The sequence below is a fragment of the Pandoraea sp. E26 genome (assembly GCF_000681415.1).
Lineage (GTDB): Bacteria > Pseudomonadota > Gammaproteobacteria > Burkholderiales > Burkholderiaceae > Pandoraea > Pandoraea pnomenusa.
Window position 1 is genome coordinate 1 of sequence record NZ_AYXJ01000032.1, and the last position, 57,671, is coordinate 57,671.

Sequence of the window (57,671 nt, forward strand, 5' to 3'; positions counted from 1 at the left end):
CCTCCCCCATTGCCGCCACAACTTCCGCTATCGCCGAATGCCGACGGCTCGCCGGTCGGCACGGTCGATACCCCCGCCGAGCGCCGCGCGCCACCCGCGGGCTCACTGATCGTGAAGGCGTATCCGGCGGGCAACAGCCTGCTCGTGCGCGGCACTGCGGAGCAGGTCGAGCGTGTCGAGCGATTGGTCTCGCGGCTCGACCGGCCGCGCCGGCATATCGAACTCTCGCTCTGGATCATCGACGTGCGCAAGGAGGCGCTCGATTCGCTGGGTGTCGACTGGTCCGGTGGCGTGAACATCGGCTCGCGCCTGGGGCTCGTGCTCAATGCCACGACGCCGCTCAGTACGCTCGACGGCATGCGTTTTCTCGCCAGAATCCAGGCGATGGCGTCGAACGGGCAGGCGACGGTCGTGTCGCGTCCGGTAATCCTCACGCAGGAGAACATTCCGGCCGTGTTCGATGGCAGCCAGACCTTTTACGTGCCACTCGAAGGTGAGCGCACCACGGACCTGCGCAGCGTGACGTACGGCACCATGATCAGCGTGTGGCCGCGTTTTGCCGGTCAGGGCGAGATCGAGATGACGCTCAATATCGAAGACGGCACCAGCACCCCGAAGCGCGAGGGCGACGGCGAGAGCAAGTACACCGTGCTACCGACCGTGTCGCGCACGCGCATCAGCACCATCGCACGCGTGCCGCAGGGCAAGAGTCTGCTTATCGGCGGGTACACGCGCGACAGCGGCGACACGGTCGAGAAGAAGGTGCCGCTGCTCGGCGACATTCCGTTGCTCGGGCGCGCGTTTCGCTACACGAGCCAGGCGCGGAACAACGATGTGCGCGTGTTCCTGATCCAGCCGCGCGAGATTGCCGGCCCCATGGAGCGCGACGCGAGCGACATTGTGGCCGACACCATGACGGCGTTGCCCGGTGCCTTGAGCGGCGTTGGACGGGACGTGCGCGAGGCGACCGGACTCCTGCCGCCGCAGCCGCCGTCGAACGCCGTGCCGGCTTCCCCCGTCGTGCCGCCCGTGGCGCGCGACGAACCCTCCACTCACGACACGGGAGTCGACCGTGACAAGTCTTGATGCCATTCGGCACTCGCCATCGTTTTCCGAAGCGCCGGCCAAACCGCAGGGCGGCAGGTTCTCTGCGGCCAAAGCGGTCGAAGATGACGACGGGCCTTTGCGCCTGCTCACGGGCGGGCCTGTTTCGGACATCGTTCGCGCGGCCTGCTCGGCGGATGAGGGCACTGCTGCCGGGGCGCAGTTCGGAGTGCGTTCCTCGCTGCGGCGCCGCGAGGGTCAGTCGGTCGACGACAGCTATGCGTACCTGCTCGACGAGGACGCCCCGCAGAAGATTCGCGCGATTCTCGCGACGACGTGGGTGTCGCCCGAGGCATTGACCCGTCTGCTGTACGACGCGTTTGCCGACATCAGCGACCGCTGGCTCGCGCTTCAGGTGCTTGTGACCGAACGCGACACGCTCGATGCGCATCGGCAGGCGGCGCTCGACACGGTGCTCGCTCAGGCGCAGGATGTTCCGGCCGATGCCGTTCGCGAGCGCAAAGCGGGGATTCACTGCGCCATCAAGGCGCGGTTGACGAGCGTTGAGATGCGCCTCGAATACACCCCGGCCATGTTGCGCGCGACCTATCGCAGCTTTCTGAGCAGCGACGCGCCCGATATCGAGGTCTACCAAAGCTGGATCGCAGGTTTCGGCTACGAGCGTCGGGCGCTGGTTCTCCAGTTCGTGGAGGGTGCGCTTGTCGACGACATGCAGTCGGCCGACCCGAGCTGCACGCCGACCGGGTTTCTGACGCCGCTCGCGCGTCTGGGTATCCTGCGGCGTCTGCGTTCCTGCGAGCGCACGTTCGTCGCGCAGGTCAGCCAGAGTCCCCATGCCGCACCGTTCAACTCACGCGAGGAAGACTGGCTGCATTTCGTGCTCGCGGTGCTGACCGACCCGGCGACGCTCGACGAATCCATGCGGGAAGTGACCGGCAGTGCTGCGCTGTTGCACGACAACGGCGCGCATGGCCGCCTGATCGGCCTGCTCCACCGCGCGTGCAGCGCGTTGCCGGGCGAGCCGTTGCAAACGCAGCAGGCGCGCGAAGCGCTGCTCGACGGCCTGCGCCTGCTGGCGGGATCCGCCTACCGTGGCGAGCGCAGCGACGGTGCGCTCGATCCGGTATCGCGTCATCGCCGGAGCGTATGAGATGCCGGCGGCATTGCTCAATGACCTTCGCGGGCGTCCCGAGATTGTCATCCTGATTCTGATGTCATGTGTGATCGCGATGCTCGTGATTCCGCTGCCGACCTATCTGGTCGACTTTCTCATCGGGATTAACATCGCACTTTCGGTCCTGCTGTTCCTCGGCGCGTTTCACATCGAGAAGATACTCAACTTCTCGTCTTTTCCGTCGATGCTGCTCATCACCACGCTGTTTCGTCTGGCGCTGTCGATCAGCACCACGCGGCTGATCCTCATCGACGCCGATGCAGGCAAGATCATCGACTCGTTCGGCCAGTTCGTGATTGGCGACAGCCTGGCCGTGGGGTTCGTTGTGTTCGCGATCGTCACGATCGTGCAATTCATCGTGATCGCGAAGGGCTCGGAGCGCGTGGCCGAAGTGGCGGCTCGCTTTTCGCTCGACGGCATGCCGGGAAAGCAGATGAGCATCGACGCCGACGTGAAGGCCGGCACGCTCGACAACGATGGCGCGCGCGAGCGCCGCAGCGTGCTCGAGCGAGAGAGTCAGCTTTACGGTTCGTTCGATGGTGCGATGAAGTTCGTCAAGGGCGACGCGATCGCGGGCATCGTCATCATCTTCGTCAACCTGGTCGGCGGCATCATCGTTGGCATGACGCAACGCGGCATGGAACTGAGCGGTGCGCTGGCCACCTACACGTCGCTGACCATCGGCGACGGACTGGTGGCGCAAATCCCCGCGCTGCTGATCTCGGTGGCGGCGGGCTTCGTCGTCACGCGCGTGAACGGCGAGGCCAACAACATGGGCCGCACCATCATCAGTCAGCTGATGGGCAACCGCTTCGTGCTCGGTGCGACCGCGCTTCTGACGCTGGTCATCGGCACCCTGCCGGGGTTTCCTCTGACGACGTTCGCGCTGCTCGCCGGCCTGCTCGCGCTGGCGTGCTATTTCGCGAAGCCGGAGGCGCTCGCCAGGGGCAAGCGCGCCAGGGCGGCCGACACGTCCGGAGCGACCGGGGGACGAGCGGAACCGGGCCGGGGCGCGGTGCCGGGGACCAAAGCGCATAGTGCGCTCATGTCCATCGACGATCTAGACAGTCTGGCGCCCTCGACGGCGCCGCTGGCGGTGGTGCTGCCCGAGGCGCAACTGAGCGCCTTCGAAAGCGCGGCGTTCCCGCAGCGTGTTCGCAGTCAGTTCTTCAACGACTTCGGCGTGCACCTGCCCGAGATTCTGTTGCAGGGATCGACCGCACTCGATGCCACACGCGCGTCGGTCTACATCAACGAGGTGCGCGCCGACGAGTTCGTCGTGTTCTACGATCGGGTGCGCGTCGATGCCTTCACCGGCGAAATCGCCGCCCTGGATCTCGACCCGCTTTTCTCCGGCGCGGAGCGCGGACGCTGCGCCTGGGTGACCCCCGAACAGGGAGAGATGCTGCGGGCCATGCACCACGTCGTGCATACGCCGGCCGACGAACTCTACCAATGCCTGGCTGTGCTGTTCACGCGCCACGTCAACGAGTTCTTCGGCATTCAGGAAACGAAGAAACTGCTCGATCTGGTCGAGGGCCACTACCCCGATCTGGTCAAGGAAGTACTGCGCCACGTGGCATTGCAACGGGTGTCGGAAATTCTGCAGCGCCTGGTGATGGAGCGTATCTCGGTGCGCAACATGAAGCTCGTGATGGAGGTGCTTGCGATGTGGGCGCCACGGGAAAAGGACGTGCTCAATCTCGTCGAGCACGTGCGCGGCGCGCTGGGGCGCTACATCTGCAACAAGTTTCTGCGCAACGGGGAACTGCGCGTGGTGATGCTCTCGGCGGACGTCGAGGAGAGCGTACGCCGTTCGATTCGCCAGACTGCGGGCGGCGCATTCGTCAACATGGATCCGAAGGACGCGGAAGCGCTGCTCGATCGTGTTGCGCTCGCACTCGATGCATCCGGCCGCGCGCACAAGGAGGTTGTGCTGCTCGCCTCCGTTGATGTGCGGCGCTTCGTCAAGAAGCTGGCCGAGACCCGCTTCCGGGATATGGAAGTGCTGTCGTTCGGCGAACTGGTCGACGGTGTTTCGGTGAACGTCATCAGCACGATATGAGCGTACGAACGTGAGATCGAATGCCTCCATGAACGCCCCTGGGAAACGTGCCGCAGCGCTCGTCAAGCGCCTGGCGCTTGTGTCGCGCATCGCCGGGCACACGGCGGAAGCCCGTCTGCCGGGCGTGAGTATCGGTGAGATCTGCGAAATTCGCCGCACGTGGCGCGAGGCGCAGGTAGTCGGGCAGGCGCAGGTCATCGCCGTGCACGACGATCGGGCCATCCTCAGCCTGTTCGCGGCCACGCAGGGGCTGTCGTGCGACTCCGCACTGGTGCCGACCGGACGCCAGGCCACTTGCCGCCCGCATGAGTCCTGGCGTGGCGCCGTGCTCGATGCCGGCGGGCGCATCGTCGACCGGATCGACGGCGCCGACCCTGCTGAACGAAGCAACCGTCGCGGGGGCGAAGCGCCGCGCGGGGGGGGCGTCGAGCGCGCGCTGCTGGCCCCGGCGCTGTCCTACGAAGCGCGGGTGGGGGTGGACGTCGCGCTGCACACGGGCCTGCGCGCCATCGACGCGTTGCTGCCTTGCGGCGTTGGCCAGCGCGTGGGCATCTTCGCGCCGGCGGGCTGCGGCAAGACATCGTTCATGAATGCATTGATGGCGGGGGTGGATGTCGACACGACGGTGGTCGCGCTGATCGGCGAGCGCGGCCGCGAAGTGGTGGAGATCGTTGACGCATTGCGGGCCTCGCCGGGCGCCCGGCGTTGCGTGGTGATTTTCGCCACGTCCGACGCACCGGCGGTCGCGCGTCGAAACGCGGCGCTGCTGGCCACGACAGTGGCCGAATTCTTTCGCGATCAGGGGCACCGTGTTGCCTTGTTCGTCGACTCGCTAACGCGCTACGTGCGCGCCTGTCGCGACCTCGCGCTGGCGACGGGAGAAATGCCCATGCGCGCCGGTGTGCCGGCATCGGTCTATTCGAGTCTGCCGCAGTTGCTGGAGCGTGCGGGCGCCGCGGCGTGCGGCAGTATCACGGCCTTCTATACCGTACTGGTCGAAGACGATGAGACGACCGATCCGATGGCCGAGGAGATTCGCTCGATTCTCGACGGACATATCCATCTGAGCGCGCAACTGGCCAATCGCAACCACTATCCGGCCATCGACGTGCTGCGCAGCGTGAGCCGTGTGGCCACGCGCGTGGCGTCGCCCGAGCATCTGAGGCTCGCGGGGGCAATGCGCACATGCCTGGCCCGTCTTGAATCCCTGCAAACGCTCGTCGACCTGGGCGAATACCGCCCGGGCGCAAACGCGCAGGACGATCGGGCGATGGACGCAAAGCCACAAATCGAAGCCTTTCTTCGGCAGGGCAACGGACAGTGGACACCGATCGACGACACCCTGGAGCGGCTGCATGAAATCGTGGGCTGACGCGCGACGCATGGGGCGCGGCGCTTTGCAGATGAAGCGATTGCAGGAGCGGGAACTGCAGGACATTGCCGCGCGCAGCGCCACGCTGTCTGCCAGGTACGACCAGCTTGCCGCGCAGCGCGACGCCCTGGCGGCGCTGATCGAATCGTCGCGGCTCGCGCATGTCGATGCCGAGCTGGCCGAGCTTCGCGGCGAGATGCGCGCCGTGGCGCTGCTGCGGGCGCAGGTGCGTGAGCTGGAAGTGAGGCTGACCACGCTCGAGGAGTCGCGCGAGCAACTGGCCACGGATCGCGAAATCGCGGAGGTGGAGTGGCGCCGATGGTGGCGCAAGGAAACGAAGTATTCACGCATGGCGGAATCGATGCGTCGAGACGCGCGCAAGCGCGCCGAATGGATCGAAGCCGGAGAACTGGAGGATCGCCAATCATGGAAAGCTCGGGACTGAAGGGCCCTGTCGGGGCAGCGGGAACGGCGTCGGCGGCGGAATCCGTCGAGGGGGCGGAAAGAGACCGCTCCGTGGCCGATCGATTCGAGGACGCGCTGCGCAAACGCGAGGCCGGCAAACGCAAGCCGGACCCGCAGCCGGGGGGTGTTCCGACGTGGCTGCCGTGGCTCGCGACGTACGAGCCGCAGCTGTCGCTCAATGTCGATGCGCGGCGCGCGGCACTCGCTGCCGACGTCGCCGAGCGCGCTCACTTGGCGGGGCAGCGCGACGCCGGGGAGGCAGCGCCGCTCCCCGAGCGCACGCAACGAGCGGAGCGCACCGATGCGCCGGGCGATGCCTCAGACCGCATCCGGGAGAAAACATCGGCGCAGACCTCGCCGGACGCCGCCGCCGCCGTACGGCGCAACGACGGTGGCGCGGATGCACCGGACGCCCGCGAATCGACACGCCTGCAGACGATCGCGATTCGGGACGCGGGAGCGAGCGAACGACATCACGCGACGGTCGGTGGGACAGCGACCACGGCAGCGATCGCAGGCCATGACGGGGCTGCGTCGATGTCCGGCCGTGGCGGGCACGACGTCGGCGAGCGTCGCAAGGGCGAGCCCGGCCCTGCTGGCGTGGCCGCCGTCGGCCCGCTTCCGGCTCCCGGGGTGCCCTGGCAAGGGATGCCGCCGCGTGCCGCGGCCCCGATGCGAAGTCCTTTCATGCGCACGGGATCCAACGTTCGGCACGAGGCATCGTCTCGCACCGGCGCCGTGCCCGCTCCAGGCATGCGCTATGCGTTCCAGCAATGGGGCGACGGACATTTCGTGCAGATCAGGGCCGCCGAGATCGATGGGCAGCCGGGGTTCGTGCTTGGGGCGTCGGACCCCACCGTGCAGCGCCGTTTATCGGCGATGTGGTCGGCGGCGTCGGATGCGGGTGCTTGTGTCGCCGGGAGCGGGGTCGCGGTGCACGCCATCGAACCCGTCGGCGCCGATCCGCAATCGGGGGGCGAGGGCGGTGAAGGGAGTGAAGGTGGTGAAGGTGATGAGGGCGGCCCATGCTGAGGCTGCGCCGTGTCGACGAAGCCGCGGCGCGCCTGACGGCAGCCGCCGATGCCTGGCGCGCGCGGGGGTGGGCGGCCACGCTGGAACATCTGCCCCGCATGGGCACCTGGATTCAGGTGCAGGACACCTCGCATACGTGGCAGGGCTGGGTCGAACCCGGCATGTGGCTCGAAGGTGTGTCGCATGAACTGGCGTCGCTGGCCTGCAGTGCCGACTCGGAGCGACTGGCGGCACGTCTGTTTGCGGTGAGTTCCAGGCCGTTGCATCTGCCGATGCCGGAGCTGCGCTACGACATGCTCGACGTCGCATCGCCGATCGACGGCGTTGCCTTGCCCGAGGGCCGACTGCTCAAGGTACGCGCTGCGGAGTGTCCGGTGTGGCTGGCACGTGTGCCGGCCGTCGAGACGACGCGGCGGTTCGACGCGGGTGAAGCGAGCGTTTTTCTGGACATGGAGATCGGGCGCAGCCGGACTACCGCCGGGATGTTGCGCTCGACCGGACGGGGTGACGTGCTGCTCATCCGCCACACGCGGCGGCGAGTCAGTTGCCGTGGGCTGACCATCGGCAGTTATCTATACGAGGAGGGAAGGGTGATGCTGGAATTCGACGAGCAGGCCGCGCCGGGCGCGGGCGACGACCCGGAGGGCTTCGACGCGCATCTACCGGTGCCGGCACCGACGCTCGAACACTTGCCGGTCGAACTGGTGTTCGTGTTGCAACGCGAGCGCATGACGTTCGCCGAACTGCAACAGGTCGGCCACACGCACATGCTCGCATTGTCCCCCGGGGCGGAGCAGCGCGTGGAGGTGCGCGTGAACGACACGCTGCTGGCCAGGGGCGAGCTCGTGCAGCTCGACGGGCGGCTCGGCGTGGAGATTGATCAATGGTTCGCGGGGAACGCGCATGTGGAGTGATGTGCCGTCCATCGGCATACTGAGCCTGTTCACGCTGCTGCCGTTTCTCGTGGCGTCGGGCACCTGCTTCGTCAAGTTCTCGATCGTCTTCGTGATGGTGCGCAACGCGCTCGGCCTGCAACAGGTGCCGAGCAACATGACGCTCAACGGCGTTGCCCTGCTCATTTCGCTGTTCGTGATGCTGCCGGTGGCCTCCGCCGTGATGGATGCCTATCAGGCCAACCCCGTGAACTTCGGCGACCCGAACTCGGTGCGCCGCTTCCTCGACGATGGGCTGTCCCCATACCGCGACTATCTGGTGAAGTATGCCGACCCGCAACTCACGCAATTCTTCGCGCGCGAGGAGGTGGGGCGAGACGCGGGTGATATCGGCGCCGGTGCTGCGTCGCCGTCGATCTTCGCCCTGCTGCCCGCCTACGCACTCACGGAAATCAAGAACGCGTTCACCATCGGCTTCTATCTCTATTTGCCTTTCGTGGTGGTCGATCTCGTGGTGTCGAGCGTGCTGCTCTCGCTGGGCATGATGATGATGAGCCCGGTCACCATATCGGTTCCCATCAAGCTCATTCTCTTCGTGGCGATGGATGGCTGGTCGCTGCTTTCGCAGGGGCTGGTTCGCCAGTACCTGCCATGAGGAGCGCCGCAGATGGATAACCTAGTGTTCGCTGGCAATCGCGCGCTGTACCTCGTGCTGATCCTCTCGGTGGCACCCGTGGCGGTCGCCACGCTCGTCGGCCTGATCGTCGGTCTGCTGCAAACGGTGACACAGGTGCAGGAGCAGACCTTGCCGTTCGGACTCAAGTTGCTCGCCGTCTCGGTAAGTCTGTTCGTGCTGGCCGACTGGTATGGCGAGACGTTGGTGAACTTCGGCATCACGGTCATGCGACTGGCCGTGGCGGGGAAGTCCTGAGATGGGTGCCAGCCTGGTCCTTGCACACCATGACGGCATACTGGCCGCCGCCATTGCTTACGCGCGCGTGGCGCCCACGATATTCCTGCTGCCGATCCTGAATGCCAACGTACTCTCGGGGGTGGTGCGCATTGCGGTGTCGATGTGGATGGCCGTGGGCGTATGGCCGTATCCCTATGGTGCCCCTCTCGCGTTGAACGGGCCCGTCTGGGCGCTATTGGTTCGCGAGGCGAGTGTCGGCCTGTTGCTCGCGGTGGCGCTCGCGTTTCCCTTCTGGGTGTTTCACGCGCTGGGCGCATACATCGACAATCAGCGCGGGGCCACGCTCAGCAGCGTGATCGATCCGGCCAATGGCGTCGATACGTCGGAATTCGCCGGATTCTGCCAATGGTTCGGTGCGGTGATCTATTTGCACCTGGGCGGGATGTCCTGGCTGCTCGAGGTGCTCGCGCGCAGCTATCGCGTGTGCGAGCCGTTCGGCGGCTGCGTGTTGTCCGCCACTCGCGTGTACGAACTGCTCGACGGACTCGTCGGGCATGCCATCGCGATCTCGGCGCCCGTGGTCGCGGCGCTGTTTCTCTCGGAGATGGTACTCGGACTGCTCTCGCGCTTTGCGCCGCAGGTCAACGCCTTCGCCCTGTCGCTGACGATCAAGAGCGTGATCGCCTTCACCATCCTGCTCATTTACTTCTCGGCAACCCTGCCCGAGGCACTTGTCGCCCGCGTCATGCGCCCCGACGACGTGGTGCGATGGCTGTCGCCGGCTTCGCCGGCGCTGACGACCGGCATGGAGCGCTAGCATGGGCGAAAAAACCGAGAAGCCAACGCCGAAACGTTTGCAGGAAGCCGCGCGCAAAGGGCAGTCGTTCAAGAGCAAGGAACTGACGATGGTGATCCTCGTCTTCGTCGGCCTGCTCTTCACGCTATCGACAGACCCGTTGCTCTGGTTGATGCAGGAGTACCGCCAGGTCCTCGCCGACGGCCGGTTTGCGGACCCTCAGGGCTACGCAGTGGCGTTGTTTCGCCATGGACTCCAGATGATCCTGCCCGTGCTGGTCGTGTGCACCGCCGCCGCCGTGCTCCCCACGCTGCTGCAGACCGGCTTCATTTGGGCGACACAGGCGCTCAAGCTCAATTTCGGAGCCGTCAATCCCATCCAGGGTGCCAGGCGCATCTTCAGCGCGCGAACCCTGAAGGACGCCGTCAAGGCCGTGCTTTACCTCCTGAGCTTCGCCGGCATTGCGACGGCGCTCTGGTGGGACGCCAAGGGTCTGCTGTTCGCGCAGTCGCACATGAGCGTGGCAGGCGTGGGGGCGGCATGGGTCGCGTTGTCCGCGAAGCTTGTCTGGATTTCGCTGATATGCGTGGCTCCGATCGCGGTGCTCGACGCGATGGTCGAGTACTGGCTTTTCATGCGCGATCAACGCATGGAGCTGCATGAGGTCAAGCGCGAGCGCAAGGATTCCGACGGCAATCCCGAGATCAAGCAGCGTCGGCGTGCGCTGCATACCGAAATGCTGTCGGAGGCCGTGCGTTCCGACGTTCGCGACTCGCGTCTCATCGTCGCCAACCCCACGCACATCGCCGTGGGCATCTACTTCCGTCCCGATGTGATTTCGCTGCCGTTCATCTCGGTGATGGAGACGAACCAGCGCGCGCTTGCGGTACGGCGCTACGCCGAGTCGCAGGGTGTTCCCGTGGTGCAGGACGTGGCGCTTGCACGCCGTTTGCACCAGACGCATCGTCGATACACGTTCGTATCGATCGAGGAAGTCGACGCGATCATGCGACTGCTGCTCTGGCTCGAAGACGTGGAGCGGGCCGGCATGCAGGAGGCGTGGGAGAGCGCGGCGCCGACGGAAACCTCGCTTGGAGTGCCGCTGGCGCACGACGTGTGCGTCGACGGACAGCGCGATGTGGACCGCGCCCGTGAAGTCGAGTGGCAGGGTCCGGGCCGCCCCTTGGAATCGCATGACGAAGTCGCAGAACCGAAAGAAATTGACCCGCCGCGATAGAACGCTTTTTGGAAGTCGTGCAGATGGCGGATTGCTTTAATGAAGTCATCGGGATGCCGGCAATTGCGATACGCGGCAAAGCAGTGACCCACTTTTACGTAATCCCGGGAGGACCGATGGTACGGCAGGAAAGGCGTCAATTCATCCGCATGCGTGATACCTGCATGCCTGCGGACACCATTGAGTCAGTCTCGGCGTCAACGCCGTCGGAATGTCTGCGAGCGCTGGCCCGACAGGCCTTTTCCTTGATGGTGCACGCCGCGCGCGATGGGAGCGCCTGCCGCGTGGACCTGCCTTCGGAGCGCGACCTGTTTCCCCGTAGCGTGGCTCGGGCCGATGCGACGACGATCCGGCGCCGGGCCGAACGTGTTGCATTGCGCGACGCCGCCCGCTGTGCGTTGGAGCGATATGCGCAAGCGCGTGAGGCATTCGCACGAAGCCAGTTGCGCGCCATTCAGACCGACACGACGCTGGCCGAGGTGCAAACGGTGCTCGACATTCTGTCGCCAGGCGATCCGCAATATGCCCGAGCCGACCGGCAGCGCTATTCGGCCATCGAGGAGGCGCGCGGTGCGGCGGCGCTGGCCGACGCCCGCTATCGGGCGGTGCGCGACAGCGGCGTCGAGTCGTGGGTGCGTTGTCTGTCGTGCATGCCCGATGCGCCGCCTGCGCACCTGGTCGCGCGCCACGGCGAAAGGGTCTCGCCCACGGGCGGCGGCCGACGTCGCTTCGGCAATTCCCATCGCTCATTGGTGTCTGCCAACAGGCTGGCAGGCCGAAGACTGACCCGAAATCGGGTATCGGAAGGAGGTAGAACGATGACACACGCGGCAACGCAGTTGGAAACGGAAGACAGTCGCATGACGGGCGCGATCTGGGAGGCTGTGTTGGCAGGTGCGAGCCTGAAGGATATTCATGGCATTCCGAACGAAACCATGGATGGCCTGTACGCACACGCCTACGATTTCTACAGCAATGGCCAATTGGCACAGGCGGAAGCGTTCTTCCGCTTCCTTTGCATCTACGATTTCTACAATCCGGAGTACATCGTGGGTCTGGCGGCCGTGTGCCAGCTCAAAGAGGAGTATCAGAAGGCGATCGATCTTTACGCCATGGCATTCGCCGTCGGCAAGAACGATTACCGGCCGGTCTTCTACGCCGGGCAGTGCCAGATGATGATGCGCAACATGACGCTCGCCAGCGACTGTTTCGCGCTCGTGTGCGAGAGCAGCTGTGACGCCGACCTGCGTACGAAGGCGAGGGCGTACCTGAACGCATTGGAGGCGGCGCATGCCGCGCGGCCGGCGACGGAGGATCCAACGATGCGCGAACTTGCGCCGGCGCCAGGCGTGACCAGCGTGTCCAATGACAAGGAGGCGGCGTGACGATCACTCTTGCTCCGGGCCTGCCGCCGATCTTGCCGACGCTTGACAAGGCGCTGGACGAGACCCTCCGGTCCGACAAACCGGACCCCGGCGCATCGGACCGCCCCGCATCCCTGCGCAGACTCGCGTTGGAGGGTATCGCGCGCACGGACGCGAACGACCGGAACCCGTCACTGAACGCCGACACCCCGGAACTTGAGCCACCGCCAAACTCGACGCGCGCCAACCTGACGCTATTGCTCGGTCGAATGCGCGAAATCATGGGGTCGTCGTCGCTGTCCGAGTTGCAGAACCGGCTCGCGCAATGGGAGGCGCAGTCCGCCGCGCAGCAGGCGCTGGCCGATGCGCGCGGCGAAGCCTTCAAGGAAGCCCTGGCCGAAGCCCAGAAGGCGCTGGAAGCGCTCAAGGCGGCCATGGACGCGTTGGCGCAGGCGCAGGATGCGCTCGAGCGTGCCAGGTCGCGTCTGTCGCAGGCCAAGGCGCGGCTCGACGGGCTTACCCCCGGTACGCCCGAACACGATGCGGCGCTTGCGGAGTACGACGCCGCGAAGTCGGAACTGGAGGGGGCCACAAGTCGCTATCAGAGCGCCAGGACGGCCGTCGACGGTGCTTACGACGCGGCGAAGGACGCGATGAAGCGCAGCGACGACGCGTTCGAGACGTTGAGCAACGACGGCGTCCGCCAACCGGGCGACAAGGACAAGCAATATCTCGACGATCTGGACGAGTTGTTCCGCCTCATGGGCCTGTTCGCCAAGCTCCTGGGTGACAGCGCGGTCAAGGGCATCGAGGAGGACATGAAGTTCTTCGACGCACTGCGCAAGACGCGCGAGAACGACATGCAACGTCAGAACGAGGAATACAGGAAGAAGGTCGAGAAAGCCGGCTTTCTCGGCAAGCTGTTCGGCGTGATCGGCAAGGTCGTGGGTGCGGTCCTGGCGGTGGTGGGGGTGCTGGGCGCGGTCTTCACCGGGGGGGCGAGCATGGCCATGACGGTCGTCGGCGTGGCGCTGCTGGCCGATTCCGTGATCGGCGCCGCGACCGGTTTCTCCGTTGTCAGCGAGGCCCTCAAGCCAGTCATGACGCACATCGTGCAGCCGCTGGCGTCGCTTATCGGCGATGGCATTTCGGGACTGCTGGAGAAGGCGGGCGTGCCCAAGGACACCGCCGACATGATCGGCGGTGTCGTGGGGGCAGTCGTCGCGGCGGTCGTGGTCGTGGCGCTGATTGCCGTGGCTGTTGTCGTTGGCGGCGGCACGGCCGCTGCCAGGCTCGGCAGGATGCTGGGCGATCTCGCGGGCGACCTGCTCAAGAAGATCGTGCCGGATCTGGCCCGCGAGGCGCTGAAGTCGGGCGCCTCGATGGTCACGAACCAGTTCGCGGCGCTCGCCACGAAGATCGGGCTGAAGGAAGGCAACGCGAGGGTGTTCGCCAACATGCTGGAGAGCATTCTCAAAGTCGGTGAGCTGGGATTGGGCGCGACACAGACCGGTGGTCAGACCGCGATCGGTATTCTCGACAAGGAAGCTGCCGATATTCGCGCGGACCTTTCGGTGTCTCAGGAGGTGCTGGAGAACGTCAAGGAATCCGTCAAACAGGCGGCCGACCGGTTTGCGGGCACCGAGGGCGTCATCAGCCGCCTGGTCTCCCAGATGTCGGACGCGGCGAAGGCCAAGTACGAAGCGCAGCGCTTCGCACTCAATCACGTGCGTGCATGAATCCGAGGAGGACATCATGAACATTGTGGATACGGGGCGCCCCTACGCGCCAAACTGGGTCGATCCGGTGCTGTCGCCCGGGAACCCTTCGCCCGGACCGCTGAAACTCGACGTATTTCGGCCCGAAGGTCAGACGGACGACCCGCGCCGCCCGTCGTTGAAGCTGCCGCCACCGGACGCGGATCGGGACGGCGCGATCGATCTGCTGAACCAACTCAACGATTCGGACACGGCCGACGCACCGGGCGCCGGCGACGGGCCAACCGGTGACAGCAGTGACAGCGGGGAAGGCGGTGGCTCTGATCACATTGGCGGCATCGTGTCGAACGCGGCCGTCCTGCTGGCGGAAATCTTCGCCTTGTATCAGAAGACGTTCGACAACTCGATCCAGCTGCGCAACACGATGAGCCGGATGAACGCGCAGGCGGTGCTGGCGTCGGCCGAGTCGATCCGGCAGCAGGGCTTGTCCAATATGGTGGGCAACATCACGGGTGCGTCGCTGCAACTGGGCATGGCCGGCGCCGGCGCGTTCAAGAGCATGCAGGGACTGTCGGGGGAGCGCAATGCGATGAAAGCGCGCGCCACGGCACCGGACGGTGCGCCGCCGCAAACGATGCCTCCGGGAACGGCTGGGGTGCAGCCGTCGGTCGATACGCCATCAACGACGCAGCCACCGCCCGGCCGACCCGATGCCCCCGCGCCTGCGCCCGATCTCGCGCCGGCGCCCGATGTCACACCCGCGCCAACGAATTCGCTCGCCGACGAGATGGACAACATCGCGAAAGTCGCGCAGGCCAAGGGCACCGCGCTGACGATGCTTTCCCGGCCGGTGGGCGATATCGCGACAGCCGGCGGCACCTTTGCCGAACGCCTGGCGATGCAGGAGCAGAAGCTCAACGACGGAGCATCGACCGTGAACAAGAATTCCGCCGACAGCATGCAGGACGTGGCGAACCGTGATAACGCGTTGCTTGCCGAGATGCTCAGGGCGATCGACAGTGTCGCGCAGTCGAGGTCCGGGGCCATGTCAAACATTGCCGGCAATATCCGCGCCTGAGGCCTCCAGTGCGCCGGTGACATCGAACGCGTCAGACCACAAGGGAATGCACTATGAACTCAATTTCCGACGGGCGTCTTCCGCCGCTCCCGTTACCCAACGACCTGCGGCTGCAGCCGCTCAATCGACTCCAGGAGGCCGGGGTGGACGGCCCCGGCGAGGACGGTCCTCCGTTTGACGATACGGCGAGGGATACCCCGGACGACGCCAAAGCACTGTCCGAGGGGCTCGCAAGAAGCGCGGCGCGGTTACTCGCGCAACTGGAGGCGATGAACGACGCACTGGGCAAGCGTGACAATCCCGGCGAGCTCGACGATTTGCGCGACGACGTGCGGGTGGCCGCGCTGGATCTTGAAGCACGCCTGCGAGGACTGTCGGCGGTCGACGAGCCCATTGCGCCGGATGTTCGCAACGCCCTTCTGGATGCGCTACCCGGACCTGGCCTTCGCAACCTGCCTCCCGTCACGACGGACAGGCCCCCCGGTGTGACGAATCTGCCGCCGGTGGCGCCGCCCCCGTCCGACAGACCGAAGCCCGATGCCGAGCCGCCGCTGATGCCGAGGGTGAACAACACGCCGCCGGAGGACGAGAAAGACCCCTACAGCGACTCGAAGCTCTGGGAGGATATCGCCGATTTGATCGGCGATATCAAGGACGGCTATCTGGATGTCTATTCCGAAGCCGTCGCCAAGTATCTGGCGTTCAACAAGGCACTCAGCGATCTGATCTCGAAGCTGTCGGGCTGGATCAGCACCAGTTCGGACGGCAAGGAAGTGACGCTCAACATCGGTGAACTGCGAAAGGCGCTCAATGACATCCTGGCCGAATTCAAACCGCCGAACAAGAACTCGGTGTTGTATCCGAAGCAGGACAAGGACAGCAACGACATTGAAGGCGGCACCAAGGAGGATGCCGAGAAGTGGGCGCGCGACTTCGGCTTGCCCGAGTCGAGCGTGCAGGAACAGCCCGAGGGAAGTGGGAAGTGGGTGGTCGTCATCGATACGTCGCCGATCGATCGAATGCTCGACAGCATTCCCAAGGACGGCGACGAGAAGAAGATGAACCCGTTCGAGCTCGATATCTGGCGCTCGGGATTCACGTCGCAGGAGAATCAGGTGAAAACAATGATGCAGCAACTGATGCAGCGCTACACCACTGCGAACTCGACGTACGACAACCTGGTGAAGGTGCTCAGTTCCACCATCGCCTCGACGTTGGAAGTCGCAAAGGGGTTCCTCCGGTAATGCACCAGATAGGTATCCTCAGCCATTCCGTGCGCGGTCGTGGCGCGTTGCATCTGCCGTTGTCCGTGGATCCGGAGGCGGGCTTCCGGGCAGGGCCGCTGCGCAATCTGCCGTCGCAGGCCTACTTCTCGCGGTTGCTTCGCACCGGCGACGCGCAGTCGCTCGGCGTGGCGTTGATGATGGTGGTGCGCGATGCGTTCGATCCGTCGCCGCTTTCGGACATCGCGCTGCGGCGGCAGTGCATCGCCATGCGCGACGCCGTGCTGCCGCGCGACGCGATGCGCCAGCGCGAAATTCTCGACCGGTTCGCGCGCGGCGAAGCGAAGCATCTGGGCGATGCGTTGGGCCACATGATGACGCTGCTCGTCGCCCACCCTCAGCGAGACGCGCTGCGCACCTTCGCGTCGCAGTTGTTTCAGCGCGATTCGCTCGCGGTGGCGCAGATCTGCCGGAATCCGCTCGTCGCCACCATGCTCGCCGGCATCGGGCTCTTTCCAAAACCGAAGCCGCTTTCTGCGCATTCGGCAAATTCGGCGCACACGCTGCAATAACACAGCGTCGACGCCACCGTTGCCAGGCCCTGTCGTCACCGGCAGGGCCTTTTTGCGTTGTCAGATCGAGAACAGTGACTCGAGCCGCGGATCGTGGCGGTAGAGGCGCTGCCACGGATACCAGTCCGAATGCATGCGACGCCACGCCTCGCGGGCAGTGGGCAAACCCTGGGTGCGCAGAATAAGGGGCAACAGTCCGGCGCGCACCTGTCTTGGATCGATTTCCGCGAGCAGTTGCTCGGCGGCGCGTCGGGCGCCGTTGCCGCCGCGCGCCAGTTCAACGTAATGGCGATTGACGCGCAGCAGGCCCGTATCGTCACCGGTTTCGCGAACGGCTTGCACGAGCGACTCGGCCTCGCTGTGACGGCACTGGTGCGACAGCATGGTTGCCATGGCGCTGATCAGCACCGGGTGATGCTGCCCGAGGCGTTGCAGGTGTTCCCTCGCGAACGCGATGGCGTCGTCGGTGCGCCGGTCGAAAAACAGCGCCCACGTTTTCAGGATCGTGGCGGCGATGAGACTGGGGTCGTGTTCGAGCGCGATGTCGAGCGCCATTTCCGCGGCCTTGGCTTCGCCCTTGAGAATGCAGTGCCAGGCGTGGTGATAGCGCACGTAGGGATTGGAGGGCGCCGACCACAGCGCGCGATCGAACAGAATGTTTGCCACGCTCGATTCGAACTTCATGCTGTGCAGAATGGCCAGCAGACTGATCGCATGCGGATCGCGCGGTGCGAGGGCCAGCGCGGCCTCCACTGCCGCACGGGCGCCGTGCAGTGCAGCCTTCTGATCGAACAGACCGAGATGCGCGAGGGCGAGGTAACACTCGGCCTGACCGCAATATGGTGCTGTGCGCGAGGCGCCTTCCCCCACGCATTGGTGAAACAGCTGCAACGACTGGCGCAGGCTCGACGGCGTGTGCTGCTGGAGTTTGAAGCGCGCGTGCAGAAAAGTGGTGGCGCAATCGAAAGTGTCGAACGAGTGCGAGAGATGCACCGACGCGCCCAGACCGGGCAGATGCTTCGTGACAATGTCGGTGATGCGAATCTCGATCGGTAAGGTGGCGCTCGTCCCCGCTGCGTTCTCTGCGCCACGTGCACCGCTTGTACCGTTCGTACCGTTTGCACCGGTCATGGCACCGAAGTCGGTCAGGGCAAAGTCTTCGCTGAACTTCAGCTCATGGCCGTCGGAGCGCACCAGTTCGATGCGCAGCCGATCGCTGCCGATGGCATGCCCTGTCACATAAAAATCCGGTGTGAAGCGCTCGACGAACTCGGCGATGTCGTGACATTCGAGCACGGTGCGGGTGATTGACGCGGGCAGCACGCGCAGCCCATAGGCGGTGTATTCGAACAGGCGCGTCACGAGCCGGTCGTGCAGCATGAGGGTTTGCGCCATGGTCGGCAGGCGAAACGGCATGATGGCCAGGGTGCAAAGCGCGGCCGCGCGGGTCGCGGCAGACACAATGGCCACCGATCGGCGAATCCGGTACCCGGTGCCGTAGACCGTCTCCACGATGCGGTCCGATTTCTTCTCGCGCAGCACGCGCCGGATCGCGTAGATGCAGCGTGTCAGCGACTCCTCGCTGACATCCTGGTGCGGCCACACGAGACTGAGCAGCTTGTCCTTGGTGACGATCTCTCCCGAGGCTTCGAGCAGGGTTCGCAGCACCGCCACTTCCTTCGGTGGCAGGCTGATCTGACGGTCGGCCTGTTTGAGAATGCCGTTGGCGTCTAGCGAGAAATCATCGAACAGGTAGACCTTGCCGATGTGCGGTGAGCTGATCTGATTCACTTGCCGTCTCTCCTGCCGGTCAACCCTTGCCCCGCTCCGCGCGCCTGCGGCGGATCGCGGCATGACCGGTGTCGCGCAAAGGACGAGTGACTTGTGCGAATTCGGGTGCATCGGCGCAGGGGGGGCCAGGGAAATCATGTTCCTCAAAGCGAGGAGACTATGCGACGAACGATCGCTCGCGTGGGTGGACGCCCCGAAAAATAGGCTAAATCCCTGGAAAGGAGGGTAGACGGTACCCATGGAACTGTTCTACATGGGCGAAAGATGAAATGCATTGTCACAACAACACCGGGATGATGCTCGAAAGCAAGTCGCGTTCCCGAATTCCGACTACCTATCAGAAATCATGGATGTCCCCACTGGGTTCGGCAGGTCGATATCGTCGACCGACCTTCGCAGGCATATCGCGGCACACCCGGTGCGTGTGCCGATCGATGCGCCACCGGCCTTGCACGGCCACCTCTCGATGGCCTCCTTGTGCGATGCGATGCGCGAGCGTTGGGAAGTCGACGTGACGCTGCGCCGGGACGCGATTTTTTTCGAAGCGCTTGACCACGATGTCTACGTTATCCGGCACGTCGACGGCACCCACATCGAGCGCCGCATGCCGGATGCCGACGATGACGCCGCCGCGCTGGCGCTCGGCATGAACCCCACGCTGTTTCGTCGGCGGATGGCTTTCGGTGTGAGCGGACCGGCCCTGGTGCTGCATCGCTATGTGACACCATGGGAAAGCCTCGACGGATGTCTATCGGCGGTGCGCGATTTCGTCGTCGTCTCGGATCAGATCAAACGCGAACTGGTGCCGGTATGAGCACCGACATTGTCGCCTTGCTGCTTGCTTCGCTGCCCGACACCGTCGGGGATTTCCTGCAGGCGCGCGCCTCGCACGACGCCGACTCGTTCTGGTTACTCGAATACTCGCGAGGCGATCTCATGCTGCTGGTTGCGCCGTCGAAGGGCGCGCCGTTGCCCGAGGTGCGCTTCGGCGAACGCACACCCGAATGCGATTTCTGGTTGTACGGGCCGACCGTCATGGGCGCGCGCTGCATGCATCTCATTCACGGGAGTGGCGTGGGCGCCACGCGCGCGGCGATCGTCGCCTGCGTGGAAATGTTCCTGCGCAACGTGATTTCACTGTGACGCCCGCATGCGTGCATCGTGCCGATGGCACGCGCAGGCGTCAGAACATTCTGAGGAGAGTTCGTCCCATGACTACTGTACCGATCCCTTCGCGTATCGGCATCCAGACGGCATGCGCGTCTGGCAACGCGTCGCCGGTCGTCATTTCACATAACGAAGGCGATGCGCGGGTCGGGAGTGACCCCCGGTTGCTGCATGCGGCCAACGGCAGCGACGAGATACCCGCCGTTCGCCTGACGCGACCCGCGCCCCCGCCCCCCGTTTCGCGTGCGGAAGCGCGGGCGGCCATGTCCTCGCTCTGGAACGTATACGTGCAATGCCGCAAGACGTTGGGGCTCGACGACAGCGGGAGGAAGCACGACGATCTGAAGTCGCGCGTCGAGGCATTCATGAAGGCATCCGAGCGCGCCGAAATGGACGCGAAGGAGCTCCGGCGCGCCTGCGATCTGTTTGGCACGATGCAGCGGGCGCTGACCCGTCACGCCGACGCCGCCCCGCGGTTTCCCCGCGTCTATGAGAGTGCGATGTACGTGAGCCGTGGATTGAAGTGGCAATTCAGGGCAAGTGCGCACGAATCGATCAAGCGCAAGCTGGATCAGGCGCTTCATGACCGGTTGGCATCAATGAAGCCCGGTTCCTCCGAGTCGATGAGCGCGTCGCTCGCATCGGGGGTGAATGTGATACCCGGCGTGGGCGTCAAGGCAGGCTATGGCTACGACACGGGGCTCTCGTTCACGCCGACCGAATGGCTGGTGGACACGTCGGGCCACAGGATTTCGCTCGCCGGTGACACGCAACTGCTGGGCTTCATGAAGGCGGAGCTCAAGCTCTCGGGTACGGCGTCGCGCTCCGAGACCTACGCGTCACTGTCGGACTATGTGGCAAGCGCGAGCCACAAGACAAAGACATGGCTGCGGCAGGGGCCCCTGACTCTGATCGCCAAGATCCGCGATCTCTTCTCACTCTCGTCAACCTACGAGCGCGACGTGGAACGTGCCGATATCAGTCGTCACTTTCTCGACAAGCACATGCGCAATCTCTGCGGCAAGAGTTTCGACATCGTCGGGCGCGACGTGCAGCGCGGCCCCATCGAGCGACATGACACGCTCATCGGCGAGGTGAGCGGGGGCGCCTCGGCCGAGATCGGCGTGTCGGCCAACGTGAAGGTGGCCGCGCGCAAGTACATCACGCTCAAGCACGCCGAGATGGACATTCTGTCGCTCGCGGAGTCCAAGCCGCACGAGGCGCGTCGGCTGTTGTCGAAGACCCGCCTCGTGCACGACGCGGCGTCGCTGATCCAGGCCGCCCATGCGCACATCGAAACTTCGAGCGAGCGATTCACGCTCGGTGCGATGGCCGGCATCGACGGCGGGGGGCGCAAGGCGATGGAGGCTGGCGCCCAGCACCTGCTCGAGCAGTTCGCGCTGCTCAAGCTCGACGGTGACCTGCCGCCCGACACGGAGTCGCTGTTGATGGACGTCTTCACGGAAAACCAGCGCATTCTCCGGCCGAAGGCACTGGCGGTTCACCAGCTCAGTTGTCGTCAGAACAAGTGGCAGGCCGAGCTCGACGCCGGGGTGCGGATGGGGGTCGGACTTCCCGTCGGTGCCAACGCCACGGTGACGTTCGAGAAGGTCACCGAGGATGAAGACGCCAACTACTGCGGCAACTTTCTCAACGTGACGATATCTGGCGCGGTCAACGCGCTGGGCTCGGTCATGGAGTCGCTCAATGCGGCCGGCGTCAGGGCGGGCGGCACGTGGGGACTGGCCGATATCGAGAACGCCCTGCGGGCGGGGGATGTCTCGTACGAGGCGGGCGTGGTGAGCACGCTGCGCTTCAAGTTGAAGGAAAGCGGCATTGCGCTGATGTACTCGACCCGGGGGGTTCAGACGACGCTCGGTGGCCAGTTGAGCGTGCCGTCGACGCCAATCTCTGGCACGGTCGGTATGACGCAGGTGACCCATTCCGCGGACATGCTCACCATCGGCAGCGGTTGCCTGGATCTGCTCGCGCCGCTGGCGCGCATGCGACTGGCCAAGCCCGATTTCGGCGGTCCGGAATGGTGGAGCGGATTCGCCGAGAACCACAGGAAGGAGTTCGACGACACGTTCGCCAACATCGCCGAGCGTCGTCCGGGCACGCCGCTCGAGGACGATCTGCAGCGCATCGTGCGCGAAGTGCCCGCCACCCGGGCTTTGCTCGATACGCTGACCGAGGCGGCGCGCCGCCACGCCGAAACGCCGACGCCGTCGCATCGCGCCGAGGCCAACCGGGCATTGGCCGACTTCATGCTGGCCTACGTCAAAGGGGGATATGCCGAGAAAACCTCGAGCCACTGGAGTCTGTCGACCGATCGGAAACGCCTGCCCCAACGCGAGTCGAGCCCGCCGCCAGTGCGACCGCAGCGCGCGCCGTTCTCGCAGCAACGCGCCGGCGGCATGGCCTGACAGGCTTCGGGCCATGTGAGCGAGCGCGTGTCGCGTGACTTCCAGCCGGCGTGGTCGGCGCCAAGCCATGCCGGCGTCAAATGGCGCGCTACTTACGTGCCAATGACGCCCCGACGCAGCGTCATTGGCGCATTGATGGGGGGCGCCCGTCCGGCCAGCCCTCGCTCAACGTTTTGGTGGTATCGGTGCCGGTGGCGGTCGCAGGTCGGGTGCCGGGGGAATGCCAAGCGACACCGCCCGCACCGGGGGCACGCCGACGCCTGGCGCGCCACGTCGCATGGAGAGGCTGTCGCCGTTGGCGGCAGTCGCTCGCTGTCCCTGCACGTTCGGCGTCGAACCGCCCGCCGGTCGCCTCGACGGTGCGGTGTTTCGGCTCGGCGAGGCGGTCTCGCCGCGCGCGGGCACGCTCGGACGCACTGCCGCCCGGACCGTCAACGATGGCACGACCCTCATGGGCTCGAAAGGAGGATCTTCACGTGCCGCACCTGGTGCGCCGGGTGCCGACACGCGCGTCGGGCGATGCGGGATGACGACCCATCGCAGGACCGTCAGTCCGGCGAAGATGGCGCGCACCCGGGCGGCGAAGGCACCCCAGCGTCGGTGCTTCGGCCCGCGCTTGTCGCGCGACACGAATTTGTCGGTCCGTGTGTTCTGCTGCGCAGGCAGACGAAAGTCCATGCCGCCGTATGAGACGCACACGCCACGCTTGGCATGTCCGATACGGGTGTGCGGCGGCAGTTTCGCAAGGTCGCGAGGCGGGGTGAGGCGTCCTGAGATGGCGTTGGGCATGGCGGTGGCGCGCGATAGGGGAGCGGGGTCAGGCGGCTTTGGGCATGGCCTGGGCGACGTCGAGCAATTCACCGAACGCGTTGGCCAGGGTCGATCTGTCATGACCGAAGAGCGGCAACTTGACCCAGCAGTTCAGCACGCCGTCGTCATTCAGGGAGAACACGGGCTGAATGGCGTCGGCGCGCAGGTGGTTGGCCTGCAACGCGACGAGCAGGGAATCGGAGGTGATCGCGTCGTTGAACTCGGCGAGCATGAACCATGACGCCTGGTCGATCGCACCGAAGTGCACCGACATGCCGTCTTCGACGTCCAGGCTCACGACCTCCTGATCCGGCGCCGGCTCGAACGCCGCGAAGCCGATATGCCGAAGCAGCTCACTGACAACGTTGTGAAAGGGGTGAAGATCGTGCATCGGGAAGCGTCCTGGACAGAGATGAGGGGGCGATCGCCTGAGCGCTCGGCTCGATGGCTGCGCGGCTGTGTGACGGGCCGGCGGGCATTTCGCACGGCAACGCGATGTTGCGACGATGGCGAGAGCGGGCAAGGCGCGCGAGCTCCTGGTACTGGCGAAAGGTCGGATCGAACGACTGCGCGCCGATACGGATGTCGCGCAGTACCGCATCGACCGACGCGTTGCCACGCTCGAGCAATGCGGCGGCAGCCAGCCACATGCCGAGCCGCGCGGCACGGTGACCCGATTGAAGCACCGGATCGTGCGTGACGAGATCGCGCGTTTCGGCATGAAACAGGCTGTGGCGTCGCATGTGCTGCGCCGGCGTGGTGGCCTTGATGCGCTCCGTCGCATAGTGCAGATGCGAGAGCGCGTCGGCGCGAACGATGGGTTCGCCGTCATGGGTCCACGCCTGGAGCGCCGGAAACGTCACGACCTCGTTGCCCTGGGTGATCGATACGACACATGTGCGCAGATGGGTGCCGTCGTGTCCGCACGCCCCCTGCGCCACCACGTAGCTCGCATAGGCGATGTCGCCGAAGCGCGCGCTCGTCGTACGCAAGGGCGGGTATATCGCGTTGCGCGCCCGCAATTCCTCATCGGAGGCAAGCGCGATCAGTACCGAAGGCGGTGCGATGAACCAGCGCCGCAGATACCGCTCGACATCGCTGGCTTTCGGGGGCTCGCGTCGCAGGGCGAGGGTGCGCTTTGCGTATGACATCGCCTGCGACTCGCGCGGCAGCTTGAGCGCGGCCGCGGACGCCGCGTCGATGTGGCGATCAGGCGTGCCGCGGGCCGCGCCGCCGCGCGCGCGGGACGCGGTCGATGCCCGACGGCTGCCGCCGGGGGTGTCGTTCGCGGGTGGCAACATGGTCAATCTCCTTCAAACGATGGCATCGCGTAATGTGGGGTGGCGAAATTCGGGAGGGCCGGCGTGCGCTGACGCGGCCGCGCCGACGGGCCGCCGCGCGGGACTTCGCACGCGGCTAGCGGTGCATCAGCAGCGGCACGCGCAGATCATCGGCGAACGCACCGATGACGTCGAGCTGATGGGTCGTGCCGATGAGTTGCGGCGAGCCGGTCAACCGGATATCGGTGACGACCTCCTCCACACTCAGGCCCTCGGGCGAGCCGCGAGACAGCGCGAGCGCGGCAACGAGCACGCCTGCGATGCCGTCGGTATCGTCGAACACCACGACGGGACATCCGGCGGTGCCGGCAGGTGCGCCACGCGCCGCCGTGTCGTCGGGCATCGGCATGTGCCGCAGGGCGTTCTCGACGAACTGAAGCGTCTGCGTGACATACAGCCGGTCGGACGGGACATCCGGCGTGTGACGATACGGCGCGTGCAGAACGGAAAACGTGACGTCGCGCTCGCATGAGCGCAGCGTGGTCGAATAGGCGCTGAAGTCGGTGACGAATTCCGCCGCCGTGCTCGTCGTGACGTGCCGCCGTTGTACGCGAATCGGCCCGTCGTGACGCTCCGCGCCGTGCGGCTCGCATTGCGGTGTGACATGCACCACGACCGGCGGGCGTAGCGTCATCAACATGCCCAGATAAGCTTCGATCGCGCCGGGCTGTGGTGTCTGGCACACCACAGCGAGCGGGCGATCGCCGACGCGCACGACGCTCGCAGGCAGGCACGTGCCGTCGTGCGCGCGCAACGCGGTTTGCCGTGCGACCCAGAGCCTGCGCTCACGGCTGCCTGGCAACTCACGGTGGTAATGATCGCGGTAGGGAGAGTCGCGCTCGGTGAGCAGCTTGTAATGCCCCACGACGTTCTGTGCCGAACCCATGCGCAGTTTGAGTTCGGACAGCGCGTCGTGCGCGCGGCTGTGCTCGAGAATGTCGATCGCGCAGACTTCCGGATTGCCACGCCAGTCGAGCTGTCGCCGGATGCTTTGCAGCACGCGTTGCTTGACGCAAGCCGACGCGTTGCGCACCAGCCAGACGATGACAAACGGCTGGTCGAGCCGCATGGCGCGAAGGCCCGGACGCGTTTGCGCCACGCCGCGTGCGGGCAGACTCGCCAGCGCGAGCGAGGCGAGCGCCATGTCGCGCGCGCGTCGCCAGAGGCGAGGGTGCCGGTATGCGCTCCATCCAATGAGCAAAATGAGCTTGCCGTCGCGCGTCACGCCCACGGTCGTCCTGGCAGGATCGATCGCGTGCCGGCAGATCAACTGATGCAACTGTTCGGCCTCGAGGCTGGTCATGGTGGCCGCGTTGATCTGGGTATGGATCGATGCCATGCGTGGTTCGTCTCCCGAATTCTGAACGTTCGTCGGCCAATGGTCGTGGTCGGCGAGCGATGTCGCTTGCAGGATTGGCTCATGCCCAGGCGCGCGGCCCGGCGTCACAACGTCTGGTTCGTCCGCATGCGATGCGCCAGCCGAACGGTGCGGGGCGACCGACTCAGATCGTCGATGTAGGCCTGACCCCGCTCGCTGCCGGCGGCGGAGGTGTCGCTGTCGCTGGACGCGGATGACGCCGCCGACGCCTGGCGGGCGATGTCGGGCGTGCGGGGTGCGCTGGGCGTGTCGAGTGTGTCGGGTGTGTCGGGTGTGCCGGATGTGCCGAGGGGGGCGGGGGATTGCGCGTGCAGCCTTGGTTTGGGGATGGGACGCTGGGGCACGGGGTCGTCGTCGGCCAGGATGCGTGATTGCGTGGGAAGGCCCTCGCCATGGTTCAACAAGGCGTTGTATGTGCGGATCAGGCCCTGTCGATCGGATTTCGGTGGCACCGGCGGCAGTGCTTGGGAGGCGGGTGGTGCGGTGCGGTCGTCGGAGTAGGGGCGTTCGGCACGATTCACCGAGGATATCGACGGGGAGCCATACGGGGAGCGATAGGGCGGCGGCGGCGTGTCGGGATGACCGCCGCAGGCCATCGTTTCGGGCGGACGGTCCAGCACGTGAAGCGCGCGACGGTTGGACGCCTCGATACCTTCACGCGTCGTTTTGTACCGCAATTCGACCGCCTTGCCCGGCGTGTATTCAAGCGACTCGCTCGAATAATTGGAGGCGCGCGACGGCGTGGGGCTCGCCGTCGGGCTTGCCGCGTCGAACCCATTGAACAAGCGCGACGACCGCAGGCTCGCCAGCGTGAGCATTGGATTCGGCTTGCCCGCCGCTGTGCGATGCGAGGCGGCGTCGGTAAGCGGCTTGCCGACGCCTGTGGCCGACCGGACCAGGTCGACCAGCTTCCTGGCGGGTTCGCTGTTCAGGCGCAGATGTTTCGGATTCAGGTGGCTGCGGCGCTCGCCCAGCAGGTCATTGCGTTTCATGAACGACATGGCGCGTCGGCATTGCTGTGGGTGAAGCAGGTATTTGTGCCCCTTGTAGACGACGAGCGTGCCGTCGTTCCTCATCGCGAATCGGAGCTTCGTGGGGTCAGCCGCCGCCAGATTGTCGATCAGGGGGGCGGAATTTGCGGCCAATGCCTGCAATGAGATCGTCATGCCAGAGCCTCTCTCGGTGAGTTGCACGTCGCGGGGCGTTGCGCCATGCCAGCGGGGCCGGCGTGGCGCGACGCCCCGCGCGCATGCGTTGTCGGGGTGGCATTCTTTTTATTCAAATTGCGCCGGGCGGTATCCCACGTTTCGCTCATTGAAATGAAGTGGCAAGCGGCGGTGCGGCACCGGTGAATCGGGTTCGGGACGTATCCCACGACGCGCGTTCGCGGCGACCGGCAAAAAAAACGGCAGGGCGGATGCCCTGCCGTCTTTCTGGGGTGATCGGGATAGACCTGCTAGCTCTGCATGAGGCGCTTTTCCCGCGCAACGCTCATCAGAATGCCCACCCCGAGACCGAGCGTCACCAGCGCCGTGCCTCCATAGCTCATGAAAGGCAGCGGCACACCAACCACGGGCAGGATCCCGCTGACCATGCCCATGTTCACGAAGGCGTAGGTGAAGAAAATCATCGTGACCGCGCCCGCGAGCAATCGGCCGAAAAGCGTGGCGCCGCTCGCCGCGATCACCAGCCCGCGCGCCACGAGCAGCAGGTACAGCAACAACAGCACGCCTTCACCGATCAGGCCGAACTCCTCGGCGAACACGGCGAAGATGAAGTCGGTGTGCTTTTCCGGGATGAACTCCAGATGCGCCTGCGTGCCCTTGAGCCAACCCTTGCCCGTTGTGCCGCCCGAGCCGATGGCGATGACGGACTGGATCGTGTGGAAGCCCTTGCCCAGCGGGTCCGACGTCGGATCCAGCAGTGTGCACACGCGGTGCTTCTGGTAGTCGTGCAGGACATACCATTCGACGTCGGGCTGACAGATCTTGTCTTCGAGCGCGAGGATCGTGCCGATGCCGAGCACGCCTGCGACGAGCACCGGCAGAATGAGTTTCCACGACAGGCCGGCCAGGTAGATCACGTAAAGTCCCGCGGCGGCCACCAGCAGACCGGTGCCGAGATCGGGCTGCTTGGCAATCAGGCCGACCGGCACGCCCAGCAGCGCAATGGCAACGAGATAGTCGAACCAGCGGATATTGCCTTCGCGCTTCTGGAAGTACCAGGCCAACATCAGCGGCATGGCAATCTTCATGATCTCGGAGGGCTGGATCACCATGCCGACGTTCAGCCAGCGCTTCGCGCCCTTCTTCGTGAGGCCGAACATCGCCACCGCAATGAGCAAGGCCACGCCCGCGGTGTACAACGGCACGGCGAACTTCATGAGCGTCTGCGTGGGCAACATCGCCAGCACCCACATCAGAATGAACGTGAGCACGATGTTGCGGATCTGGTCTTCCACGCGCCCGGGTACGTCGATGCTCGCGCTGTAGAGCGTGACCAGCCCCACGCAAAGCAACAGGAAGACGATCAGGGCGAGTGGTTTGTCGAACGCGGCGAAAACGCGTCGGACCTGCTCTTTCCAGGTGTGTTTGTCGAGCGCCATCATGGCGTTGCTCCTTTCGCGCCCTGGGCCCGGATGGCGGCGCGATGACGGGCCTCGTCGGCGACGGTCGGGCTCACGGCCGGCGTCTCGCGCTTCGGCGTGCCCGGAACGGTACCCCCCGCGGCGGATGCCTTGGCGTCGCGTGCGGGCGTGGCCGAGGTCGCCGCCGCCGTTGCCGTTGCCGCCGTCGCGCGTGCACCGAGTTCGGCCGCGCTCGCGGGCGGGGCGTCGGGCGTGGCCGAGACCGCCGTTGCCGCCGACGCCGCGGTGGCACCGGACGCCGCCGCTTGCAGTGCGGCCGCCTCGGCGGCGCGCTCCTTGGGTTCGTCGATGAGGTAATAGTCGAGCAGGCGGCGGGCGACCGGCCCGGCCTGGGTGCCACCCCAGCCGGCGTTCTCGACGATCAGCGCGATGGCGATCTTCGGGTCGTCGGCGGGGGCGAAGGCGATGAACAGCGCGTGGTCGCGCTTGAACTCGGGAATCGCGTTGTGGTTGTACTTCTCGTTCTTGCCGAGCGAGTACACCTGCGCCGTCCCGGTCTTGCCGCCCGCCTCGTACGGTGCGCCGGCGAAGGCCTGGCGCCCCGTGCCTTCCTTGATCACGCCGACCATCGCGCGTTTGACGAAGTCGATGTCGGCCTGCTTGTAGGGCAGGCGTGCGCTTTCCTTCGGCACGGTCAGCTGGCGCGAGTGCGTCACGGGGTCTTCGACCGCTTTCACCAGGTGAGGCTTCATCACCACGCCGTTGTTGGCCAGCGTGGCCGTGGCGTGGGCGAGTTGCAGAATGGTGAACGAGTTGTAGCCCTGACCGATGCCCAGGCTGATCGTCTCGCCGTCGTACCACTTCTGTTGCGCCGGCTTCTTGTACGCCTTGCGTTTCCACTCGGTCGACGGCAGGATGCCGCGCGCTTCGCCTTCGATGTCGATGCCCGTGAGCTGACCGAAGCCGAGCGGCGCCATGAAGTCGTGAATGGCGTTGACGCCGAGGTCGTGCGCGAGCATGTAGTAATACGTGTCGTTCGACACCACGATCGAGCGGTACATGTCGATCCAGCCCTGACCATTGCGCACGTCGTTGCGGAACGTGTGGTTGCCCAGGGTGAACGAGCCCGTGTCCTGGAAGCCCCAGTTGGGCGTGCGCTTGCCGAGCTCCAGCGCGGCGAGCGCCATGAACGGCTTGTACGTCGAGCCGATCGGATAGGTGCCGCGCAGCGGACGATTGAGCAGCGGCCGGTCGGGCGAGTTGTTCAGGGCGTCCCAGTTCTGCTGGTCGATGCCCTCGACGAACAGGTTCGGATCGAAACTCGGCGCCGACACGAAGGCGAGCACGTCGCCGGTCTTCGGTTCGATGGCGACGACCGCGCCGCGGCGTCCCGCAAAGGCCTGCTCGGCCACCTGCTGGAGCTTGATGTCGATCGACAGCACGAGGTTGTCGCCCGGCGTGGCGGGCGTGCGCGAGATCGTGCGCACCGGGCGGCCGCCGGCCGTCACTTCGATTTCCTCGAACCCGGTAATGCCGTGGAGCTGTGTCTCGTAGCTCTGCTCGACGCCGATCTTGCCGATGTAATCGGTGCCCTTGTAGTTGTTCACGTCGCGCCGGATGTCGTACTTCGCGCTGTCGCTGTCGTTCTCCTCGCTCATCGCCTCGATGCGCTGGCGGTCGCGCTGGGAGATCCGGCCGATATAACCGATCACGTGCGCGGCTGTCTCGCCGAGCGGGTACTGGCGGAACAGGCGAGCGTGCACGTCGACGCCGGGGAAGCGGAAGCGCTGCGCAGTGAAGCGGGCGACTTCCTCGTCGGTCAGCCGCGTGCGGATCGGCAGGCTCTCGAAGCTCTTGCTGTCGTCCATGAGCTTCTTGAACCGCGCGCGGTCACGCGGCGTGATCTCGACCACATCGGACAGATCGGTGATCACGTCCTCGAGCGGGCGGCCGATCTTCGAGGGCGTGATTTCCAGCGTGTAGGCGGAGTAGTTGCGTGCGAGCACCACGCCGTTGCGATCCATGATCACGCCGCGGTTGGGCACGATCGGCGCGAGCGAGACGCGGTTTTCGTCCGCTTGCAAGGCGTATTGGTTATGACGGAAGACCTGCAGGTAGACGAAGCGCACCGCGAGCAGGCTGAAACAGATCAGCACGAAAAGCGCGGCCGCCGTCACCCGCAGATGAAACGTCTGCAGCTGTTGCTGGGGATTCTTGAACTCGGTCATGCTGAGTGGGCGGGCGGGGCTCGGTGGTGCTGTCGTACAGGCATTGTGCCCCTCAGATCGGACGCGTGTCGTCGCGGTCGACGGCCCGCTTCTGCGGTGCCAGCAGCAGGATACTGATGACCGGCCAGAGCAGCGCTTCGACGAAGCTTGCCGCGAGCGGCCACCAGCCCGGGAATGCCGCGCCGGTCGCCAGACGAATGATGAAGGGCACCACGTGCGCGAGCAGCAGCAGCGGCAGCACGGTCAACGCCTGACCGAGCAGTGTGAAGAACAGCACCCGGCGGTGAATCATGATCGCGCCGTACGACAGCAGCGTGTACGCGAGCGCATGCTCGCCCAGCAGTCCGGCGTTGTGCACGTCCATGAGCAGCCCCAGGACGAACGCCACGCCCATGCCGACCTTGCGCGGCTGATGGATGTTCCAGAACATCAGCACCAGCGCCACGAAGTCGGGCATGGCGGGGGCGTGCCCCCACGGCATCAGGTTGACCAGGAACGCCACCACGAGACTGAGCGCGATGAAGTACGGGTTGACCGGCAGCAGAATGTATTGCGGTCGTGACATGTCGATTCCTCAATGACCCTTGCGGGCGCCCGGCGCGAGCTTCGGATCCGCGCGCGTGCCGCCCCTGGGTGCCGGCTTGGCGCCGCTGGCGGACGGATCGGAGGCGCGCGCGAGATCGGCGGCGGCGTCGGGGTGCAGCGCGAGCGGCGTGGTGTATTGCAGCACCAGCACCTGACGCTGACTGCGCAGATTGGCCACCGGCTGACACAGGATGCGTGCAAACGCGGTGTCGGAGACGCGGTCGACCTTCGTAATGCGGGCCACGGGCAGGCCGGCGGGATAAATGCCGTCCAGGCCGCTGGTGGCGATCTCGTCGCCGACCTTCACGTCGGCCGACAGCGGAATGAAGCGCAGGTCGAGCACGTCGCCGCGCAAGCCGCCGTAGATCACGCTGTGCACGCCGCTGCGGGTGACCTGCACCGGCACCGCCTGTTCCTTGTCGGTGAGCAGCGTGACTTCGCTTTGCAGCAGGAAAACGCGCGAGACCTGGCCGAGCAGGCCCTGTTCGGTGAGCACCGGCGCACCGAGCTTCACGCCGTGCTTCGTGCCGCGATCGATCACCACGCGCTGCGTGAACGGGTCGCGCGTGTCGTATTCGATCTCGGCGGGAATGCTGGGCACGGGCAGCCGCTGGCGCAGATCGAGCAGCTGGCGCAGATGCTCATTCTCGGCGACGAGCTGATCGTTGCGCTGGGCCTGAACGGACAATGCCAGATTCTTTTCGCGCAGCGCGCTGTTTTCGCCGGTGAGCTGCGATTCGGTCGAGAAGAAGCTCGCGACCCCCAGAATGGCATCGCGCGGCATCAGCATCATGCGTTGCACGGGATAGAGCGCGGTGCCGACGACGGCCCGGACCCGCTCCAGCGTGTTGTAGTGCGAGTCGACCACGAGCAGGCCGATGGCGAGCGCGACGAAACAAATCAGCCGGGCCAACGCCGACGGTCCCTGTTTGAACAGTGGCGGCGGACTGTACTGCATGGTGGGCCCTTCAGGGAAGCACGCGCAGCGAGACGCCGCGGTGCACGAATGAGGTCAGTCGGGTGCGACGCAGCGGCATGAGCGCAGGCGCCGCGCGCGGGGTCTTGCTGCGGGGCAGGTCATCCGGGGCGAGGTGTGGGGGGAAAGGTCCCACCGCGCCGGATGACGAACCACGCACGTTGGCTTACTCGTAGGAGAAGATGCTGCCGAGCTTGTCCATGCGCTCGAGCGCCATGCCCGAACCGCGCACCACGCAGGTGAGCGGGTCTTCGGCGACGAGCACCGGCAGGCCGGTCTCTTCGGCGAGCAGACGGTCGAGATCGCGCAGCAGCGCGCCACCGCCCGTGAGCATCATGCCGCGCTCGGCGATGTCCGCGCCCAGTTCCGGCGGGGTTTGTTCGAGTGCAATCTTCACCGACGACACGATCTGGTTGAGCGGATCGGTCAGTGCTTCGAGGATTTCGTTGCTGGAGATGGTGAAGGCGCGCGGAATCCCTTCCGAGAGGTTGCGGCCCTTGACTTCCATTTCCTTGACTTCCGAGCCCGGGAAGGCCGAGCCGATTTCCTTCTTGATCGCTTCGGCGGTCTGTTCGCCGATCAGCATGCCGTAATTGCGGCGGATGTAGTTGACGATCGCTTCGTCGAACTTGTCGCCGCCCACGCGCACCGAACCCTTGTAGACGATACCGCCCAGCGAGATCACGCCCACTTCGGTCGTGCCGCCGCCGATATCGACGACCATCGAGCCCGTGGCTTCCGACACCGGCAGACCGGCGCCGATGGCGGCGGCCATCGGTTCTTCGATCAGGTATACCTGCGAGGCGCCGGCGCCGTGCGCGGCTTCCTTGATGGCGCGGCGCTCGACCTGGGTCGAACCGCACGGCACGCAGATGATGATGCGCGGCGACGGCGAGAACAGACGCGACTCGTGAGCCATCTTGATGAACTGCTTGATCATCTGTTCGGTCACGGTGAAGTCGGCGATCACGCCGTCCTTCATCGGGCGGATCGCCTCGATGTTGCCGGGCACCTTGCCGAGCATCTGCTTGGCTTCCTTACCGACGGCCTGAATCGTCTTCTTGCCGCTCGGGCCACCTTCCTGACGAATGGCGACGACCGACGGTTCGTCGAGAACGACGCCCTTGCCGCGCATGTAGATGAGGGTGTTGGCCGTGCCCAGGTCGATGGCCAGGTCGTTGGAGAAATAGCTGCGAAGAAAACCGAACATGCAAAATCCTGTGTTTGCGTGAGGCCGTCCCAATGGATGTGACTGGGACGGCGGCCTGTCATCTGGGTTCCGGCCTGTTCGCAAAAAAATCGCCAGGCGCTGCTGAGCGGCTCGCGAAACGTGCGGACAAACCGAGGAATGCTGTACCGGGCAGGAGGCGGGGCTGCCGTCATAAATCCGTCGCGTCAGGGTCTTCCGATGGACTGCGCGATCGTCTGTCGCGCCCCCCGAACGCGTCGAGGCCCGCTTGCGCGACAGCGTCGAAGGGTGCAAAAACACGCTCCGACGCAAATTTAATGCGCAATGATACCTTATAATTTCGCAGGTTTTGCAGGAAAAACAAGCACGTTCACGCCACATTCGACGCCCCCGCCGTGCACGCGGGGAGCCTTGCGGCACGGCGTGCCGGCGGTCCTGCGCAGCCCGGTGCGCGGATTGAAATGATGGGAATATTCCCCTTTGTTCGCAGAATCTCCGCATTCTGTCCCTAATTTCGGCGTCGGACATGCACCCGGCTGCTCCTCAATGCGCAATTTTTCGGGATTTCTTCATGGCTTTGAATCTCTCAGACGTCAAACGCATTGCCCACCTCGCGCGTCTCGAGCTGGCCGATGACGAGGCGGCTCACATGGAAAAGGAGCTCAACGGCTTCTTTGCGCTCGTCGAGCAGATGCAGTCGGTCGACACGGCCGGGGTGGCACCGCTTGCGCATCCGATCGAACAAATTCAGGCGGTGGCTCAGCGGCTGCGCGCCGATGCCGTGACCGAGGTGGTCGACCGCGACGCGAACCAGCGTCCGGCGCCCGCCGTTCAGGACGGCCTCTATCTGGTGCCGAAGGTCATCGAATGAGTCCGGCGGGCCACGCGAGCCCGACCCGGGCCGCACGCCGGGCGCTCGCGTATCCGCGTCGTGCCGCGCCGAGCGGTACCGCGCACTCCCTCACGCGCCACCCAGTACAGCAGCCACCATGGAACAAGATCTGATTCATCTGCAGGATTTGCGCGCCGCGCTCGACGCCAAGCGCGTCTCGAGCGTCGAGCTCACCCAGCACTACCTGGACCGCATTGCCGGTGCGGCCGACCTGAATGCCTTCGTGCACGTCGACGCCGAGGCGAGCCTCGCGCAGGCGCGCGCGGCTGACGCCCGCATTGCCGCCGGCGACGGCGCGAACCAGCCGCTGCTGGGCATTCCCGTTGCGCACAAGGACGTTTTCGTCACCCGCGGCTGGCGCAGCACCGCCGGCTCGCGCATGCTGGAAAACTACGTGAGCCCCTACGACGCGGCCGTCGTCGAGCGTCTGGCCGATGCCGGCATGGTCACGCTGGGCAAGACGAACATGGACGAGTTCGCCATGGGCTCGTCGAACGAAAACTCGCACTTCGGCCCGGTGAAAAACCCCTGGGACACGCGCGCCGTGCCGGGGGGCTCGTCCGGCGGGTCGGCTGCCGCCGTGGCCGCGCGCCTCGCCCCGGCAGCCACCGGTACCGACACCGGCGGCTCGATCCGTCAGCCGGCCGCCTTTTGCGGCGTGACGGGCATCAAGCCGACCTATGGCCGCGTGTCGCGTTACGGCATGATCGCGTTTGCCTCGTCGCTCGATCAGGGGGGACCGTTCGGGCACAGCGCCGCGGACTGCGCGTGGATGCTCAACGGCATGGCCGGCTTCGACGCGCGTGATTCGACCAGCCTCGAGCGCGCCGACGAGGATTTCGCGCGCGGTCTGGGCAAGCCGCTCGACGGCGCCACGGCCGACAAGCCGCTGGCCGGTCTGCGCATCGGTCTGCCGTCCGAGTACTTCGGCGAAGGCCTCGACGCCGACGTGCGTGCCGCCATCGACTCGGCCCTGAGCGAATTCGAGAAGCTCGGCGCCGTGCGCGTGCCCGTCTCGCTGCCGAAGACGGAACTGTCGATCCCCGTGTACTACGTGCTGGCTCCCGCCGAAGCGTCGTCCAACCTGTCGCGTTTCGACGGGGTGCGCTTCGGCCACCGCGCCGCGCAGTACCGCGACCTGCTCGACATGTACAAGAAGTCGCGTGCCGAAGGCTTCGGCACCGAGGTCAAGCGCCGCATTCTCGTTGGTACGTACGTGCTCTCGCACGGTTACTACGATGCCTACTACCTGCAGGCCCAGAAGATCCGTCGCCTGATCGCGCAGGACTTCCAGAACGCGTTTGCCCAGTGCGACGTGATCATGGGACCGGTGGCGCCGTCGGTGGCGTGGAACCTCGGCGAGAAGAGCGCCGATCCGGTCCAGATGTACCTGGCCGACATCTACACGCTGTCGGTGAGTCTGGCGGGTCTGCCGGGGATGAGCCTGCCGGTCGGGCAGGGACGCGACGCGCGTCCGGTCGGCCTGCAGCTCATCGGTAACTATTTCGACGAAGCCCGCCTGTTGCAAGTGGCCGACGCGTTCCAGCGCGCGACCGACTGGCACAAGCGTGCGCCGACGGGCGTCTGATCATGCGTGCCCCCCAAGTGTCGACCAGGCTCTCTCTCGCGCGCGCCGGCATTGCCGGGCCGGCCGGTGTGGCGTCAAAGGTGCTCGCGCTGGCGGGCATGGCGCTCACGCTCGCGTCGTGCTCGTTGCCGATCGGGCGGCCCACGCCCATTGCCTACCGCGAGATCAATCTGTCGGGCTATTGCTCGCAGACGGACGAAGACGGCTTTCGCGAACAGGCGACGCTCAAGGTGTCGGCCAACCAGGTGCAGACGCTCGACTGGCGTCTGTGGGTCGGCAATCGCGGCAGCTGTCACTTCAATCTGGCGGACTTCCACCAGACGAAATGGCGCCCGAGCATCGAGCTGCGCGCGAACCGCGGCAACTGCCAGCTGCTCATCTGGCAGGACCCGGGCAACGTGACGATCGGGCATGCCAATTGCGAGTCGTACTGCACGCCGGGCATTTACCAGAACGCCTGGCCGGTGAGCTTCGATCCGCGCTCGGGGATTTGCGCGGCGGATACGCGCCGGTGACCGGTCGTTCGTAAGGGATGTAAGGGTCGTAAGGGTCGTAAGGAGTCGGAGCCGTAGCGGATGACCGGCGGATGACCGGCAGGTGATCGGCGGGTGATCGGCGAACGGGCTCGTGGGTTGACGCGCGGGCAGGCAGGTCGGCTCGACGCAAAGGAAGAACAGGCCGGGGCGTTCCCCACGTGGGGGCGACTGGCGTCGACGGCGGGGCGAGCGCGCCACGCCGACAAGTTGAGACAGGGTGAACCTTATGCAATGGGAAGTCGTTATTGGTCTGGAGACGCACGCACAGCTCTCCACCGCTTCCAAGATTTTCTCGGGCGCGTCGACGCAGTTCGGCGCCGCCCCCAACACGCAGGCCTGCCCGGTGGATCTGGCGCTGCCGGGCGTGCTGCCCGTGCTCAATCGCGGCGCGGTGGAGCGCGCGATCGAGTTCGGTCTGGCCATTGGCGCCACGATCGCGCCGCGCAGCATTTTCGCGCGCAAGAATTACTTCTATCCCGATCTGCCCAAGGGCTATCAGATCAGCCAGTACGAGATCCCGGTGGTGCAGGGCGGCTCGCTGAAGATTCAGGTCGACGCCGACCCGCGCACCGGCCGCGAGGCTTATGAAAAGGTCGTCACGCTCACGCGCGCGCACCTGGAGGAAGACGCGGGCAAGTCGCTGCACGAGGACTTCGCGGGCATGACGGGCATCGATCTGAACCGCGCCGGCACGCCGCTGCTGGAGATCGTGACCGAACCCGACATGCGCAGCGCGGCCGAGGCCGTGGCTTACGCCAAGGCGCTGCACGGCCTGGTCGTGTGGCTCGGGATCTGCGACGGCAACATGCAGGAAGGGTCGTTCCGTTGCGACGCGAACGTGTCCGTGCGGCCCGTCGGCCAGAAGGCGTTCGGCACGCGCGCCGAGATCAAGAACCTGAACTCGTTCCGCTTTCTCGAAGAAGCGATTCAGTACGAAGTGCGCCGTCAGATCGAACTGATCGAGGATGGTGGCGAAGTGGTGCAGGAAACGCGTCTGTACGATCCGGACAAGAAGGAAACGCGTTCGATGCGCAGCAAGGAAGACGCGCACGACTACCGCTACTTCCCGGACCCGGACCTGATGCCGCTCGTGATCGACAGCGAATGGATCGATCGCGTGCGCGCCGCGCTGCCCGAGCTGCCTGCGGGCATGCAGGCGCGCTTTGTCGAAACGTATGGCCTGTCCGACTACGACGCCGCGGTGCTCACGCAGTCGAAGGCGCAGGCCGCCTACTTCGAAGCCGTGGTCGCCAAGGCCGGCAAGGCGAGCGCCAAGCCGGCCGCGAACTGGATCATGGGCGAGCTGTCGTCGCTGCTCAATCGCGAAGACCTGACCATCGAGGCCAGCCCGGTCTCGAGCGCCCAACTGGCCGGATTGCTCGCACGCATCGCCGACAACACGATCTCGAACAAGATCGCCAAGGAAGTCTTCCAACTGATGTGGGAGGAGCGTGCCACCGACGACGCCGCCGCCGATCGCATCATCGAGGCGAAGGGGCTGAAGCAAATCACGGACACCGGTGCGATCGAGAAGATCATCGACGAAGTGCTGGCGGCCAACGCCAAGTCCGTCGAGGAATTCCGCGCGGGCAAGGAGAAGGCGTTCAACGCGCTGGTCGGTCAGGCGATGAAGGCCACCAAGGGCAAGGCGAACCCGGCGCAGGTCAACGAACTGCTCAAGAAGAAGCTCGGCGCCTGAGTCGGCCGGGCCGTTCCACGCGAACGCTGCCTCAAGCGGCTCATCCGGCATTTGCTCATGATCGGCGTTCCGATCCGGACGCCGCTTCGGCCCCGGTGGCCTGAAGGAAAACGCGCGGTTGCCTCACGGCACCGCGCTTTTTTTGCGCGCGACTGAACTGGGGCGCTTTTTCTATGACCCGCGCAAAGTGCGAGATACTGCCGGTTGGCCGGCCAGGCATGTCACGAGGAGTTGGCGATGTTCGAGAAATACCGCGTAGCGCTCGGCAAGAAGCTCGACCTGTCGGCATTCGATCCGGCCGACAAGCCGTTCGCCGGCGACAGCAAGGATGACGACAAGGTGCGCATGGCCGAGCTGGCCCTCAAGCTCGACGAATTGCAGACGATCCTGCACGCCAACAGCAAGCATCGCGTACTGCTGGTGCTGCAGGGCATGGACACCGCCGGCAAGGACAGCACCATTCGCGCCGTCTTTCAGAATGTCGACCCGCTCGGCATTCGCGTAGCCAACTTCAAGGCGCCGACACCCATCGAGCTGGCGCGTGACTTCCTGTGGCGCGTGCACAGGGTGGTGCCCGCGGCGGGCGAACTCGTGATCTTCAACAGGAGCCACTACGAAGACGTGCTCATCACGCGCGTGCACGACTGGATCGATGCCGACGAATGCAAGCGCCGCTACGAGCACATCAATCAGTTCGAACGTCTGCTCTCGGACAACCACACGCACATCATCAAGTGCTTCCTGTACATCTCCTCGGAAGAGCAGCGCAAGCGCCTGCAGGAGCGTATCGACGATCCGAACAAGCACTGGAAATTCGAGCTGAACGATCTCAAGGAACGCAGCTTCTGGCCGCAGTACACCAGGGCGTACGAGGCAGCGTTATCGGCCACCTCGACGGAATATGCGCCGTGGTATATCGTGCCCTCCGATTCGAAACGCCACCGCAACCTGATGGTGGCCGAGTTGCTGGTGCACGCGTTGACCGAACTGAAGCTGACCTACCCGCCGGGCAGGCCCGAACTGGCCGGGATGAAGGTGGAGTGAGCCGTGCGGGCAGCGTCGTTCGCGCTGCCCGGCGACAAGGTGGCCAGCGACGCCGGCCGAAAACGCGGCGATGCGCCCGCCGAACTCACTCCACACCCTTACCCTCATCCGGCCGTGTCATCCGGCTTGTGAATCTGCTGAATTCCCCCGTTTGCGCTCGCCTTTGTGAGTCCTCGGCTTGCGTCTAGTCACATTCTGATTTTTTTCTGACCTCTCGCCCGCCGCCACGTGGGCCGCATGCGTTCGCGCGTTCGTATTGGCGTGCGTTTCGTCCGTATCGGAACGGTTTTCGCGGTGCGCACGGCGGTGTCGGAAATGGCGCATGGATGGGCGACTTCTTGCTTGCGCCCAATGTCAATTTGCGAAAGACGCGTGCTGCACGCCACAACGCGAGGCTCGGCGTTGGGGCATAAATCGGCCCTGTCGTCGCGAGCGAGGTATCTCGGAGCGCGGCGTCGTTTCTTTCAACCTCTCGAAAATTCGGATCGGAAAAATGACTGTACGTACCGACGCAAACGCCATCGCGAAACGCAATACACCCCGGATTCAACGACTGCGTCAGCGCCGGCAGCGCGGCGTCACCCTGGTGGAACTCTCGGTCGCCGTCGCCGTGATGGGCCTGATCATGGCCGGCGCGATGGTCGGTGTGCCGCGGCTCATGAACAGCGTGAAGCTCTCGCAGGAAATGAAGGACTGGCAGATGTCGGCGCTGGCCGTGCAGAACGGTGTGGCCTCGGGCATCCTCACGACGCAATCGACCCCGGAAAAGATCCTGGAGATGGCCGTGGCGGAACCGTTCAATCGCACCAACGGCGGCAAGTCGCTGCTCAATCGCTTCGGCGGCAACATCACGATCAATCCGGTGCCGGGCACCACGTATCCGTCCAGCGGCGTGATGGTCAAGTCGGTCGGCTATCCCAGCGCGCAGTGCGAGGAATTCGCCGCCAAGATGATCGGCACGTTCGCCACACTGAGCATCAACGGCGCGGAAATCAAGAAGGGCGACGCGGTCGACAAGACCAAGATCGTGGACGCGTGCAAATCGAACGGCGGCAGCGACGTCACGCAGGCGGATCTGGACTTCACGATCGCCGGATGAGAAGGGTTCCCGGGGGACCTGATATGGAGGCGGACCGAACATGACTCTTTCCGGCATGCGTATTGCCTCGCTCCTGGCGGCGCTGGGTAGCGGAATGTCGCCGGTGCACGCGCTCGAAGCGGGGGCGTCGGCGCCCGGTGCGACGTGGACGTTCGCGAGTCACAAGCCGCTCACGCAGGCGGCCGGCGCCGACCCCGAGACGCCGGCAAACCGCCGTCCGAGCCAGGCCGGGCAGGCGCTGGAGGCGCGCGGCGGCGATCTCCGGCCGGCGCCCGTCGGCGGCGCTCAGCGCCTTGTGGCGCCACCGGGGGCCTCGCCGTCGCCTGGCGCGGCCGGTCTCGAACTCGTGCTGCGGCCGGCGGACGGCCGCATCTCGCAGGCCATGCGGCGTTACGCCGAGCGCCACGGCTGGCAGCTCGCGTGGGAAATCGAGCGCGACTTCCCGATCGAGTATCCGGCCACGTTTCGCGGGGACTTTCTCGGCATCGTCGAACAGATCGTGCGCTCGCTGCAGAACACGGACGCGCCGATTCGCGTGAAGGTGTACGACGCCAACCGCGTGCTGCGCGTGGTGCACGCCACACAATGACAAGTGCCGCGTCTCGCGCGGCCAATGACTACGGAAGCGGTAATCCATGAGAAAGCGACTCGGCGTGTTGTGCGCCATCACGTTACTGGCGGCGTGCGGCACGCCGGGGATGCTGACCAGGACGGACGAGAACGTCACCGAGACGCGTGCGGCCGCACAGTCGTCGATGGCAACGCACTCGGCGCCGCCGATCCGCGCCATCGAGCACGTCGACGGCGCGTGGCTGTCGAAGAAATCGGTTGCCGTGAGCGCGACCGTCGCACTTCCCGAATTCTTCAAGCGCAATGTGCGCTTCTCGACCGGCGCCCCGCTGCCCATGTCGGTGTTGCTCGCGCAGGTCGCGCGTGGCAACGGGCTGACGATTCGCCTGGCTTCCGACGTGGCGTGCGACACCGCCGGCGACATGGGCCGCGACCTGCGCGACGGCAGGAGCGGACCAGGCGGATCCGTCGGTCATGGTGCCGGTGCCCTCTTTCAGGTGAACTGCACCGAGTCGGGCGAGCCTGCCGTGCCGCTGCAATACCAGGGCACGCTCTCCGGCCTGCTGGATACCATCGCCCACCGGTCGGGCACCCACTGGCGCTATCGCGACGGCGTGGTGCAGTTCGCGCGCTATGTCACGCAGACCTTCCAGATCAAGATGATGCCCGGCAGTTCGTCGTATCGCGCGTCGGTCGGCAAGGCCTCGAAGATGAAGGCCGATCGCGGTTCGACCGACGGCGGCGGGGGCGGCACGCCGGGCGGTGTCGACCTGAGCTTCAACGCCGATGCGAACGTCACCGTGGCGTCGGAACTCGACTATTGGGCGGACCTCGTCAAGACCGTGACGGACATGCTCTCGCCGGGCGGGCGCGTGACGCCGTCGGTCGTCACGAGTTCGCTCGTCGTCACCGATACGGCGGACGTCGTCGAACGGGTCGCGCGTTACATCGACGCCGAGAACGCCGTACTTGGAAGGCAGGTGAAACTCCGGGTGCAGGTCTATTCCGTCGATTTGACCGAGCGTTCGGCGGCCGGCATCGACTGGAAGCTGGTGTACCAGTCCGCGAGCGGCCTGGTGGCGGGCTTGTCAGGTCCGGCGCTGAGCGGCGGTTTGATGGGCGATCGCGGCGGCCTGAGTCTCACCAAGATTCCGAACGGGCGCCTGGCCGGCTCCACGGCATTCTTCAAGGCGCTCAGTCAGCAGGGGCGCGTGAGCACGGTGATCGACACCACGGTGGTCACGTTGAACAACCAGCCCGCGCCGGTGGCCGTCACGCAGAATCAGGGCTTTGTCGCGCAAACGAAGATGACGCCGGGCAACTACGGTGGGCAGGCGGTGGTCACGGCCGAACAGGCAGTGCTGACCACGGGCTTCGTCATGAACCTGCTGCCCACGCTGATGGATAACCGCAGCGTGATGCTTCAGGTGCAGATCGATATGTCCGATCTCAAGCGGCTCGAGAAGATCAACCTGCGCACGGGCAAGGAGTCGGAGAGCGGTGGCGACGGCGCGAGCGCGCGCGTGCGGCTGGGTGACGACGGCAAGGGACCGCGCGTGGACATCCGCGACGACGGCGATGCGCGGGACCGGCGAGATCGGCGCGATCGCAGCGACGACGGCCTGGGCATTGGCACGTTCATGCAGTTGCCGCTGACCGCGTCGGTCCAGACGATGCAGCGCGCTTCGCTCAAATCGGGCGATACGCTTGTGCTCAGCGGCTTTCGCCGCAAGGATGACAGCACCGACCGCGACGGCATCTTCAACTACCAGGGCGGCACGAAGGAGGCGCACCAGCGCGTGAACGAGATCGTGATCCTGATCTCGCCGGAACTGACCGAGGGCGTGTGACATGGGGCGCGCATTGTCGAATCACCTGGTCGTGGGCGCGCAGTGGGAGACGCTCATCGGGCTGCAAAAGGAGATGGCCGAGATCCGCAGTCTCGCTCGCAGCCGCGACGCCTCGCACTTCGTCGTGATCGACGACGGCGCGGGGACACGTACCGTGGGTCTTGTGTCGTTGCCCACGCACGCCGCCGACGGCACCGAGCCTGGCGGCCCCGCGCTGGCGTGCCTGCTCGGCGCGCTCGTCGACGGACCGAACGTCGCCTTCCTGCATCCCGACCCCGACGATCCGGCCATGATCCTGTTCGTCACGCTTCGGGACCGGCGTCCCGAGCTCGATCTGAGTGTGCCGGCCGAGCAGATCAGGCCGCGTCTCGAGCAATGGTGTGCCGAGGTCGACGGGCCGGTGAAAATTGCGGGCGTCCAACGCGCCAATCTGCCGCATGCCGACGTGGTGCTGACGCTTGACGACATCGTCGCTTCCTCCGGGCACGAAGCGCTTGCGCAGGCGCGTCTGAAGCCGGTGCGGAAGGCCTTGCCCACGCGGGCCATCCGGCTCGCGGGCGGTGTGCTGGTCATGCTCTTGGTCGTGGCGGCGGCCGGATGGTGGGGGTGGCGATGGTACGACGACGCGCAACAGGCCAAACGCGCGGCCGCCAATCGGGTCGATCCGATCGAAGCGTACCGGCAGGCGCTGGCGCGGGCCATCGCGGCGGAGCCGTTCTCGGCCGGCGCGTCGTACGCGCGGCACTTGCAGCGTGTCGTGCAGCAGTTGCCGGCGAATGCCGGCGGATGGCGACCGGCGAGCATCGATTGCAAGGCGCAACGATGCGAGATCGACTGGCGCCGTCGTGACGGCGGCACCTTCGACCTGCTCCTGTCGCAACGGCCCGATGCCAGGATCGTCGATCTGGACCACGCTCGCGAAACCGTCTCGATCGCGCCGGACGAGGCGCATGCGGCGAGCACCGTGGTGGCGTCGCTGGGCGCCGCGAAAGGCGATGCCTCGGCCCGGAACGAGATCGAGTCGCTGGAAGACGACGGCGAGGCGCGCGTTACGCCGGTGCCACGAAATCAATTCCTGCGCACCGCTGGCGCACGACTTCAGGCGTTGGGCGACTACGGCATGGACATCGCGCTCACGATGCCCGAACCGCTCGTGCCCGTGCCGCCGGGCGTGACGTCGCGCGACGACGTGCCGCCTCCGCTGTCGAAAGGCGAATGGAAGATGGCCGGGCATCTGGCATTCGTCGATTCGGTCGCCGGCCTGATGATGCGGGCGGGCAACATGTCGCTCTCCGAGCTGAAGGTCGTGATCGACGACGGCAAACCCGTCTTCTCCGCCCAAGGAACCTACTATGTCCATTAAGTCCTTCCACCCGGCATGCGTGGTGCTGCTGGTCGCGCCGTGCATGCTCGCGACGGCTGCCGGCGCGCACGCCGAAGAGACCATCGACGCGTTCGCGCGCGCGCATCTGAAGGCGTCGCAGGCGGCGCAGGCCGCGAAGGATGCCGGGGAGGCGCAGGCCGCCCACAAGGTACCGGGGGCGGCTGTGGCGAGACCGGCGCGCCCCGACGTGCCGCCCGAGCTGCTCTTCATCTACGGCGTGGAGAACACGACGGTCGCCTATCTTCGCGTGGACGGCCGCTATGGCCGCAACGTGACCCGCGGCGACAAGGTGGGCGACTGGCAGATCGTGGCCATCGGCGACGATTTCGTCGACGTGCGTCGTGGGGCGCAGCGGCGCCGCCTGTTGCTGCCCAACACGTTCGGCGCCGCGCCCGTGGCGCCGGAGCAGGCCGAGGATCGTTCGGCGGGCGGACGGGCGTCGCCGGAGTTGTCCTATGCGTCCCCTCGCTGAGCGTCTGCGCGCTGCGCTGCTGCGTCTGGGGCGCCGCTCCGGTGCGCGCGTCATGGCCCAGCCCATTGCCGACCTGCGCGAGCCGGAGATCCAGGCGTTCGGCTGGCGGCAGGACCTCGGCATCACGTTGGCGGGTGCCGAGCACGGCTCGCTGGTCCTCGTGGCGATGAAGCCGCGCCTGTATCTGGTGTTGCTCGAACACACGACATTCCTGCGCACACAGGGCTCCGATCTGCTCGAACGCTTCGACCAGGCGGTGCGCGCCAGGCATCGCCTCGATCTGGAGGGCATCTACGTCGGCACCACCGAAGAAATCCTGCTGATGCAGTCACGCCTGCAGCAGCAGGGCGACGGCGACGACCGGCACGACGAGCGCCGCACCGGGGCCTATCGAAATTTCGATCTGATCATCGAGCGTGCCATCGACGCGGGGGCGTCGGACATTCACTTCGAATTTCGCGACAATCGCCAGGTACGGGTGCGCATGCGCATTCATGGCAAGCTGCGCGTGACGGGCGAGAGCGATCGTCTCGCACGCGACTATCACGCGATGCTCGATGCTGTGTCCGCTGCGTACAACTCGCGGGCCGATCCGAGCAGTCGCAGCCACAATCATTTCGACGAAGCGCAGCACCAGAGCTGCTCCATTCCGGTCACGCTGCGCCAGCGCAAGTATCAATTGCGCTTCCAGAGCGTGAAGGAGAATCGCGGGGTGGACGTGGTGCTGCGCCTGCTCGTGAACGAGGCGACGGAAGGCGACGTGCTTACGCTCGCGCAACTCGGTTACTCCGCCGACCAGATCGAGATCCTGGAAGACGCGGTGCATCGCAGCCCCGGGCTGACCGTCATCGCGGGCGAGACGGGGTCGGGAAAGTCGACGACGCTGCGCACGCTCATGACGTACGAGCGCGACTCCGGCAAGAAATTCTTCTCCATCGAGGATCCCGTCGAGTACATCCAGCCACACATGACGCAGATCCCGATTCAGCGTCGTGCGGAAGACGGTCCGGGAGATTCCGCGTTCGGCGCCGCCGCGAAGGTGCTGCTGCGGGGAGATCCGGACAAGCTCATGCCGGGCGAGATTCGCGACGCGGAGACCGGGTCGTTCGCGAAGTCGATGACGGAGACGGGCCATCAGGTGCTCTCGACCGTGCATGCGTCGAGCGCGTTCGGAATCGTGTCGCGCCTCGTGAGCGACGAGATCGGCATGCCGCTGGCCGCCGTGGCCGCGCCGAATTTTCTCACGGCGATCATCTATCAGAAGCTCATTCCGGTGCTCTGCGAGCACTGCAAGCGGCCCGCGCGCGAACGGCTCGACGATGCCACGCTCGCGATCATCGGTGCGTTGGGCGTTGACGCCGCGGCGCTGCGCGTGGAGGGGCCGGGTTGCGAGCGGTGTCACGGGCGCGGCACCAGTGGGCAGACGGTCGTCGCCGAAGTGTGCGAGCTGACCGACGAGTTGCTGGAGCTGTTGCGCGCCGGCCAGTTCTGGGAGGCGGAGCGCCACTGGCGCGCGAGCCACGACGGCGATCTCGCCAGCCCGAACATGACCGGCAAGTCGGCGATGGAGCACGCGATATTCAAGATGTCGCAGGGTCTCGTCGATCCGCGCGACGTCGAAGCGGCCTTCTGCAAGCTCAAGAAATTTCATCTTCGTCAGACGGCGTCGCCGGGCGGTGCCGCGTCGCGCCGGCTCGCCTGTGTGTGAGCGCGGGCGCGCCATGTCTGACACCTCCGGGTTCCTCTCATGATCGAAGCTGCCAACCGCCTGCTCGCCAGGCTCACCGCCGATCGCGATCCCTATCCGGGACTGGCGAAGGCGAAGCGGCGATTTCGCAAGAGCCGCGCAAAGTTCTACAGCGATTTCGCCGACGCCATCGAAGACGGCGCCAATCCGTTCGAGCTCTTCTCGCGCCGGTATGCGCGCGCCAAGGAGCGCCGCAATCCGATGGCGCCGCTTTACGCCGTCTGGCGCGACCGCGCGAGCTCGAAGAATCTGCAGAAGTCATGGGCGGGCACCATCCCCGACGAAGACCTGGTCGTCATCGCGGCAGGGGAGAAGGGTGACCTGCCCGGCACGCTGCGATTCCTCGCGCGCGTGGTCACGCTCCAGCAACAGACGCGCGCGGCCATTGCCGGCGCCGTGGCGCTGCCGATCTTCATGTCGGTGCTGCTCGCCGCGATTCAGCTCGGCGTGGCATACGGCATGATGCCGATCATGACGGAGATCATGCCGCCGGAGAAATTCCCACTCGTCGGCGCGGGACTGTACGCCATGTCGCGCTTCGTCGCCAACTGGTGGCCGCTGCTCTACGGCGTGCCGGTCGCGCTCGTCGTCCTGATGTCGCTGTCGTTCAGTCGGTGGACGGGGCCGTTGCGCCAGCGCGTCGATACCATCGGCCCCTACGCCGTGTACCGCGACGTGCGGGCGGGCGAGTTTCTGGTCGCGCTCGCTGCCCTGACCGGCGCGAAGACCTCGGTGTTCGACGCCATCTCCCTGCTGCTCGGGCGTGCGTCGCCTTGGCTGCGATGGCATTTGCTGCGCATGCGCGCCTCGCTCAAGAGCGAACGCAGCATGATCAAGGCGATGGACACGGGCATCTTCAATGAAGAGATCTTCGACCGGCTTGTCGAGTATTCGGGGCGGACCAACTTCGACGCCGGCATCCGCAAGATCGGGCTGATGACGATCGAGGAGGTGGCCGAGCGCATCAAACTGCGTTCGGCGACCCTGCGCTCGGTGTTGCTGGCGCTCGTGGGCCTGACCATCATCTTCACGGTCGGCGGCATGTTGCAGATCGGTCATGCGGCGGGCGAATACGCTCGCACGATGTTCTGACGATGCCGTCGTCACTCGATCCGCTCTGGCAGGCGCTGTACGCATTGCCCAACGATGTCGCGGTGGCGATGATGGGGTCGTTCGGCCTGCTCGTCGGAAGCTTCGTGAACGTGGTTGTGCATCGTGTGCCGCGCATGCTCGAAGCGCAATGGGCGCGCGAGGTGGCCGAATGGACTGGGCAATTGCCGCCGGTTGCGCCACGTTTCAATCTGGCCTGGCCGCCATCGCGCTGTCCGCGTTGCGAGACGCGCATCGCCCTGCGGCACAACATCCCCGTACTTGGTTACCTCTGGCTGCGCGGACGCTGTGCCGGTTGCGGCGCAAGGATCTCCATGCGATATCCGCTCGTCGAAGTGACGGTGGCGGCCATGTTCGCGGCGATTGCGTGGCACTTTCTGCCTTCGAGGCAGTATCTGCCCATGCTCGCCTGGTGTGGGTTCGGCGCGACGATGCTGGCGCTCGCGCTCATCGACGTGGACACACGCCTGCTCCCCGACGCGCTGACGTTGCCGCTGGTGTGGGCCGGACTGCTGTGCAGCGCCGCGGGGGTGACGCTGCCCGTCGACGCCTCCGTGACCGGGGCCGCGCTGGGATACGGGGCGATGTGGACGATGGCCGGCGCGTACCGCGCGCTGACCGGTCAGGACGGTCTGGGCGGGGGCGACGCCAAGCTCGTGGCCGCGTGCGGTGCGTGGCTCGGCTGGGTTGGCGTGCCGCTGATGCTCGCGTTCGGCGCCACCGCGGCCACGCTCGCCTTTGCCGTGCTGGCGCTCTGGCGCGGTCGCGCCGTGCGTGCACCGTTGCCGTTCGGACCGTGGCTGAGTCTCGGCGCGCTGGCGAGCGCGCTGTGGGGCGAGCCGTTCCTAGGTCTGTGGCTGTATCCGGGCGGCTAAGGCCGGCGTACCTTCCGACGGTGTCGACGACGCGCGCGCGGCGGCGGCGTTTGCCTGCGGCGAGCCGATGGCGTGCGCGAGCATCAGGTCGGCCGCCTTCTCGCCGATCATGATCGATGGCGCGTTGGTGTTGCCGCCAATGAGCGTGGGCATGATCGACGCGTCCACGACGCGCAGGCCCTCCACGCCACGCACCCGCAGCGCCGGGTCGACGACCGACGTCGCATCGCTGCCCATCCGGCAGGTGCCGACCGGATGATAGATGGTGTCGGCGCGTTCGCGGATCAGCGCGGTCAGCGCTTCATCCGATTCCACGCCGCGGGTGTGCAACTCCCGCCCACCGAATCGTGCGAGCGATGGCGCCGCGAGGATGCGGCGAATGACGCGTACGCCGCGCAGCAAGGTATCGACATCTTCCTGCGCCTGCAGGAAAGCGGGGTCGATGCGCGGCGCGTCGCGCATGTCCGCCGAGGCAAGCGTCACGCGCCCGCGGCTCCTGGGCCGCAATACGCAAGCGTGCAGCGACAGCCCGCGCGGCAGATGCAAGCGGCGATTGTGGTTGTCGCAAACCCCGACCAGGAAGTGCATCTGAAGATCCGGCCGCGCGAGCGCCGGATCGCTCTTCAGGAAACCACCGGCTTCGGCCACGTTGCTCGCGAACAGCCCGCGGCGTGTGCGCAGATATTCGAAACCCTGCGTGAGCAGATGCCAGAGCCCCGCCGGGGTGTAGCCGACCAGTTCGCGGTGCGCAACGTACTTGTTGATGATGAAGTCGATGTGGTCCTGCAGGTTCTCTCCCACCCCCGGCGCGTCGACGAGCACGGCCACACCGTGTGCGCGAAGTTGTGCGGCGGGGCCAATGCCCGAGCACATGAGCAGCTGCGGCGAGTTGAACGCGCCGGCGCTCAGCACCACTTCGGCGCGGGCGCGAATCGTCTCGAGCGCGCCGCGACGTTGCAGCTTGACGCCAGTCGCGCGCTTGCCGTCGAAGACGATGCGCTGCACGAGCGCGTCGGTGATGACATGCAGGTTCGCGCGCGATTTTCCATGCAGATAGGCGCTCGCCGCATTCCAGCGTTGCCCATCCTTTTGCGTCACCTGATAGATGCCCGCGCCTTCGTACTGCGGACCGTTGAAATCGTCGGTCACCGGAAATCCGGCCTCACGCGCGGCGTCGACGTAATGACGCGAGAACGGGTTGATCGTGCGAAGGTCGGCAACGTTGAGGGGACCTCCGCTGCCGTGCCACGCGTCGGTGCCATGCGTGTTGCGTTCGTTGTTCTCGCTGCGGCGGAAGTAGGGAAGCACGTCGCTCCATCCCCAGCCGTCGCACCCGGCCTGCGCCCAGTCGTTGTAATCGTCGGGGTGGCCGCGCGTGTAGATCATGGCGTTGATCGAGCTGGACCCGCCCAGGCCACGTCCGCGTGGCTGGTAACCCTGGCGGCCACCCAATCCCGCCTGGGGCGTGGTGCGATAGCCATAGTTGCGGCGCGAGCGAAACGGCACGAGTGCCGCCAGTCCCAGCGGCAGGCGAACGAGAAAGCTGTCGTCGGGCGGACCCGCCTCGATGAGCGCGATCGTGCACTGCGGCGCACCGTCGGCCAGTCGCGCGGCCAGTGCACAACCGGCCGAACCGCCGCCGACAATGACGTAGTCGTAGTCCATGCTGTCATCCTCCCTTGGATGGGCACTGCTATCGCTGTTGCGCGGCTGTCCGGCCGCTTTCTTTTGGCCGACGGATTCGCTCCGCACGGCGTGTCGTTCGACTTGTCGTGGCGCTTCTCTTCGTGCGTGATGCCATGCTGCGCATCGCGCGACCAGCGGCGGGCACACCTCTGACGGGCGGCACTTCGCGGCGGGGCTTCTCGGCGCCAAAGCGTCAATTCGCGGCGGCACTCATTGTAGGCAGACAAACCGTGTGCGCGGGGGGCAAGTGAAGCATTCCTCTAATTTCTGCGAACGTCCGACGCCAACCGCTATGATGAAATGATCGCCTCGGGTGACCGTCCGATACATGACCCATGGAGACACGGATGACTGAAGCCTGGCAGACCCACGACGTGACCAATCAGGTACCGCCGCTCGTCGACTACAACCTCTACGCGACCGACACGGCGTTGCAGGCCGCCGTTGCCGTCTTCGATGCCGACTGGCATGCGAAGGAACTGCATCGTCAGGGCGCGCGTCTGGGCGAGGCGGAAGTGCAGCAGTGGGCGCAGGCGGCCAATCGTCACGAACCGGAGCTGCAATCGTTTGACGCGCGAGGCAATCGCATCGATCACGTCGAGTTTCATCCTGCGTGGCATGCCCTGATGGGGTTGTTGCGCGGTGCACAATTGCAGTCGCTGCCCTGGGCGCATCCGCGCGGCGGGGTCATGGCGGCGCGTACGGCGTCATATTTCCTGCACGCGCAGAACGAAGCCGGCGCGTTGTGTCCCACGACGATGACGTTCGCGAGCATTCCGGTGCTGATGAAGGAAGCCGCGCTGTTCCCCTCGATCAAGGACAAACTGCTCGCGCCGCAGCACGACCCGCGCGACGTGCCGCTCGCGCAGAAGCACGCCATGCTCGTCGGCATGGGCATGACGGAGAAGCAGGGCGGCTCCGACGTGCGCACGAACACGACGGTGGCGACCGACGGCGGTCGCGGCGAGTTTTCGCTCGTCGGCCACAAGTGGTTCTTCTCGGCGCCGCAGTGCGACGCCCATCTGGTTCTCGCGCGCGAGGGCGACACCGATGCGCTCTCGTGTTTCTTCGTTCCCCGGTATCGCCCTGACGGCGGCAAGAATGCCGTGCAGGTGCAGCGCCTGAAAGACAAGCTCGGCAATCGATCGAACGCCAGCAGCGAGGTCGAGTTTCTGGGCGCGTTTGGCACGCGCGTGGGCGCACCGGGTCGGGGCGTTCCCACCATCATCGAAATGGCGACGTACACGCGGCTCGACTGCGTGATCGGCAGCGCGGCCATGATGCGCGCGGGCGTCGTGCAGGCGATCCACCATGCGAGGCATCGCGCGGCATTCGGCGCGAAGCTCGTCGACCAGGATCTGATGACGGCGGTGCTGGCCGATCTCTCGCTCGAATCGGAGGCGGCGACGTGGCTGGCGATGCGGCTGGCACGTGCGTTCGATGCGAGCGCCGCTGACGACGACTCGCCGGTCGAGCGCGCATGGCGGCGCGTGGTGCTGCCTGCCGCGAAATTCTGGGTATGCAAGCGTGCGCTGGAACTGGCCGGCGAGTGCATGGAAGTGTGGGGCGGCAACGGCTACGTGGAAACGGGGCCGCTCGCGCGGCTGTACCGCGAGGCGCCCGTCAACTCGATCTGGGAAGGTTCGGGCAACGTCATGTGTCTCGACGTGTTGCGCGCGATCGGTCGTGAACCCGACGTCGCCCAATGCTGGTTCGAATGGCTGACCGAACGCGTGGGCTCGCATGCGGTACTGCGCGCGGCGCTGGCGCAGCTCCACGGGTGGCTGGCCGCCGATCCGGCAACGCACGCGGTGCGCGCGCGCGCCATCGCGCAGCAGATCGTGTTGCTCGCGCAGGCGGCGTTGCTGCTCGAACATGCCCCGATCGAGCTCGCACACGGTTTCATCGAGACCCGTTTTGCCACGCACGGCGGACGTGTCTACGGGGTGATGCCCGACACGCTCGCCACGGCGGTGCAGCGCGCGTGGCTGGACCGGGCGTTCCCGGGCGCTGCGGGCTGACACGAATGCGATGCCGGTATGGTCCATCGCGCGTCACGACATAACAGATCGACATAACAACGCCGCGACACGATGCAATCCCGCATCGCAGTGCGGGCAGGGAGGAGCAGGGCATGGGTCACAATCACGAACCGGGCGGGCTGCACGAGGCGACGCCGATGACACTCGATACCTCGGTCGACGACGACATCGCGCGCGCGCAATTGCTGCCGCGCTTCGACGCCATGCGGCGAGCGCACGACGCGTCGCCGCACGTCGACTGGCCGATGCGCAAGCGACAGCTCGAGGCGCTGCAGGCCATGCTGCACAAGTATCGCGACGCGTTCGCGACCGCCATCGACGCGGACTTCGGCGGACGCTCGTCGCAGGAAACCGACATGCTCGAGCTGTTTCCCGCGCATGGCAACCTGAAGCATGCGCTCGCGCACACACGGCGCTGGATGCGGGGGGCGCACGGTTGGGCGCACCTGTGGCTGCTGCCGGGACGCCGGTCGGTCGTGCCGCAGCCGCTGGGCGTCGTCGGCGTGATCGTGCCCTGGAACTATCCGCTGTTGCTCGCCGTGGGCCCGCTCACCGACGCACTGGCGGCGGGCAATCGCGTGATGATCAAGGTCTCGGAGATCACGCCCCGCTTTGCGGAGGTGTTCGCGGCGGCCGTGGCTGATACCTTCGCGCCGGAATGGGTGACGGTGGTGACCGGCGACGCGCAGATCGCCCGCGCATTTTCCACGTTGCCATTCGATCATCTGCTGTTTACCGGCGCGACCTCGATCGGGCATCACGTGATGCGCGCGGCGAGCGAGCATCTCACGCCGGTGACGCTGGAACTTGGCGGCAAGTCGCCGGCCATCATCGGCCCGGGCGCACGCTGGGACCATGCGGTGGAGCGCATCATGTTCGGCAAGCTGGTCAATGCGGGGCAGACCTGCATCGCGCCCGATTACGTGCTGGTGCCGCGCGAGAAACTCGACGCCTTCCTGACGACCGCACGGCAGACGGCGGCGCGGCTCTATCCGAATGCGGTGGACAATCCGCAGTACACGAGCATCGTGTCGCCGCGGCATTTTGCGCGCCTGGCCGGCCTCGCGAGCGAGGCCACGGCGCAGGGTGCCACGGCACATGCGCTTTTCGACGCCGAGCCGCAGGCGGCGCGCCGGCGTATGCCCCCGGTGGTACTCACGGGTGTGCACGACGGCATGCGCGTGATGCGAGAGGAGATTTTCGGGCCGTTGCTGCCGGTCGTGCCTTATGACGATCTGGACGCGGCGATTGCCTACGTGAACGAGAGGCCGCATCCGCTCGCGCTCTATGTGTTCGATACCGACAATACGCGCATCGATCACGTGGTCCGGAACACGATCTCCGGTGGCGTGACGATCAACGACACGCTGCTGCACGTGGCCGAGCATACGCTGCCGTTTGCCGGGGTGGGACCGTCAGGCATGGGCGGCTATCACGGCGAAGCGGGCTTTCGCACGTTCTCCAAGGAGAAACCGATCTTCCGGCAGTCGCGCTGGAACGGCACGGCGCTGCTCAATCCGCCCTACGGCAAGGCATTCGGCATGCTGATCCGGCGATTTCTGCGATGACCGCGGCGCCCGGGTCGCAAACCGGCCGTGGCGCGGTGATCACGCAACGATATTGTGGCCATATCGCCGTCGCTGGCCTTTGAAAACAAAACCCCCGCCGGGGCGACCCGGGCGGGGGTTGTGTCTTTCGGTGCCGGCGGGTTGGCGCCAGCTTGCGTGCAATGCAGCTCAGGCCACGGCGCGCAGACCGGCGTCGGCGAGCAGGGCGTCGGCGCGGTCGGTCGCTTCCCACGAGAATTCCGGCTCTTCACGGCCGAAGTGACCGTAGGCGGCCGTCTTCTCGTAGATCGGGCGCAGCAGGTCGAGCATCTGGATGATGCCCTTCGGGCGCAGATCGAAGTGCTTCTCGACAAGTTCGGCGATACGCTGATCGCTGATCTTGCCGGTGCCGAAAGTGTTGACCATCACCGACGTCGGGCGTGCCACACCGATGGCGTACGAGACCTGGATCACGCACTTCGAGGCCAGGCCGGCGGCCACGATGTTCTTCGCGACGTAGCGGCCGGCGTAGGCTGCCGAGCGGTCCACCTTCGAGGGGTCCTTGCCCGAGAACGCGCCACCGCCGTGCGGCGCGGCGCCGCCATAGGTGTCGACGATGATCTTGCGACCCGTGAGGCCGGCGTCGCCCTGCGGGCCACCGATCACGAAACGGCCGGTCGGGTTCACCAGGAACTTGATGTCGCCCTTGATGAGGTCGGCCGGCAGCACCGGCTTGATGACTTCCTCGATCACGGCTTCGCGCAGCGCGTCCAGCGCGATGTCCGGATGGTGCTGCGTCGAGAGCACGACCGTGTCGATGCTGTGCGGGCGGCCGTTTTCATACTTGATGGTGACCTGCGACTTGGCATCCGGACGCAGCCACGGCAGGCGGCCGTCGCGGCGCACTTGCGACTGACGCTCCACCAGACGGTGCGACAGGTAGATCGGCAGCGGCATCAGTTCCGGCGTTTCGTCGCACGCATAGCCGAACATCAGACCCTGGTCGCCGGCGCCCTGATCGAGGTTGTCGTCATGCGCACGGTCCACGCCCTGGGCGATGTCCGGCGACTGGCGGTCGTAGGCCACCAGCACGGCGCAACCCTTGTAGTCGATGCCGTAGTCGGTGTTGTCGTAGCCGATGCGGCGGATCGTGTCGCGCGCCACCTGCTGATAGTCCACCGTGGCGGTCGTGGTGATTTCGCCGGCGAGCACGACGAGGCCGGTGTTGCAAAGCGTTTCCGCGGCAACACGTGCGTACTTGTCCTGCGTCAGGATGGCGTCGAGAACGGCGTCGGAGATTTGATCGGCAACCTTGTCCGGGTGGCCTTCAGAGACGGATTCGGAGGTAAAAAGATAATCGTTCGCCACTTCTGGCTCCTCTGTACGAATTTGGCGACTCACGTTGCCGTCATCGGAGGCGAAGCGGCGACGCTTTAGCGGAAAATTGGTCGGATGCGCTGCCGGTAAGGTCGCTCACCCGAATCGCCCCGCAAGTTGTCAGTTAACTCGGCGATGTCGCTTATTATACGCCCCTGAAGAAATCCTGCTTGCGACATGGCATCCACTACCAAGAAATCCTTCGGGTACTACCTGAGCGTCGGCCTGCTGCGCGGGCTGAACCTGCTGCCCTACAGCTGGGTCGCGCGCTTCGGCGCGGGGCTGGGGCGTCTGCTTTACGCCATTCCCAGCTCGCGCAAGCGGGTTGTGCATACCAACCTGCGCCTGTGTTTTCCGCACTGGGATGACGCCACGCGCGAGCGCGTCGCCAAGGCGTCGTTCGTGCATGCGATCCGAAGCTACGCGGAGCGCAGCGTGCAGTGGTTCGCCGACGGCAAGAAGCTCGAGCGGCTCATCGAAGTCGATTCGGCCGTCGACCTCAAGGCGCCGGACATGCCCCCGACAATCTTGCTGGGCTTTCACTTCGTGGGCATCGAGATGGCGTCGGTCTTCATCAATTACCTGCTCGACCGGCCGTGCGCGTCGCTCTACACGCCGATGTCGAACCCGGCGTTCGACGCCATGGCGCGCGAGCAGCGCGGGCGGTTCGACGCCGAGATGATCCCGCGCGGCGACAGCGCCCGCGACGTGCTGCGCATGTTCCGCAAGCGCAAGCCCGTCATGCTGGCCGCCGACATGGACTACGGCGCGCGCAATTCGGTGTTCGTGCCGTTCTTCGGCGTACCGACCTGCACCCTGACGTCGGTTTCGCGTCTGGCCGAGGTCGGCCGTGCCCAGGTGCTTCCCTTCATCGGCGAGGTGCTGCCCAACTACAAGGGCTATCGCTTGAAAGTCTTTCCGATTTGGGAAAACTACCCGAGCGGCGACCCCGAAGCCGACGCGCGCCGCATGAACGCCTTCCTCGAGGAGCAAATCCTGAAGATGCCGGAGCAGTACTACTGGGTGCACAAGCGCTTCAAGACGCGCCCAGAGGGCCAGCCCGGCGTGTATTGATGGGGCCGGATGCGCGTCGACCTTCTCCACTACAATAGCGGCATGAAGCTCAAATTCACCAAGATGCAAGGTGCCGGGAACGACTTTGTCGTGATCGACGGCATCTCGCAGACCATCGATTTCACGCCCGAACAGTGGCGTGCGCTCGCCGACCGTCATTTTGGCGTCGGCGCCGATCAGTTGCTGCTCGTCGAGCGCTCCACGCTGCCGGGCGTGGACTTCCGCTACCGCATCTTCAACGCCGACGGTGGCGAGGTCGAGCATTGCGGCAACGGCGCGCGCTGCTTCGTGAAGTTCGTGCGCGACACCGGGCTGACCGACAAGCGCTCGGTGCGCGTCGAGGTGCAGCAAGGCGTGATCACGCTCACGATGCGCGAGGACGGGCAGGTCAGCGTGGATATGGGCGCGCCGATCCTCACGCCGTCGGACGTGCCGTTCGACACCGCCGGCCTGCAAGGGCGTGGCGAGGGTGACGACACGCTCTGGCCGCTGGACGTGGCTGGCAAGACCACGTGGATTTCCGTGGTGTCGATGGGCAACCCGCATGCCGTGCAGGTCGTGGACAACGTCGACACCGCACCGGTCGAGACGGACGGTCCGCTCGTCGAGCGACACGCCCGTTTCCCGCGCCGCGTGAACGCCGGCTTCCTGCAGGTGGTCGGGCCGCACCAGGCGCGACTGCGCGTGTATGAACGCGGTGCGGGCGAAACGCTCGCGTGCGGCACCGGCGCGTGTGCCGCGGCGGTGGCGGGTATCCGTCGCGGGCTGCTGCGCGCACCGGTCGCGATCGAGACGCACGGCGGCACGCTCACCATCGACTGGGACGGTGCGAACGGCTCAGTCATCATGACGGGGCCGGCCGCCACGGTCTTCGAGGGCACGATCGAGATCTGACAGGCGACGTCGGCGCGTCGGACCTGACGCCCGGAAGGTCTGTACGATATTTGGTTTCTGACGAATTCTGATTTAGCGACCCAGGCGGCCGCAGGCCACCCCTGAGCTCGGGGGCGGCTCGCGGCAGTTGACGAACAGCAGACGGACACTCATGAACGACCGAGATATTGCGGAATACCTGATTGCGCATCCCGACTTCTTCGAGCGCCATGCCGAATTGCTGGCCGGCGTGCGGCTCACCAGCCCGCACGGCCAGCGCGCGGTGTCGCTGCAGGAGCGCCAGATCGAGATGCAGCGCGAGAAGACCAAGCAGATCGAGCGGCGCCTCGCCGAACTGATGCGCTACGGCCACGAGAACGACGACATCTCGGCCAAGCTGCACCGCTGGACGCTCGGCCTTCTCGGCGAGCGTGATCCGCATGCGTTGCCCGAGGCGATTGCCCGCGGCCTGCGCGACGTCTTCAACGTACCGTACGCCGCCGTGCGTCTGTGGAGCGTGGCTGCGCCTTATCAGCCGGCCGATTTCGCCCGCAGCGTGAGCGAGGAAGTGAAGATCTTCGCGTCGAGCCTGGTCACGCCGTATTGCGGTGCGAACACCGGTTTCGAAGCCGTGACGTGGCTCGGCGCGCCGAGCGATCCCGCGTCGGTGGCGCTGCTTGCGCTTCGCGATCCGCAGGTCACCGACGGGCCGGTCTTCGGCCTGCTCGTGATGGGCTCGGAAGACGCGCGCCGTTTCCACGA

General features: G+C 65.9%; 49 protein-coding genes (1 of these 49 running past the window's edge). 37 read left to right on the forward strand and 12 right to left on the reverse strand.

Going from position 1 to position 57,671, the window contains the following annotated elements; all coding sequences use genetic code 11:
- From sctC to W930_RS0120170, 16 genes are all read left to right on the forward strand, one after another.
- Positions 1 to 1,086: type III secretion system outer membrane ring subunit SctC (sctC, locus tag W930_RS28250; protein ID WP_152552665.1), on the forward strand; the 1,086-nt coding region annotated here is incomplete at its 5' end.
- Entirely contained in the window at positions 1,073 to 2,215 is a 1,143-nt protein-coding gene (gene sctW, locus W930_RS0120100) for a type III secretion system gatekeeper subunit SctW (RefSeq protein WP_023872766.1), read from the forward strand. The genes sctC and sctW, both read left to right, overlap by 14 nt.
- A complete protein-coding gene (locus W930_RS0120105; protein WP_272945132.1) occupies positions 2,157 to 4,304 on the forward strand; it encodes an EscV/YscV/HrcV family type III secretion system export apparatus protein in 2,148 nt (715 codons plus the stop codon). The genes sctW and W930_RS0120105 overlap by 59 nt, the downstream gene beginning before the upstream one ends.
- Before the next feature lie 28 nt (positions 4,305 to 4,332).
- Entirely contained in the window at positions 4,333 to 5,676 is a 1,344-nt protein-coding gene (locus W930_RS0120110; RefSeq protein WP_023872768.1) for a FliI/YscN family ATPase, read from the forward strand.
- Positions 5,660 to 6,121, forward strand: coding sequence for a hypothetical protein (locus tag W930_RS0120115; protein WP_080685078.1), 462 nt, complete (start codon positions 5,660 to 5,662; stop codon positions 6,119 to 6,121). The genes W930_RS0120110 and W930_RS0120115 overlap by 17 nt, the downstream gene beginning before the upstream one ends.
- A gap of 71 nt (positions 6,122 to 6,192) precedes the next feature.
- Positions 6,193 to 7,173, forward strand: coding sequence for a hypothetical protein (locus W930_RS0120120; protein ID WP_023598128.1), 981 nt, complete (start codon positions 6,193 to 6,195; stop codon positions 7,171 to 7,173).
- Positions 7,167 to 8,087: a YscQ/HrcQ family type III secretion apparatus protein gene (locus tag W930_RS0120125; RefSeq protein WP_023598127.1), complete on the forward strand. Its 921-nt coding sequence runs from the start codon at positions 7,167 to 7,169 to the stop codon at positions 8,085 to 8,087. Before W930_RS0120120 ends, W930_RS0120125 begins: the two co-directional genes overlap by 7 nt.
- Positions 8,077 to 8,721, forward strand: coding sequence for an EscR/YscR/HrcR family type III secretion system export apparatus protein (locus W930_RS0120130; RefSeq protein WP_023598126.1), 645 nt, complete (start codon positions 8,077 to 8,079; stop codon positions 8,719 to 8,721). The genes W930_RS0120125 and W930_RS0120130 overlap by 11 nt, the downstream gene beginning before the upstream one ends.
- A gap of 12 nt (positions 8,722 to 8,733) precedes the next feature.
- Positions 8,734 to 8,997 carry an EscS/YscS/HrcS family type III secretion system export apparatus protein gene (locus W930_RS0120135; RefSeq protein WP_023598125.1) on the forward strand — a complete coding sequence of 88 codons (264 nt, stop codon included), beginning with the start codon at positions 8,734 to 8,736 and terminating at the stop codon, positions 8,995 to 8,997.
- 1 nt (position 8,998) lies between these two features.
- Positions 8,999 to 9,796 (forward strand): type III secretion system export apparatus subunit SctT, encoded by a 798-nt coding sequence (sctT, locus tag W930_RS0120140; protein WP_023872770.1) that lies wholly within the window; start codon positions 8,999 to 9,001, stop codon positions 9,794 to 9,796.
- Position 9,797: 1 nt separating this feature from the next.
- A complete protein-coding gene (locus tag W930_RS28255; protein ID WP_023872771.1) occupies positions 9,798 to 11,012 on the forward strand; it encodes an EscU/YscU/HrcU family type III secretion system export apparatus switch protein in 1,215 nt (404 codons plus the stop codon).
- 284 nt (positions 11,013 to 11,296) lie between these two features.
- Complete coding sequence (gene sicA, locus W930_RS31085; protein WP_269465661.1) at positions 11,297 to 12,397, forward strand: type III secretion system translocator chaperone SicA; 1,101 nt, start codon at positions 11,297 to 11,299, stop codon at positions 12,395 to 12,397.
- A complete protein-coding gene (gene sctE / locus W930_RS0120155) occupies positions 12,394 to 14,115 on the forward strand; it encodes a type III secretion system translocon subunit SctE (protein ID WP_023872774.1) in 1,722 nt (573 codons plus the stop codon). Before sicA ends, sctE begins: the two co-directional genes overlap by 4 nt.
- A gap of 16 nt (positions 14,116 to 14,131) precedes the next feature.
- Positions 14,132 to 15,172 carry an IpaC/SipC family type III secretion system effector gene (locus tag W930_RS0120160; RefSeq protein WP_036656230.1) on the forward strand — a complete coding sequence of 347 codons (1,041 nt, stop codon included), beginning with the start codon at positions 14,132 to 14,134 and terminating at the stop codon, positions 15,170 to 15,172.
- A gap of 53 nt (positions 15,173 to 15,225) precedes the next feature.
- Complete coding sequence (locus tag W930_RS0120165) at positions 15,226 to 16,416, forward strand: IpaD/SipD/SspD family type III secretion system needle tip protein (protein WP_023598119.1); 1,191 nt, start codon at positions 15,226 to 15,228, stop codon at positions 16,414 to 16,416.
- Positions 16,416 to 16,967, forward strand: a complete 552-nt coding sequence (locus W930_RS0120170; RefSeq protein ID WP_023598118.1) for a hypothetical protein — start codon at positions 16,416 to 16,418, stop codon at positions 16,965 to 16,967. The genes W930_RS0120165 and W930_RS0120170 overlap by 1 nt, the downstream gene beginning before the upstream one ends.
- Positions 16,968 to 17,027: 60 nt before the next feature.
- On the opposite strand, the gene W930_RS0120175 is transcribed toward W930_RS0120170, so the two are convergent.
- Positions 17,028 to 18,758: a winged helix-turn-helix domain-containing protein gene (locus W930_RS0120175; RefSeq protein ID WP_023872777.1), complete on the reverse strand. Its 1,731-nt coding sequence runs from the start codon at positions 18,756 to 18,758 to the stop codon at positions 17,028 to 17,030.
- A gap of 274 nt (positions 18,759 to 19,032) precedes the next feature.
- Here W930_RS0120175 and W930_RS0120180 point away from each other — a divergent pair, with 274 nt between their 5' ends.
- From W930_RS0120180 to W930_RS0120190, 3 genes are all read left to right on the forward strand, one after another.
- The gene (locus W930_RS0120180) at positions 19,033 to 19,572 is read left to right on the forward strand and encodes a hypothetical protein (RefSeq protein WP_141570591.1); all 540 of its coding nucleotides are present in this window, start codon (positions 19,033 to 19,035) and stop codon (positions 19,570 to 19,572) included.
- Positions 19,569 to 19,901 (forward strand): hypothetical protein, encoded by a 333-nt coding sequence (locus W930_RS0120185; RefSeq protein WP_023598115.1) that lies wholly within the window; start codon positions 19,569 to 19,571, stop codon positions 19,899 to 19,901. The genes W930_RS0120180 and W930_RS0120185 overlap by 4 nt, the downstream gene beginning before the upstream one ends.
- 68 nt (positions 19,902 to 19,969) lie before the next feature.
- Positions 19,970 to 22,351: a hypothetical protein gene (locus W930_RS0120190; protein ID WP_145929411.1), complete on the forward strand. Its 2,382-nt coding sequence runs from the start codon at positions 19,970 to 19,972 to the stop codon at positions 22,349 to 22,351.
- 817 nt (positions 22,352 to 23,168) lie between these two features.
- On the opposite strand, the gene W930_RS30495 is transcribed toward W930_RS0120190, so the two are convergent.
- The 9 genes from W930_RS30495 to W930_RS0120240 all read right to left on the reverse strand — a co-directional run bounded on the left by W930_RS30495 (position 23,169) and on the right by W930_RS0120240 (position 33,465).
- A complete protein-coding gene (locus W930_RS30495) occupies positions 23,169 to 23,552 on the reverse strand; it encodes a CesT family type III secretion system chaperone (protein WP_023598112.1) in 384 nt (127 codons plus the stop codon).
- Positions 23,515 to 24,462 (reverse strand): hypothetical protein, encoded by a 948-nt coding sequence (locus W930_RS30500; RefSeq protein ID WP_023872781.1) that lies wholly within the window; start codon positions 24,460 to 24,462, stop codon positions 23,515 to 23,517. Before W930_RS30500 ends, W930_RS30495 begins: the two co-directional genes overlap by 38 nt.
- Before the next feature lie 115 nt (positions 24,463 to 24,577).
- Positions 24,578 to 25,840: a hypothetical protein gene (locus W930_RS0120210; protein WP_028731260.1), complete on the reverse strand. Its 1,263-nt coding sequence runs from the start codon at positions 25,838 to 25,840 to the stop codon at positions 24,578 to 24,580.
- A gap of 104 nt (positions 25,841 to 25,944) precedes the next feature.
- Positions 25,945 to 27,045: a hypothetical protein gene (locus W930_RS0120215; RefSeq protein WP_023872784.1), complete on the reverse strand. Its 1,101-nt coding sequence runs from the start codon at positions 27,043 to 27,045 to the stop codon at positions 25,945 to 25,947.
- A 290-nt stretch (positions 27,046 to 27,335) separates the two neighbouring features.
- Positions 27,336 to 28,484 (reverse strand): rod shape-determining protein RodA, encoded by a 1,149-nt coding sequence (rodA, locus tag W930_RS0120220; protein WP_023872785.1) that lies wholly within the window; start codon positions 28,482 to 28,484, stop codon positions 27,336 to 27,338.
- Positions 28,484 to 30,694 carry a penicillin-binding protein 2 gene (mrdA, locus tag W930_RS28265; protein ID WP_023598107.1) on the reverse strand — a complete coding sequence of 737 codons (2,211 nt, stop codon included), beginning with the start codon at positions 30,692 to 30,694 and terminating at the stop codon, positions 28,484 to 28,486. The genes rodA and mrdA overlap by 1 nt, the downstream gene beginning before the upstream one ends.
- Positions 30,695 to 30,746: 52 nt before the next feature.
- Positions 30,747 to 31,259, reverse strand: a complete 513-nt coding sequence (gene mreD / locus W930_RS0120230; protein WP_023598106.1) for a rod shape-determining protein MreD — start codon at positions 31,257 to 31,259, stop codon at positions 30,747 to 30,749.
- A 9-nt stretch (positions 31,260 to 31,268) separates the two neighbouring features.
- Positions 31,269 to 32,237: a rod shape-determining protein MreC gene (gene mreC / locus W930_RS0120235; protein ID WP_023598105.1), complete on the reverse strand. Its 969-nt coding sequence runs from the start codon at positions 32,235 to 32,237 to the stop codon at positions 31,269 to 31,271.
- A 184-nt stretch (positions 32,238 to 32,421) separates the two neighbouring features.
- Positions 32,422 to 33,465 carry a rod shape-determining protein gene (locus tag W930_RS0120240; RefSeq protein WP_010805637.1) on the reverse strand — a complete coding sequence of 348 codons (1,044 nt, stop codon included), beginning with the start codon at positions 33,463 to 33,465 and terminating at the stop codon, positions 32,422 to 32,424.
- Between the two features lie 550 nt (positions 33,466 to 34,015).
- Between W930_RS0120240 and gatC the strand changes: the two genes are divergently transcribed.
- The 13 genes from gatC to W930_RS0120305 all read left to right on the forward strand — a co-directional run bounded on the left by gatC (position 34,016) and on the right by W930_RS0120305 (position 48,310).
- Positions 34,016 to 34,315, forward strand: coding sequence for an Asp-tRNA(Asn)/Glu-tRNA(Gln) amidotransferase subunit GatC (gene gatC, locus W930_RS0120245; RefSeq protein WP_023872786.1), 300 nt, complete (start codon positions 34,016 to 34,018; stop codon positions 34,313 to 34,315).
- Between the two features lie 118 nt (positions 34,316 to 34,433).
- A complete protein-coding gene (gene gatA, locus W930_RS0120250; protein WP_023598104.1) occupies positions 34,434 to 35,924 on the forward strand; it encodes an Asp-tRNA(Asn)/Glu-tRNA(Gln) amidotransferase subunit GatA in 1,491 nt (496 codons plus the stop codon).
- Positions 35,925 to 36,022: 98 nt separating this feature from the next.
- Positions 36,023 to 36,439 carry a hypothetical protein gene (locus W930_RS0120255; RefSeq protein ID WP_223272260.1) on the forward strand — a complete coding sequence of 139 codons (417 nt, stop codon included), beginning with the start codon at positions 36,023 to 36,025 and terminating at the stop codon, positions 36,437 to 36,439.
- 247 nt (positions 36,440 to 36,686) lie between these two features.
- A complete protein-coding gene (gene gatB / locus W930_RS0120260; protein ID WP_174234937.1) occupies positions 36,687 to 38,159 on the forward strand; it encodes an Asp-tRNA(Asn)/Glu-tRNA(Gln) amidotransferase subunit GatB in 1,473 nt (490 codons plus the stop codon).
- A gap of 237 nt (positions 38,160 to 38,396) precedes the next feature.
- Positions 38,397 to 39,203: a polyphosphate kinase 2 family protein gene (locus W930_RS0120265; RefSeq protein ID WP_023598101.1), complete on the forward strand. Its 807-nt coding sequence runs from the start codon at positions 38,397 to 38,399 to the stop codon at positions 39,201 to 39,203.
- Positions 39,204 to 39,696: 493 nt separating this feature from the next.
- Entirely contained in the window at positions 39,697 to 40,302 is a 606-nt protein-coding gene (locus tag W930_RS0120270) for a type II secretion system protein (RefSeq protein WP_023598100.1), read from the forward strand.
- Between the two features lie 40 nt (positions 40,303 to 40,342).
- On the forward strand, positions 40,343 to 40,891 hold the full coding sequence (locus W930_RS29305) for a toxin co-regulated pilus biosynthesis Q family protein (RefSeq protein ID WP_081814418.1): 549 nt from the start codon (positions 40,343 to 40,345) through the stop codon (positions 40,889 to 40,891).
- 46 nt (positions 40,892 to 40,937) lie between these two features.
- Positions 40,938 to 42,722: a secretin N-terminal domain-containing protein gene (locus W930_RS28275; RefSeq protein ID WP_023872793.1), complete on the forward strand. Its 1,785-nt coding sequence runs from the start codon at positions 40,938 to 40,940 to the stop codon at positions 42,720 to 42,722.
- A gap of 1 nt (position 42,723) precedes the next feature.
- Positions 42,724 to 44,085, forward strand: a complete 1,362-nt coding sequence (gene pilO2, locus W930_RS0120285) for a type 4b pilus protein PilO2 (RefSeq protein WP_023598097.1) — start codon at positions 42,724 to 42,726, stop codon at positions 44,083 to 44,085.
- Positions 44,075 to 44,578 carry a hypothetical protein gene (locus tag W930_RS0120290; RefSeq protein WP_023598096.1) on the forward strand — a complete coding sequence of 168 codons (504 nt, stop codon included), beginning with the start codon at positions 44,075 to 44,077 and terminating at the stop codon, positions 44,576 to 44,578. Before pilO2 ends, W930_RS0120290 begins: the two co-directional genes overlap by 11 nt.
- Positions 44,562 to 46,286: a GspE/PulE family protein gene (locus tag W930_RS0120295; protein ID WP_023598095.1), complete on the forward strand. Its 1,725-nt coding sequence runs from the start codon at positions 44,562 to 44,564 to the stop codon at positions 46,284 to 46,286. The genes W930_RS0120290 and W930_RS0120295 overlap by 17 nt, the downstream gene beginning before the upstream one ends.
- A 39-nt stretch (positions 46,287 to 46,325) precedes the next feature.
- Positions 46,326 to 47,417 (forward strand): hypothetical protein, encoded by a 1,092-nt coding sequence (locus W930_RS0120300; protein ID WP_023872795.1) that lies wholly within the window; start codon positions 46,326 to 46,328, stop codon positions 47,415 to 47,417.
- A gap of 2 nt (positions 47,418 to 47,419) precedes the next feature.
- Entirely contained in the window at positions 47,420 to 48,310 is an 891-nt protein-coding gene (locus W930_RS0120305) for an A24 family peptidase (protein ID WP_023872796.1), read from the forward strand.
- On the opposite strand, the gene W930_RS28280 is transcribed toward W930_RS0120305, so the two are convergent.
- The gene (locus W930_RS28280; protein ID WP_023872797.1) at positions 48,281 to 49,975 is read right to left on the reverse strand and encodes a GMC family oxidoreductase; all 1,695 of its coding nucleotides are present in this window, start codon (positions 49,973 to 49,975) and stop codon (positions 48,281 to 48,283) included. The two genes, W930_RS0120305 and W930_RS28280, sit on opposite strands and share 30 nt — an antisense overlap.
- A gap of 368 nt (positions 49,976 to 50,343) precedes the next feature.
- Here W930_RS28280 and W930_RS0120315 point away from each other — a divergent pair, with 368 nt between their 5' ends.
- Together W930_RS0120315 and W930_RS0120320 are read left to right on the forward strand one after the other, a co-directional pair.
- Positions 50,344 to 52,017 (forward strand): acyl-CoA dehydrogenase family protein, encoded by a 1,674-nt coding sequence (locus W930_RS0120315; RefSeq protein ID WP_115344445.1) that lies wholly within the window; start codon positions 50,344 to 50,346, stop codon positions 52,015 to 52,017.
- Between the two features lie 224 nt (positions 52,018 to 52,241).
- A complete protein-coding gene (locus tag W930_RS0120320) occupies positions 52,242 to 53,606 on the forward strand; it encodes a coniferyl aldehyde dehydrogenase (RefSeq protein WP_048806792.1) in 1,365 nt (454 codons plus the stop codon).
- 168 nt (positions 53,607 to 53,774) lie between these two features.
- On the opposite strand, the gene metK is transcribed toward W930_RS0120320, so the two are convergent.
- The gene (gene metK, locus W930_RS0120325; RefSeq protein WP_023598088.1) at positions 53,775 to 54,953 is read right to left on the reverse strand and encodes a methionine adenosyltransferase; all 1,179 of its coding nucleotides are present in this window, start codon (positions 54,951 to 54,953) and stop codon (positions 53,775 to 53,777) included.
- 186 nt (positions 54,954 to 55,139) lie between these two features.
- Between metK and W930_RS0120330 the strand changes: the two genes are divergently transcribed.
- The 3 genes from W930_RS0120330 to W930_RS0120340 form a co-directional block, all read left to right on the forward strand.
- Positions 55,140 to 56,036, forward strand: a complete 897-nt coding sequence (locus W930_RS0120330; RefSeq protein ID WP_023598087.1) for a lipid A biosynthesis lauroyl acyltransferase — start codon at positions 55,140 to 55,142, stop codon at positions 56,034 to 56,036.
- 42 nt (positions 56,037 to 56,078) lie between these two features.
- On the forward strand, positions 56,079 to 56,930 hold the full coding sequence (gene dapF, locus W930_RS0120335) for a diaminopimelate epimerase (RefSeq protein WP_023872800.1): 852 nt from the start codon (positions 56,079 to 56,081) through the stop codon (positions 56,928 to 56,930).
- 151 nt (positions 56,931 to 57,081) lie between these two features.
- Positions 57,082 to 57,671: the 5' portion of a DUF484 family protein gene (locus tag W930_RS0120340; RefSeq protein WP_023598085.1), read on the forward strand. The gene runs 79 nt beyond the window's last position; the window shows 590 of its 669 coding nt (coding positions 1–590); its start codon is at positions 57,082 to 57,084; its stop codon lies off the right edge, out of view.

Bases quoted from the DNA above. Each gene is read 5' to 3' on its own strand.
- W930_RS0120290 (WP_023598096.1), top strand. From the start codon at position 44,075: ATGTCCATTAAGTCCTTCCACCCGGCATGCGTGGTGCTGCTGGTCGCG.
- W930_RS0120165 (WP_023598119.1), top strand. From the start codon at position 15,226: ATGAACTCAATTTCCGACGGGCGTCTTCCGCCGCTCCCGTTACCCAAC.
- W930_RS0120210 (WP_028731260.1), bottom strand. From the start codon at position 25,840: ATGGCATCGATCCATACCCAGATCAACGCGGCCACCATGACCAGCCTC.
- W930_RS0120330 (WP_023598087.1), top strand. From the start codon at position 55,140: ATGGCATCCACTACCAAGAAATCCTTCGGGTACTACCTGAGCGTCGGC.
- W930_RS0120130 (WP_023598126.1), top strand. From the start codon at position 8,077: ATGTGGAGTGATGTGCCGTCCATCGGCATACTGAGCCTGTTCACGCTG.
- W930_RS28255 (WP_023872771.1), top strand. From the start codon at position 9,798: ATGGGCGAAAAAACCGAGAAGCCAACGCCGAAACGTTTGCAGGAAGCC.
- mreD (WP_023598106.1), bottom strand. From the start codon at position 31,259: ATGTCACGACCGCAATACATTCTGCTGCCGGTCAACCCGTACTTCATC.
- W930_RS0120315 (WP_115344445.1), top strand. From the start codon at position 50,344: ATGACTGAAGCCTGGCAGACCCACGACGTGACCAATCAGGTACCGCCG.
- W930_RS0120305 (WP_023872796.1), top strand. From the start codon at position 47,420: ATGCCGTCGTCACTCGATCCGCTCTGGCAGGCGCTGTACGCATTGCCC.
- mreC (WP_023598105.1), bottom strand. From the start codon at position 32,237: ATGCAGTACAGTCCGCCGCCACTGTTCAAACAGGGACCGTCGGCGTTG.
- W930_RS0120295 (WP_023598095.1), top strand. From the start codon at position 44,562: ATGCGTCCCCTCGCTGAGCGTCTGCGCGCTGCGCTGCTGCGTCTGGGG.
- W930_RS30495 (WP_023598112.1), bottom strand. From the start codon at position 23,552: ATGCACGATCTTCACCCCTTTCACAACGTTGTCAGTGAGCTGCTTCGG.
- W930_RS0120185 (WP_023598115.1), top strand. From the start codon at position 19,569: ATGAGCACCGACATTGTCGCCTTGCTGCTTGCTTCGCTGCCCGACACC.
- W930_RS0120135 (WP_023598125.1), top strand. From the start codon at position 8,734: ATGGATAACCTAGTGTTCGCTGGCAATCGCGCGCTGTACCTCGTGCTG.
- gatC (WP_023872786.1), top strand. From the start codon at position 34,016: ATGGCTTTGAATCTCTCAGACGTCAAACGCATTGCCCACCTCGCGCGT.
- W930_RS28275 (WP_023872793.1), top strand. From the start codon at position 40,938: ATGAGAAAGCGACTCGGCGTGTTGTGCGCCATCACGTTACTGGCGGCG.
- gatB (WP_174234937.1), top strand. From the start codon at position 36,687: ATGCAATGGGAAGTCGTTATTGGTCTGGAGACGCACGCACAGCTCTCC.
- W930_RS0120240 (WP_010805637.1), bottom strand. From the start codon at position 33,465: ATGTTCGGTTTTCTTCGCAGCTATTTCTCCAACGACCTGGCCATCGAC.
- W930_RS28280 (WP_023872797.1), bottom strand. From the start codon at position 49,975: ATGGACTACGACTACGTCATTGTCGGCGGCGGTTCGGCCGGTTGTGCA.
- dapF (WP_023872800.1), top strand. From the start codon at position 56,079: ATGAAGCTCAAATTCACCAAGATGCAAGGTGCCGGGAACGACTTTGTC.
- W930_RS0120265 (WP_023598101.1), top strand. From the start codon at position 38,397: ATGTTCGAGAAATACCGCGTAGCGCTCGGCAAGAAGCTCGACCTGTCG.
- W930_RS0120160 (WP_036656230.1), top strand. From the start codon at position 14,132: ATGAACATTGTGGATACGGGGCGCCCCTACGCGCCAAACTGGGTCGAT.
- W930_RS0120170 (WP_023598118.1), top strand. From the start codon at position 16,416: ATGCACCAGATAGGTATCCTCAGCCATTCCGTGCGCGGTCGTGGCGCG.
- W930_RS0120110 (WP_023872768.1), top strand. From the start codon at position 4,333: ATGAACGCCCCTGGGAAACGTGCCGCAGCGCTCGTCAAGCGCCTGGCG.
- W930_RS0120190 (WP_145929411.1), top strand. From the start codon at position 19,970: ATGACTACTGTACCGATCCCTTCGCGTATCGGCATCCAGACGGCATGC.
- W930_RS0120320 (WP_048806792.1), top strand. From the start codon at position 52,242: ATGCGGCGAGCGCACGACGCGTCGCCGCACGTCGACTGGCCGATGCGC.
- W930_RS0120300 (WP_023872795.1), top strand. From the start codon at position 46,326: ATGATCGAAGCTGCCAACCGCCTGCTCGCCAGGCTCACCGCCGATCGC.
- W930_RS0120270 (WP_023598100.1), top strand. From the start codon at position 39,697: ATGACTGTACGTACCGACGCAAACGCCATCGCGAAACGCAATACACCC.
- W930_RS29305 (WP_081814418.1), top strand. From the start codon at position 40,343: ATGACTCTTTCCGGCATGCGTATTGCCTCGCTCCTGGCGGCGCTGGGT.
- gatA (WP_023598104.1), top strand. From the start codon at position 34,434: ATGGAACAAGATCTGATTCATCTGCAGGATTTGCGCGCCGCGCTCGAC.
- rodA (WP_023872785.1), bottom strand. From the start codon at position 28,484: ATGGCGCTCGACAAACACACCTGGAAAGAGCAGGTCCGACGCGTTTTC.
- sctT (WP_023872770.1), top strand. From the start codon at position 8,999: ATGGGTGCCAGCCTGGTCCTTGCACACCATGACGGCATACTGGCCGCC.
- W930_RS0120215 (WP_023872784.1), bottom strand. From the start codon at position 27,045: ATGACGATCTCATTGCAGGCATTGGCCGCAAATTCCGCCCCCCTGATC.
- W930_RS0120255 (WP_223272260.1), top strand. From the start codon at position 36,023: ATGGCGCTCACGCTCGCGTCGTGCTCGTTGCCGATCGGGCGGCCCACG.
- W930_RS0120115 (WP_080685078.1), top strand. From the start codon at position 5,660: ATGAAATCGTGGGCTGACGCGCGACGCATGGGGCGCGGCGCTTTGCAG.
- W930_RS0120125 (WP_023598127.1), top strand. From the start codon at position 7,167: ATGCTGAGGCTGCGCCGTGTCGACGAAGCCGCGGCGCGCCTGACGGCA.
- W930_RS30500 (WP_023872781.1), bottom strand. From the start codon at position 24,462: ATGTTGCCACCCGCGAACGACACCCCCGGCGGCAGCCGTCGGGCATCG.
- mrdA (WP_023598107.1), bottom strand. From the start codon at position 30,694: ATGACCGAGTTCAAGAATCCCCAGCAACAGCTGCAGACGTTTCATCTG.
- pilO2 (WP_023598097.1), top strand. From the start codon at position 42,724: ATGGGGCGCGCATTGTCGAATCACCTGGTCGTGGGCGCGCAGTGGGAG.